The organism is Flavobacterium sp. HJJ, assembly GCF_015351475.1.
GTDB classification, from domain to species: domain Bacteria; phylum Bacteroidota; class Bacteroidia; order Flavobacteriales; family Flavobacteriaceae; genus Flavobacterium; species Flavobacterium marginilacus.
Map to the genome: position 1 here is coordinate 1 of NZ_JADKPR010000028.1, position 57,671 is coordinate 57,671.

Sequence of the window (57,671 nt, forward strand, 5' to 3'; positions counted from 1 at the left end):
TCATTTATAGGCGAAACAAACCTTCGTTTATACACCCTAAATCAGGTTGATTGTCGCAGGTTTTGTTACGTTTTGTTCTTTTTCAAATATAGAAAATAATAGTTACAAACTTATAAATTGTCAATTTTGTTTATATAACCTATTTTCATCCTCTGCCCAGTAAAATGGATGCTCCGAAGGATTATTTGTTTCATTTTGTGCTGATCAAACATTCTCATTCCATTCTTATAAAAAAAAACACCCGAAATCAGATTTCAGGTGGTTTTCGTTATATAAAGTTTAAAAAATTATTCTTTGATAGGAGACGGGAATTATAAAAAAGAAACAAACTTAACTTGAAAGAAAACTAGGTTCGTTTTATAATTATTTTACTTTTCTGTGTTCAATATTTTGGCGGTTATCCCAAAATGATACAATCTCGATTCTATCTCCATTTATTTCATAGAAAATAAGATAAACTTTCAATGGAATTACACGTGTAAATTTATTTGAAGTCAGTCTTCCAATTAGTTCTGAGTTAGAAAGTGTTTTTAGTAAGTCTTCCACTTCTTTAAGCAGTTTTAAACTATAATTTGGATTACCATTCCAATACAGCTGCAAGCTGAAGTTTTGCAACTTTTGACCAAACTATTACTTTTTTAGCCATTCCCGCATTTCAGAAATTATTTCATCGTTATTATGAAATTTTCCCTCTTTGATTTCGCTCCTTCCGGTTTCAATCGATGATTGTTCTTCGGCAGATAATTGATATAAGGCTTGTTCTGATGAGTCAAATATAGTTTGAAGTGCGTTTAGAAAGTTCAAATCTTTAGAATCTTTAATTCTGGAAATTAGATTTTTCTTTATTTGAGCTGTCATATCCATAACTTACAGTTTTTACTATTCAAAAGTAAAGATTTATTTTTAAATTGAGCTCTTGATGTCTTGAGGAATTTTGTTAGTTAATAATTCTAAAAAACAAAAAACCACCCAAAATTCAAATTTCAGGTGGCCTTAATTATAAATTTTTAAAAATTATTCTTCAGCAGTTACTGATTTTCTTCGGTCTCTTAACCAATATTTGGTTCTTTTTACCAGATAGAACATCACTGGTACCATAATCAGGGTCAAGACCGTTGCGTAAGTCAATCCGAAAATGATGGTCCAGGCCAATGGTCCCCAGAAAATAACGTTGTCTCCTCCCATAAATATGTGCGGATTCAAGTCGGTTATTAAAGAGAAAAAGTCAAAGTTCAGTCCAATTGCCAGCGGAATCAATCCCAATACGGCAGTAAGTGCCGTCAGTAATACAGGACGTAGCCTTGATTTACCAGATTCAATGATTACTTCCTTGATTTCTTCAAGCGTTAAATCGTCGTGGCTTTGTAAATGATTATCAGCTACTTTTTTGTCTAATAATAATACGAAGAAATCCATTAATACGATTCCGTTCTTCACCACGATACCCGCCAGCGAAATGATTCCCATCATCGTCATCAGGATCACAAAATCCATATTGGCGATAACATAACCATAAAATACCCCGCTGAAACTAAGAATTACTGTAAACAGAATAACTATGGTTTTGGAAACCGAATTAAACTGAAGTACGATGATGATGGTGATTCCGGCCATAGCCAAAAACAGTGCATACATCAGGAAACTTTGGTTTTTTCCTTGTTCTTCCTGTACTCCCGAGAACGAATAGGTAACCGTCTTTGGTAATTGATAGCCTTTTAAATCGGCAGCAATCTGTTTAGTGATTTCGTCTCCATTGTAACCGGTCAAAACGTTGGAATAAACCGTCATGATTCGTTTTTGGTTCTTCCTTTTGATTTGGTTGTAGGTGGTCGTTTTTTCTGTTTCGGAAACCGCCGAAATAGGCACCTGCATCATTTGTCCGTTAGCTGGATTTCTGAAAGTCAGTGCTTGATTGAACAGTATGTTTTCGTTTTTACGCTGGTCGTCCTGCATACGCATCGTGATGTTGTAATCGTCATCGCCTTCTTTGTAGGTTGAAATTTCCTGTCCATAAACGGAACGGCGCAGGTTGAAACCCAATTGTCCTGTCGAAACACCCAGACTTCCTGCGCTCACGCGATCTACTTTTACCTCCAGTTCAGGACTTTCCTTGTTTACATCGATGCTCAAACGCTCAATTCCAGGAATGTTTTTGGAATTGATAAAAGTGATCATTTTGTCAGCTTCTTTCAGCATTTCGTCATAATCGATTCCGGTAAGCTGTATACTGATAGGATATCCAGCCGGTGGTCCGTTGGCATCTTTTTCAACCGTTACCGTGGCTCCGGCGATTCCTTTTACTTTGCCCCTGATTTCTTCCAGAATGTCAGCGGTATTAATGCCTCTTCTGAATTTGAACTCGGAGAAATTCACCGTTACTTTTCCTTTGAAAGGAGTTTCCGAAGCCGATCCTGCATCTACATTTGGATTTCCTGCACCAACTCCCACTTGGGAGACGATGGATTCGGCTAAATAGTTTTTGCTGGTTTTTGGATCTACATATTTATTCAAAACGGCAATCACCTGTTTTTCCACAAATAAAGTAGCTTTATTGGTTTTTTCTATATCAGTTCCCTGTGGATATTCAATGTAGGCGATTACCTGATTCGGAATATTATCCGGGAAGAATAGCACTTTTCTAGGGAATATTCCCAAAAGGATAAAAGAGAAAAACAGCATTCCAATAATTCCGGCTAGGGCATACCAAGCTCTTCTTTTGGTCAAAATTTTAGCCAGAAAGGATTTGTATCTGTCTTCCATTCTAGGAAAAAAACTGTGCTGAAAATCCTGTGTCCATTGATACAGTTTCAGTTTATACAGCCACATAAGCCCTAATGAAATAATAGCCAAGTGACCAATGGCTTTAGCAAATTTTGAATCATACATGTTTCCAAGAAACACAAAAATTACTGCAATTATCGTAAAGATTATGGAATACGTTTTTGCTGATTTTTTGGTTACGTTTTTGTCTTCAATATCCATGGAACCTCCTGTCATAGCAGCATTGACAACCATAGCAACAAATAATGAAGCAGTAAGTGTTACTGTCAGTGTCATTGGAAAATATTTCATGAATTTACCCATAGTTCCAGGCCATAAGGCAAAAGGAAGAAAGGCCATCAAGGTAGTGGCTGTAGAAGAAATTACCGGCCACGCGATTTCGCCGATACCTATTTTTGAAGCCTCAATGCGCGGCATTCCTTTTTTCATGTTGGCAAATACGTTGTCTACCACCACAATACCGTCGTCCACGAGCATTCCCAGTCCCATAACCAATCCAAAAAGAACCATCGTGTTCAGCGTTAGTCCAAAAGCCGAAAGTATACTAAACGCCATCAGCATTGACAGCGGAATTGCTGCTCCTACAAACAAGGAGTTACGCAGTCCCATTGTAAACATTAGTACTATCATTACCAGTACGATACCAAAAATAATATGGTTTGAAAGTTCATCAACCTGATGTTCAACGCGTGATGATTGGTCGTTTGTTAATTCGATTTTTAGATTGGAAGGCAGATAGGAAGCTTGAGCTACTTTGATCTTTTCTTTAACCTGTTCGATTGCCGAAATCATATTCTGGTTGGAACGTTTCTTCACGTTTAGCATCACTACTTCGGTTCCTTTCTCACGAGCATAAGTTGTTTTTTCTTTTTCTTTGAAACTGACTACCGCAATGTCTTTCAGGTAAACGGTTCCTCCGTTGTGTTTTACGATAATGTCTTCCAGTTCTTTGGGATCTTTGATTTCACCGACAATTCGGATGTTGTTTCTGGATCCCTGCGAAATTAAATTTCCTCCAGAAAGCGTCATGTTTTCATATTTCACGGCACTTTGAATGTCATCAAAAGAAACCTGTGCTGCTGTCATTTTGAAAATATCAACAGCAATTTCCACTTCTTTGTCATCAACACCCAGAATGTCTACTTTTTTTACTTCAGGAATTTCTTCAATATCGTCCTGAAGTAATTCTCCGTATTTTTTAAGCTGCTGTGTGGTGTAGTTTCCCTGTAGATTGATGTTTAGAATCGGCACTTCTTCCGAAATGTTCAATTCAAAAACGCTTGGTTCTACTTTGCTTCCGTTGTCAAGGTTTGGCCAGTCGGTATCTGCTTTTACGATATCTACTTTGTCCTTAATTTTGGTTTTGGCATCAAGGATTGTAACTTTATCTTCAAACTCAACGATAATCATTCCGTAATCCTGAAAGGAACTGGATGTGATTTTATCTACACCGCTGATGTTTTTGATTTCCTTTTCAAGCGGTTTGATGATTAATTTCTCCACGTCCTCTGCCGAGTTTCCTGGGAAAACAGATGAAATGTAAACCTTGTTTTCTATGATTTCCGGAAAATCCTCTCTCGGCATGGTAACATAGGCAATGACTCCGGTAATTACAATCAGCAGAGTCAGTATATAGACTGTTACGCGGTTTTCGACAGCCCAGCTTGATATTCCGAATTCTTTATTTTGATGGCTCATTTAATTTGAGATTTTAGATTAACGATTTTTGATTTTAGATGTATAGTGTGATTAACTAAGAAGTTAGACATAAGATTTCAGATTTTACCGATGCAGCAATCTGCAGTCGAAAATCGTTAATCTACAATCAAAATCATTTTAAAAATTAAGTTTCATCCCGTCCGAAATGGTATTCATGCCTTCGGTAACAATTATTGCATCAGCATTCAAACCGCTTAAAATTTCGGTTACATTGTCTGACGACTGGCCAGTTTTTACAATTGCTTTTTTGGCAATTCCTGTTTTTCCGTTAGAATTAGCTACTGTATAAACAAAACTGTTTTTCTTACCATCCTGCTGAATTACATTTGTTGGAACAACCACAGCATTTTTGCTTACATAATCAATCACTTTTAGTTTAGCGACTTGGTTAGGGCGTAATAAGTTTTCCGGATTTGGAACGCTGACTTCGATTCCGAAACTTCTGTTGTTTGGATTGATGAAGTTCCCTATTTGGCGTACCTTTCCTTTGTAGGTTTTGCCTAATGAAGTTAAGTAAACATCTACTTCAGTGCCAATTTTTAATTTTCCGATATAGGTTTCAGGAATTGAAGTAGAAACATACATATTTCCTAAATTCACGATTCGCATTAATCCTTTTTGGCTGGCAGCAACTACTTCTCCTTTTTCTACAAAAACTTCGTCAATAGATCCTGAGAACGGAGCTTTGATGACTGTTTTTGCAATTTGTGCTTTGATTTGTGCTACTCCTTTTTGTGCCGAAATCATTTGTGCCTGTGCTTGAAGGTATTGTATTTCGGAACCAATTTTTTGGCTCCATAGATTTTTCTGGCGCTCAAAAGTGGTTTTGGCTAGAGCATATTGGTTTTCTGCGCTGGCCAGCTGCTGGCTCATTCCGCCATCATCGGTGCGTCCTAAAACCTGTCCTTTGCTTACTTTTTGTCCGGCTTTTACGTTCAGCTGTACTAAATTCCCAGGAAATTCTGGCTGAATCAGTACGTTTTCATTAGTGTTAACGCTTCCCTGAATCTCAAGATAGTGGTTGAAAACTGTATCTTTCAACTTTACTGCAGATACCAATGCTTCAACTTCTTTGTTCACGTCCAAAGCAGCCAATGCTTCATCGATTTGGGTAAGCTGCTGCTGTAGTTCGGCTTTTTTGGCGGTTATTGCTTTCACGTCTTTGGAGGCAATAATGCTTTCGGTTGATTGGTTTTTCTCTGATGAATTACAGGAAATCAATACGATGGAAAGTGTAGTTAATATTAATATTTTTTTCATGTTGGTTGTATTTAATAGTGTCGTTATTGAGTGATGATTTTTTCTAAACTGGCTTTTTTATTGATAATATTGACCATAGTCTGCAGATATTTTTGCTGGGCAGTATATAATTGCCGCTGCGCATCATTGAAGTCAAAACTGGTCGAAAGCCCTTCACTGAATTTAATCTGCTGTTTTCTCTCGATTCTTTCTGCCAGATTCAGATTGCTTTTGGCAGTTTCATAATCGGCGATGCTGTATTCGTACTCGCTTTTTGCGGCAGCATACTGCAGTTTCAGTTTTTGCTCGGTTTCGTTTAAAGTTGTTTTTGCCTGATCCAAAGCAATTTTTGCCTGCTGTGTTCTGGAGCTTCTAGCTAAGCTGCTGAATATTGGAACATTTAAACTTAATCCAAGATTCGAATAATTGAACCAGTTTTGGTTTTTGGTAAAAAAATCAAACTGATCTTTATAAGCAGTATATCCAAAATTAAAATTGGCAGACAACGAAGGCAGTGCTTTACTTCTTTCAAGTTTGTATTCCAATGTTCGCTGCTCTTCAAAATTGGAGGCTATTTTATAATCGATATTATTGTTGACATCAAAGTTCGAATTTGAAAAAGAAGCATCAATGTTTTGAACCGTCAGTATATCCAGCTTATCCGTCAGTGTGATTGGGTCATTGATATCAATGCCTAAATTGATTTTCAGCATTTTATAAGTAATGTCCAATAAACGATTGTTGTAGTTTAAGGTACTTTCTAAAGAAGCCAAAGTAATTTCTAACTGTTCAACACTTTCTTCTTCAATCAATCCATTTTTGTAAGTGGCTCTGGTGTCGTTCAGCGTTTTCGTTAAAGATGCGATGTTTTTTTCCAAAATGGCGATGTTTTCTTTGGCCAGTAAAACATTACCATAAGAGTTAATTACCATTTCCTTGATTTCAATATCAGATTTCTTTTTTGCATTTTGATAGTAAGTCAAATAGGTTTTTGAAGCCTGAAGTGCTACAATATAAGAACCATCAAAAAGAAGCTGGCTTATTGAGGAACGCGCTATCATAGAGTGTTTTGTTCCAAAAGCTACTTCGGCATATTCGCCTGGTTTACCGCCGAAGAATTCGGCAGGAACGACAGATTTTTGTAAAACAAAATTGTTTGTATAATCAACGCCAGCATTAATCTGAGGTAATCCCATGGCTGTAGTTTCCCATTTTTTTTCCTTTGCGGCTTCAATACTGCGTCCTGAATTGATTGAGGAGTAGTTGTACTCAATCGCATGAGCAATTGCCTGCTGTAATGAAAAGGAATAATTCTTATTCGAGTCTTGCGCATATATGCCCGCGCCCAAAAATGTTAACATTAGAATGAATGTTTTTTTCATTATATTTTGGTTTTAAGTAATTGTTTTTCAAGTTCGTCAATTCCTTTTGAGGTTGCCATTGCCCGGGTGTGGTATTCTAATGCTTCCAATTCCAGTTTTGTGGCTTCCCTTTCGGAGACTGTGTTTTCTTTGATGCTGAAAATTAATGAGTAGTAAAATTTGACATAAACATCAACATCCAGATCTTTTCGATATAATTCCTGGTCAATTCCTTTTTCGATATTTTGTTTAAAGCACATATTGCATTCATCCAATTCCCGGTTGATTACCTTTTGATAAATCTCTGGGTAATGTTTTTTTAATTGGTAGAGCGGAGACGTGTCAGCTATCTGAAACATTTCTTTGAACATTTTCCGAATCTCAAAATTTTCCTCAATCGCATTGTAATTTTTGGCAACAATCGTATTTATAACTTCATGAACGGTCTTGTGAACCATTTCGGTACTTTCTTCAATTAATATTTCTTTGTTGCAGAAATATTTATAAATCGTTTTTTTTGAAATGCACATTTCACCGGCAATATCATCCATGGTGACGCTTTTAAAACCAAGTTTTAAAAATAAGTCGCTTGCTTTGGATATGATTTTGTCTTTCATTGTTTTTGGTTACTTGTTTTGGTTAAAATATAGATTGGGTGGGATTGAGGTTAAATTAATCAGCGGTTAATTATGTGTGAATTCTAAATTAGCAATAAGCTGTATATCTGATCCTACAGCATAGCTTCCGTGTGCATAGTATGGATTGCAGTTAAGACCAAAATCTTTTCGGTTAATGCTTCCGGTTATTTCAAATGATGCTTTCCGAATTCCGTTATCATTTTTGAAACCAATAAATTCTGTGTCTAATTCGATAACTTTTGTAATGTTTTTGATAGTCAGATGTCCTTTCAGGAAATTGATGTTTTTGTTTATCTTCTCAAAAGAAGTTGATTTGAACTGAATTACAGGAATTTCGTTATAATCAAAAAAGTCGATTAACTTCAAATCGGAGTTATTGTTTTTGCCGTTTGCTTTCAAAGAAAATTCAATCGAAGCGTTTTCTACTTCATTGTTCTGTATGGCAACGTGTCCTTTAAAATTATTTTTGGTGCCGGGCATGTAATCAATCAAAGAACGTTTTGTTTTTAACAGCACGTCAGATTCATTTGAATCAATTTTCCATTTATTTCCCATGTTTTCAGTTTTTTGTAATAATTTTGTAATGCAAATATAGCAATGGAAACTTTAAAAACAAATAAAGTTTCCATTGTTTTAACTGTATTGTATTAAAAATTAGATAATTATATTGTGATTTGTATTCGAATTCATAATCTGCCGTCTGTTAAGGCAATAATCTGAAGAATTAGGAATAAATGATCTCTTCATACAATTCGGACAATCTTTTTCGTAAATGCAGAACAGCATAACGCTTTCGCGAAAGTAATGTATTGACAGAAATGCCGGTTTCTTCGGATATTTCTTTGAATGACAAACCATCTAATTCGGTTTTTTCAAAAACTTCTCTTTGCTCCAGAGGCAGTTCAGATAATGCATTTTCGAGTTCAACCCACATCAATGAGCGTAAGTATTCTGTTTCGGGAGATGGTGACGTCTGCTTGCTGAAAAGCATTTCGGAAATATCTTTGAGGATCTCGTCATCGTCGTTTAGGTAGGAAGGTAATTCTTCTTCATGCTTCTTTGTCTGTTTATTGATTATCATATTGCGCGCTACCCGATACAGCCAGGCGGTTACCTGTTCAATCGGATTCATCGCAGTATCTACTTTTGCCAGCTGGTAAAAAACGTCCTGCAGAATGTCCTCGGCATCTTCCTTGTTTGAAACGCGTTTACGAATAAACGCGTCCAAACGAGGTCTATAAGCTGTTACCAGCGATCCGACATCTAGCTGCGGGTTATTACTCATTATCTTTTTTGTCGAAGTCAGTACAGTCGAAATCAAAATCTTTGTCTCCAAAGAAATGTCTGCGGCCAAATCTTCCGCCCCACATGTGCTCTTTGCGTTTGTTTACAAATTCTTTGCGTTCTTCGGGAGTCATTTTCATCCATTTTTCACGAATAGCATTTTTATGACGCATACCCTTAAATCTAGAACCTCCGTGATGTCCGTGACCGCCAAACAGAAGGCGGGAAAGAACAAGTAAGCCTAATGCCTGCCAAAAACTAATAATTCCTAATCCAAATATGCTCGGCATAAGTGCATTCCATAACAGCATGACTGCGAAACTGAATCCTGTACCTGCTGCAATGACGAGCAATACTATTCCTGCTATTTTAAAACCTTTTCTTTTCATGATATATATTTTTTGTTTTTTAAATTCATTTTAAGAAGCCTTCTATTTATGTAGACAAATGAACTTGATAAATATTTTACGGAAATGGCTTTTTTTTTGATTTTTTTTTGATACTGCAAATTAGCTAGGATAAAATTAGTTGAATATGTGGAGTTATTTAACTTTACTGATGCTCGTTTAATGCCATTAAGTTGAGTTTAAATTTTTTCTCGCAAAGCCGCGAAGCCGCAAAGTTATGATTGGATTCCTTTGCGTCTCAGCGGCTTTGCGAGATTTATCTTTGGATAATAAATTAAAAAACTCTTGACTAAATGATATTGGGTACTCGTTTGCAAACGAGTACCAAAGCGGGTTAATAATAAGCTATATCAGCAGGTGACTATTCTATTTTTCTGATTTTATTTTGTACTTATTAATTATGTATAAGGATGCAAATTCTTCCGCGTTAAATCTTCGGTTAACAAATCTCCATAATGAAAAGAAAAATAGTAAAATAGAACTAATGAGGATAGGAGTGCATTGGTAGTAAAAGTAAGCTGCGACAATGCTGACAATTGTGAAACTTCTGAAAAAGTTTGAGTCCGCTTCTAACCGCTGTGTAATTGTTATTAATTGCGGGTCATCTTTTGAAATAATAATTTTTATCCAATCATAAAACTTAATATCCTGACGATAATTTTCATTTTTGAAGTATTCGTTTTTGATTTTTTCTGCTTCTTCAATTAATGCTAAGCCTCTTGATTCGGGCATGTTTTTAAAAAGTTTTCTAAGCAGCCCTTTTTTGCTGTAAAACTGAATAATCATCCAGTCATTCAGATTTTTTTTCCACAAACCAGAAAAGGCGTATAGTATGTGTCCAACGATATAGGAAGTTATTGCGTAGTATACCCATGAGGGATTTGTAAAATTATGATATTGATCAAATGTATTGACAGTAACAATGTATACAACACAAAATCCAGGTAGAAGGACGGAGAAAAAATCAACTAAGCCAATAAAAAAGTCTGCGGGTTTAAATTCCATATGTTATAACGGTTAAGTATTACGCAAAAATTGTATATGTTCTTGTTATTGAGAGTATTCAATCTCCAAATATAATAATTCCATTCCCGTAAAAAAACAAGAAACCGCCAAAAATCAGATTTCTGGCGGTTCCTTTATCACAATTAAATTCAGGTATTATACAGTATGCTTTGGATTAAAACCATCCTCGCTTAATTCTTTGTGGTCATAATCGGCAGTCATTTCAGCTTCGTAATCTATTTTTTCGTCTTTAGTTAATTTAGCCTTGATTTTCTCCATGATTTCATAAATCACAGGGACAATAATCAAAGTTAAGAATAATGACGAAATCAATCCTCCGATGATTACCCAAGCCAGACCATTTTTCCATTCGGCACCAGCTCCAGAAGCCAATGCAATTGGGAACATACCAAAAACCATCGCAATTGTCGTCATCAAGATCGGACGCAAACGGGCGTGATTCGCTTGGATTAATGCTCTTCTGATGGTTTCACCTGCTGCTCTTCGCTGGTTGGTGTAATCCACAAGCATGATCGCATTTTTACACACCAGACCAATTAACATAATGATACCCAAAATGGTAAATATATTCAGTGTATTATTCGTTAACGCTAAAGCCAGCATCGCTCCAATAAATGAAAGCGGAATCGCAAACAATACCACAAACGGGTGCATAAAACTGTCATAAAGACCAACCATTACAAGATATACCAAAATAATAGCCGCCAATAAAGCAATTCCTAAAGTACCAAAACCTTCACTTTGGTTTTCCTGATCACCTCCCCAAATATAGCTTACCCCAACTGGTTTTTTAAGTTTGTCCAGTTTTGCCTGCCATTGCTGTACAATTGTTCCTGTTGGAACCCCAACATTTTGACCTTGTACCGTTACCGAAGCTGATTTGTCACGGCGTTCCAATTGGCTAGGCCCTGAACCTTCAGTAATAGTGGCAAACTGTGATAGTTTGATCTGCTGTCCTGCACTGTTGACGAAAATCAGATTACTCACATCTGTAATATTTTTTCTGTCAAAGGCATTGTATTTGATGTTGATGTCATATTCGTATTCACCAGCTCTGAACTTTCCGTCAGTGTTACCGCTGTAAGCAGTCTGCATGGTCATACCTACAGTCTGAAGTGTAAGTCCTAATGCTGCCATTTTATCACGATCCACCTGTACGTTGATTTCAGGATTTCCATCTTCAACCGTCAGTTTAATTTCAGTTGTTCCAGGAATGCTGCGTAATTCTGCTTCAGCTAATTTGGCGAAAGCCATAGCAGCTTCGGTTGAAGGTCCTGTTACGATTAATCCTAATTTTGCATTTTCTGCAGTACCTAAAATACCAACCGGAACTGTTTTTACTTTAGCACCTACTAAAACTTTTTCCAGTTTACGTTTAATTTTTGCTGCATATACAGAAGCATCATCAGAACGTTCTGCCTGATCAATCATTTTTACATCAATCTCTGCTTTGTAAGCAGTAGCCTGAGAAGCTCCCATACCTTCAGAAGTCTGACCTACTGTTGTAATCTGGCTGTGTACATATTCTTCATTTTTCAAAAACGCTTCCGCTTTTTGCGTCATAAAGTTTGATTGTTCCAATGAAGCGTCTTTTGGCATTTCAATCTGAACCAAGAACTCCCCACTATCTGACGAAGCAAAGAATTCTCCACCAATAAAACCACCACCAACTAATCCCATTGTTGAACTAAAGAATAAAACTAAAACAACAAGAATCGTTTTAACATAATGATCCAGACACCAGTTTAATAATCCGGTAACCCAGTTTGTAAAACGTGTTAAAAGACTTTCGAAACCAAGAATGGTTCTTCCAAATATATTTTTACCTTCAATATGTTCCAGTTTTCCAAAACGGGAAGACAGCCAAGGAATAATAGTAAATGAAGCTAATAATGATAATAATGTAGATATAATTACGGTAACACAGAATTGTGTAATAATGTTTGATACCAATCCAGAACTCATGGCAATAGGCAAGAACACCACCACAATTACCAATGTAATCGAAGTTACAGTTCCTCCAATTTCGGCAGTACCATCATAAGAAGCACGGATTCGGCTTTTGCCCATTTCCATGTGCCTGTAAATGTTTTCCAAAACTACAATCGCATCATCGACCAGAATACCAACTACCAGCGAAAGTCCCAATAAACTCATCAAGTTTAACGTATAACCCAAAAGATAAATTCCGATAAAAGTGGCAATTAACGAAGCAGGAATCGAAACCATTACAATTAATGAGTTACGAATACTGTGCAGGAAGAACAGCATTACAAAAGCCACCAGAATTACAGCGATCAATAAATCATGTATTACAGAATCGGCTGCTTCTAAGGTGTAATCGGTACTGTCTTTTGCAATTTCTAAAGCTAGTTCTGATGTTTTATAATCGTTCTCTAGTTTAGTAATGGCTTTTTTCAAGTCGGCACTTACTGCTACCGCATTCGCATCTGATTGTTTGATAACCTGCAGAATAATCGCGCTTTTTTGATCTACTCTTGATATTTTTTCTGCGATTTTTTGAGCATCCTGAACATCAGCAATATCCTGTAAACGGATTTCAATTCCGTTTTTAGAAGAAACAACCAAGTTTCTTAATTCGTCAACACTTTTGTATTTACCCGCTAAACGGATTAATATTTTTTGATTTCTGGTTTGAATATTACCGGTAGGGAAATCCAGATTCGAAGATAAAATCATTTGCTGTACCTGCGGAACCGAAAGACCGTAACCCTGCATTTTTACTGCGTCAAGGTTCACTTGAATTTCACGTTCCTGACCGCCAATAATATTTACCTGAGCCACACCTTGCACACGGGATAAAACCGGAGCAATCTTTTTATCAATCAAATCATAAAAAGTAGCTTCGTCCATTTTTCCATTGGCACCAATAGTCATAATTGGTAAATCGCTCAACGAGAATTTGGTTAAAGCCGGCGTCTCTGCATCATCTGGTAAGTCACTCACCAGTGCATTGACTTTACGCTGTGCATCATTCATCGAAATGTCAATTTTTGCATTTGATGTCAATGTTACCGATACGATTGATAAACTTTCGTATGATTTGGAATCAATTTTTTTGATGTTTTCCAAAGAGGCGATTCCATCCTCAATTTTTTTGGTAACGGTATTTTCTACCTCACTTGGAGAAGCTCCAGGATAAATAGTAGAAATTGTAATAACATTCTGTTCGAATTTTGGGATCAGTTCATAGCCCAATTGGCTGTAACTGAACAGTCCTCCAAGAGTTAGTATCGTAAATAGAACGATTACTAACGAAGGGCGTTTTATGGATATTTCTGCTAATTTCATTTGTTTTGCTTTATGCTGTAGGCAGTAAGCTATAGGCTTTGCGCATCGGTTATGCTTAAAGCGTAAAGCTTACGGCTTAAAGCTTATTTTATAATTTCTACTGCGTTACCATCCTGTAAGTTGATTTGACCTGTTACAATAACAGTTTCACCGTCAGACAATCCATTAATTATTTCAACTTGGTCACCTAAAATTCTTCCGGCTGTTACTTTTTTAAGTTTAGCGATTCCGTTTTCAACCACAAAAATCTGATTGCTGCTCACACTTCCAACAAAAGCATTTCTAGGAACTACTTTCAATTCTTGTTTTTGTTTGGTTCCAAAGTTGGCAGTTCCATACATACCTGCTTTAATGCTGCTGTTAGCATTGTTTGTGATTTCAATTTCAACAGGGAAGTTTAAGCTTTCATCTGCTTTTGGAGCGATAAAAGTAATTTTGCCAGTGACAGATTTATCAGGAAAAACGCTTGAAGTTACAGGCACAGTATTTCCGATTTTTAAACCAGCTACCTGACTTTCGTTCACGCTCACTTTTAATTTTAATTTAGAAACATCCACAATATCAAACATTTGTGTTGGAGGCATTCCTGCTAAAATGGTTCCTGGTTCAACAAATCTTTTGTTAATGAATCCTTTGATAGGTGCTTTTACTTTCGTGTCACCTACGTTGATGTTCGCTTGAGTTAAGTTTGCCTGTGCATTTGTTAACTGCAGTTTTGCCTGATCCAATTGCTGTTTTGTAACACCGCCGGTTTGATAAGCATTTTCATATCTTGCATAATCATTTTTAGCATTGTCGTAAGCCGCTTTTGCGGTATTAGCATTCACATTAATTACATCGCTTCTAACGATTACCAATGTTTGTCCAACATTTACATAGTCTCCTTCGTCAACTAAAACTTTAATTACTTTTCCCGATTTTTCAGCAGAGAAAGTAAGTTCCTGTGTTGGAGCAAAATTTCCATTTGCTACAAAATCTAATGAAACATTTTCTGTTTTTACCTGTGCTGTTTTTACAGATACAGCTGCGTTTTTTTCGGCAACAATATCAGTTTTAGCTTTATTTTCTGCCTTGTTTTTTGATAAAACATAACCAATTGCTCCCAAGGAAGCAGCTATTGCGATTATTGTAAGTATTGTCTTTTTCATTTTAGTTGTTTATAAGTGTTTTAAGTTGTCCTTTTGATTTAATTAATGCTATTTCTGCAACTTTATAATCTAAAATTGCTGCTGTATAGTTATTTTGCGCTTCAATTGATGCATTTTCCGAGTCTAATAAATCGGTTAATGATGCCAAACCTTGTAAGTAATTGTTTTTTGTGTTTTTAAGAATTTCTGTTGCCAAGATCATGTTCTCTTTCTGATTTTGTATCGTAACAATGCTATTCTGAATTTGAGTATTAGCATTTTTATAATCTAAATCAAGCGAAAGCTTTGTTTCTTTGAGGTCTTCCTGTAGGGATCTAATTTGAACATCAGCTTGTCTTACTTTAGCGCGAGTACCAAATCCTGTAAAAATTGGAACTCTTAAATTTAATCCAATTGATGAGTAATCAGACCAATAAACGCCATCTGCAGGCTTAGCAAAAAGTGGTACTTCTGGTCCTTGGCCTAAATAGTTATACCCGGCTGATAATGATAATGTTGGATAATATTCGGCTTCTATAGATTTCTTCTGCAGCACTAATAATTCTTCTTGTTTTTTCAAAAGCAAGTATTCGGTTCTGTTAGCTGTATTTGGCGCTTCAATCAAAACTGTTGGTGTAATTTCAAATTCAGTCTGCGGAATCTCAATTTGAGTTTCCATTGGCATTCCCATATAAAATTTTAATGCATTTTCCTGTAGTTGTACTGCATTTAAAATTTGCTGACGCTGTGTGCTAATGTTTGACATTTTTACAACAATACGGTCAAAATCAATTTTTTTAGCAAGACCATTGTCAAATTGACCTTTTACGATGTCACGAACTTTGGTAGTGTTGAGATAAGTACTGTCTAATAAAATCAATTTCTGACGCTGAACATATACCTGATAGTAGTTGTTGGCTACTCTTTCGATAACTTGTTCTTCTGTTAACTGATCGTTTATCTGGTAAAATTCTCTAGTAGATTTTGCAGCTCTCAAACCTGTAAAAACAGATTGATCAAATATTGCCTGTGTTAACGAAATTCCCGCTCCTGATGTCCATTTTTGTCCAAAAGAAGCTTGAATTGTAGTTCCCGGCGCGCCAAAAGCAGCTCCGTCAATTACATTGGTCTGTAAAATTGGATTATAGGTTAAACTTCCGTTTGCAGTAATCTGCGGTAAGGCTCTGGAACGGACTTCCTGAATTTTGTATTCACTGTTTTCAACATCTAATTTCGCTTTTTTGGCATCAGCCTTATTTTGCAGCGCATAATTTATTGCGTCTTTTAAGGTCAGCGTTTTTACCTGTGCACTGGATGTCAGGCCAATTGTGCACAAAAGCAGTAGGGTTATTCTTTTCATTGATTGTTTATATATAAGTGTTTTGTAATTGTTTCTCTAGTTCGATAATCCCCTTCGGTGTTGCCATGGCTCTAGTATGATATTCTAAAGCTTCCAGCTCCAGTCTTTGGGCTTCTTTTTCAGAACTGGTAATGCCATGAATGCTGAAAATAAGTGTGTAATAAAAATTAACGTAGATGTTAACATCTAAACCTTCTCTATAAAGTCCCTCTCGGATTCCTTTTTCAATATTGTGTTTGAAGGCTTCGCTGCATTCGTTTAATTCCCTTGATATTACTTTGTTGTAGATATCGGGATAATGTTTTTTTAACTGATAGGCGGGTGAAGCTTCTCCAGATTTGAACATTTCCTTGAACATTTTTCTGATTTCAAAGTTTTCTTTTATTGCATTGTATTGTTTTACCGTGATACTGTCGATGCTTTCATGAATTGTTTTATGAACCGTCTCCGTACTTTCGGCGATAAGGATTTCTTTGTTGCAGAAATATTTGTAAATCGTTTTTTTTGAAATGCACATTTCTCCAGCAATATCATCCATAGTGACACTTTTAAAACCAAGTTTTAAAAAGAGTTCTGTAGCTTTTGATATTATTTTCTCTTTCATTTTTATGATAACTTATTGTAGTTAAATTTTAATAGTACAGTAAAAGTTAGTTATTAAATGAGTTTTGGTTTTTGTCTTTGTTGAGAACTGGTCATTCTTAATGTGTGAATTCTAAATTAGCAATGAGTTTTATGTCTTTGCTTATCGGAAGGCTTTTGTTTTGTTTAAGGACATTATAATTAAGTCCAAAATCTTTGCGGCTTATGTTCCCGGTAATTTCGAAAGATGCTTTTTGAACACCGTTGTAGTTTTTCATTCCTATAAATTCGGTATCAAATTCTACTACTTTAGTGATGTTTTTGATAGTCAGAAAACCTTTCAGGAAATTGATGTTCTTGTTGATTTTTTGAAAAGAAGTCGATTTGAATTTTATCAGCGGTGCTTCATCTTCATCAAAAAGATCAGTGAATTTTGCTTCTTTATTCTTTTCTGCCGAAACGTTCTTTTTATCATTTACATTCAGGGAGAATTCTATTGAAGCATCTTCAACCTCGTCGTTCTGTATGGCAACATGTCCTTTTAAGTTGTTTTTGTTTCCGGGCAGGTAGCCAATTAGAGAATGTCTAGATTTTATTATAACGTCTGATTCGTTTGAATCAATTGCCCATGCATTTTCCATGATTCGTATTTTTTAGTAAAGTTGTTCCTTATTTTTTTTGTTTTGGAAACTTTGGATACTTGTAAAGTTTCTTTGTGTTCTGCAAATGTAATAAGGAAACTTTAAAAACCAACAAAGTTTCCGATGTTTTTTTTCGATGGATACCATAAATAAAAATTATAGTTCCGTTTTTCGGGGATTTGTGCTTTCATAATTGCCTTTTGTATTATAGCTCTAGACTCTAAAAATCTCATGGGGAAAGGAATCAGATAGAAAATGAAACTTATTTTAGGCATGAAATTCATCGATGTCTGGAACCTTTATTACATCTTTAGTAATTAAAAGTAGTTTATTAAAGTTCTTATCCTGAAGTAAATATGGTAATACGGTATTGGTTTTTGTTAAAATAATACTACAAATTGAATAAAATTAGAAGTATCTTTAAAATTAAAAAACTAACAAGCCAAGATTTTTAAAACAATGAAAAAAATAATTACACTTTTAGTGTTAGGAGTTCTTATGAGCTGTACCAATAATGACAGCAATAAGTCAGATTTAACTATAACAAGCAAATGGAAACTTATCGAAACCTATTTTAGTAATGGCGGAAGCGATACGAAATGGCAAAAAGCGGATAATAGCTATACAATTGAGTTTTACCAAAATGGAACTTTCAAATCTATGAAGCCGGGAGCGCCTTGTGAAAACGGAAAATATTCTATTTCAGACAAAAATATTCTGGTTCTCAAATACACCTGCAGTACAGTTTATTCTGATTTTGAAACAACAGGACCTTATGCTGCCGATGCGGTTTCAATTATTTTGACTTCGAAGCTTTGTGATGAAGCTTGTCTGGAGAAATTTGAAAAAGTCAAATAACAAGGCAATCATAGTAATAAATTCATAGAGTGTTGTTTGATTTTGATGAACGTCATTTTTGTTCTTTAAAATTTAACGTCTGATTCAGGCATTTTTTTGCGGTAATAATTTACATTGTAATTAGTATCTTTGGGCTTTTGCAAATCAGAAAATCATTTTATGCTTCCTATACACGAATATCAAGAACATTTTTTACAGTATTTAGAAAATCAAAAAATCAATAAAGAGCCAAAAAATCTATACGAACCAATTGATTACATTTTAGGGCTTGGCGGTAAACGGATGCGTCCGGTGCTGACTTTAATGGCAGCAGAAGTTTTTGATGCAGATTACACAAAAGCACTTCCGGCGGCTACAGCTGTTGAAGTTTTTCATAATTTTTCGCTGGTACATGATGATATTATGGATGATGCTCCTTTAAGAAGAGGCCAGCAGACTGTTCACGAAAAATGGAATCTTAACGCAGGGATACTTTCCGGAGATGCAATGCTGATTTTGGCTTACCAATATTTTGAAAAATATGAGCCGGCCGTATTTAGGGATCTGGCAAAACTGTTTAGTAAAACGGCTATAGAAGTTTGTGAAGGACAGCAATGGGATGTAGATTTTGAAACCCGTACTGATGTTACCATTCCGGAATATCTTAAAATGATTGAATATAAAACAGCTGTTCTAGTTGCTGCAGCCATGAAAATGGGCGCAATTATTGCAGATACTTCAAAGGAAAATGCTGATTTAATCTATAACTTCGGACTTAATTTGGGAATAGCTTTCCAACTGCAGGATGATTATCTGGATGCTTTTGGTGATCCGGAAACTTTTGGCAAACAAGTAGGAGGTGATATTATCGAAAACAAGAAAACTTATCTGTATCTGAAAGCATTAGAATTTTCTACACCTGAAAAAGCTTTGGAATTAGAGCAATTATTCAGTCTCCAATTAGATGAAAACGCAGAGAAAATAGAAACTGCAAAAACTATTTTTAATGAATCGGGTGCTTCAAAAGCGACTCAGGAAGCGATAGAGAGTTATACTTTTAAGGCATTTGAAACTTTGGAAAAAATGGACATCGATTTTTCAAAAAAAGAGGTGCTGAAGGCTTTTGGCGAAAACCTGATGGGAAGGAAAGTTTAATATGCAGGATTTATGGATGCCGTAGTAAATACCCTTTTTTTCATTGACGAAAAATATAATATCAGAAAGCAGATGGTTTTTGCTGTCTGTTTTCCTTTGTTTACAATTTTGGCTTTGGGGATTGACAGCGTTTATTTTAATGATCATTATTTTGACGGACGCCAGATCACAAACCTTTTGGTGGTGATTTATTATTCTTTTTTCTTTTGGTTTTCGGATTCGTATTTGAGGAAACTGATGTTTGTAATGGTTTTTTTATCTTATATAGGGGAATTGATTTTTTGTCCCTTACTTGGAATGTATAATTACAGGACAGAGGCTATCCCGTTATATGTTCCTTTTGGGCATGCTATTGTTTATGCTTCTGGTTATGTTTTTGCACATACGGAATGGGCATTTAAAAACGATAATCAGCTGAGAAAATATTTTGCTGCAGGATTCGCAGTATTGTTTTTGTTGGTTGGAATCTTTCTGAAAGATGTCTTTACACTTATTCTGGGAACTCTTTTCTTTTGGGTTTTAAAGAGAAAAAAATGGCAGAACTTATATTGTTTTATTGCCATTTGTGTTATATTTATTGAACTGACTGGGACATTTTTTCAATGCTGGAAATGGGTTCCAAAAATCTTCGGGTTAATTCCCGTGGCCAATCCTCCCATGGGAGCCGTATTCGTATATGCAGGAGGCGATGTTCTTTTGTCTAAAATTGTTGATTATTGGAAGCGAAAACAACAAGTAAGCAATATTGAAATTTTAAAATAATGTATATTTCTCCAGTAAATACCGATTTGTTATTCGAAGAAGCCCAAAAAGAATCTTTATACCTGAGATTGATTGAACAGCTCAATAAGGATTTTAATCTGGCAAATGAAGGAATTGATTTTCCTTTGAGTATTTCGCCCGATGAATTAAAAATACAGCTGCATGAAAAAATCTATCGGCTCATACAATACAAATTTGCTGAATATCTGAATCTGCTTTATATTATTGATGTTTCAGAAGATCAGATAAAAAAACTGGACGGCAGTGATTTAGTAATTCTTGCAGAACAGGTTTCTTTTTTAATCCTTAAAAGAGAATGGCAGAAAGTCTGGTTTAGGAATAAGTATAAGTAAAAAGAATATTGTAAATAAAGGTTTTACAAATGTTTTATTTTAAGTGGTATTGCTTTTTTCTTCCAATATTTAAATGATTAGATGGTATAATGGGTTTTTCATCTTCGGCATATAATCGAATTTTACAATATAAGCTTGTCGGGATTTTGCCTGGTATCAAAAATAGTCACTATGATTAATGTCTTAGCTTCTATTGTGTAAATGATTTTATAGTGTCTTACAATTATTTTTCGATAAGTAGTGTCAATTTCATCGACTTGATATTGTTCGATAAATCGAATCTCCTTAATAGTTTTTAATATCTCGGTTAAGATTTTTTTCGAACTTTGAATAGATTTTTGCCTGTAATAATTTTGAATGGTTTTTAATTCTTGTTTGGTATCATCTGTCCAAACTATATTTATTTTGTCCATTTACCAGCTTTCAATTTCTTTTTCTAAATCTTCTTGTGTAGTGTGATTTCCTTTCTTGAAATCTAACAAGGCGTCTGAAATTTTTTGCTTGTATTGTTTTCTGGTTAATGGTTTTCCTTCAACACTATGGGCAACAATTTCTTCTTCATTATAATTGTCAATAGTTTTTTTAACAATTTTGAGAAGGTTTTCATCTGCTATATTTAAAGATTTTAAAATACTGTCTTTCAGTTCTAAAGCTCCCATTTTTATTTTTTAAATTACAATTACAAAGATACTATTTATATTTTATTTCTAATAATCAAAAATACGCTCTAACAAAAGGCATAAGAGCATCGCTATATACATTGTCGTTTTCGTCAAACAATACATTATAAGCAAGTCCTACTGTTACATTTCCGGTTCGATAACCTGCGCCAAGAAATAAAGCCGTATTCCAGAAATTGTCTGTATATGCTTTTTGACTGTAATAAGCGTCATAATGGTTGTTAACATAAGATTCATTCAGATTTATCGAAAGCTGAATCTCTGGAATCGGATTAATGTAAGTTAGAAAACTGACACCGTACACTCCTGAATCGTAGTATCCTTTAGAAGAAACATAACTTGCCTGAAGACCAATACCTGTCGCCAAATAAGGATTTACATTATAAATAGCACTGGGTGCAACTGAAATATCGGTATAACCGTTTCCAAAACTTACTCCTAAACCGCCTCCAAATTGTACTTTTTCCCAAAAAGGACTTCTCGCCGTAGGCATTTGCTGGTATTGAGCTATTACGTTTTCGTAAAAGAGAAAGATAAAAAAGATGAAAAGATACTTTGTGGGGGAGGAAAAGGCTGATTTTTTCATACTTCTGGCTTTATTTAACAAATTTTTACGTAAAAGTACGTAAAAAAATAGATTTAAATAAATTGGTTTATCGTATTTTTGCCGGACTATTTAACAAAAGTATATTCAATAACAGTATTATGGATAGGTTTTCATTTTTAAACGCAGCACATACAGAATTTTTTGCTCAATTATACGATCAATATTTAGAAAACCCGGATAGTGTAGAACCTAGCTGGAGAAGTTTCTTTCAAGGTTTTGACTTTGGAATGACTACTTATAATGATGAAAATCCGGTTCAGCGAATTGTTGAATATGTGGAAACAGGTGCTGACTGCAGTCTGGTTTCAGATAAACTGCAGAAAGAATTCAATGTTTTAAAGTTAATTGATGGATACCGCACACGTGGTCATTTATTCACAAAAACAAATCCGGTTCGTGACCGTAGAAAAAGTTCTCCGACTTTGGATATCGAAAATTTTGGTTTATCAGCTGCTGATTTATCAACTGTTTTTGATGCTGCACAGGCAATTGGTGTTCCGCCTTGCTCTTTACAAGATATTATAACACGTCTTCAGGCGATATACTGCCAGCATATTGGTGTTGAGTATATGTATATCCGTAATCCTGGTGTTGTAAAATGGGTTCAGGATAAATTAGGAGTTAATAATAACCAGCCAAATTTTACTGCTGAAGAGAAAAAGAATATATTAAACAAATTGAATGAAGCTGTTTCTTTTGAAAACTTCCTGCATACTAAATACGTAGGGCAAAAACGTTTCTCATTAGAAGGAGGAGAATCTGTAATTCCTGCTCTTGATGCTTTGATTGAAAAGGCCGCCGAAAAAGGAGTGGAGCAGTTCGTAATGGGAATGGCTCACCGTGGTCGTTTGAATGTTTTGGCAAATATTTTTGGCAAATCGACTCAAGATATCTTCGGAGAATTTGACGGTAAAGATTACGATCAGGAATACTTTGACGGTGACGTAAAATACCATTTAGGACTTACTGCCGATAAAGTAACTAAATCAGGTAAAAAAATAAACATCAATTTAGCTCCAAATCCTTCGCATCTTGAAACAGTAGGCGCAGTAATCGAAGGAATTACAAGAGCAAAACAAGATAAATATTTTGCTGATGATTTTTCTAAAGTACTTCCAATTGCCGTTCACGGTGATGCTGCGATCGCAGGACAAGGTATCCTTTATGAAATCATTCAGATGTCATTGCTTGACGGATATAAAACAGGCGGAACTATTCACGTTGTAATCAACAACCAGGTTGGATTTACAACTAACTATTTGGACGCCCGTTCTTCAACTTATTGTACCGATGTTGCCAAAGTAACGCTTTCACCGGTATTGCACGTAAATGCGGACGATGCCGAGGCTGTTGTTCACGCAATGTCTTTTGCATTGGATTACAGAATGGAATTTGGACGTGACGTATTTATCGATTTGTTAGGATATAGAAAATACGGTCATAATGAAGGGGATGAACCTCGTTTTACGCAGCCGGTTTTATATAAAATCATTGCAAAACACCAAAATCCAAGAGATATTTATGCTGAAAAACTATTGTCAGAAAGAGTTATCGATGCTAACTATGTAAATACAATAGAAAAAGAGTACAAAAAGGATCTTGAAGAAAACTTAGAAGCTTCCCGTAAAAAAGATTTGACAATCATTACTCCGTTTATGCAGAATGAATGGAAAGGATTCGAGCAGGTTTCTGACGATGTGATGCTGAAAAAAGTAGATACAAAGGTTGACAGATCTACTTTGGATTCTATCATAAAAACAGTATCAACTTTACCATCTGATAAAAAATTCATTAACAAAATTTCAAAAATTGTTACTGATAGAAAGACTGGATACGACAACAATACGATCGATTGGGGTACTGCAGAAACATTGGCTTATGGTTCGTTATTGACTGAAGGTTTTGATGTACGTATTTCAGGGCAGGACGTAGAGCGTGGGACTTTCTCACACCGTCATGCTGTGGTAAAAGTTGAGGATTCTGAAGAAGAAGTAATTTTATTGGATCATGTCGAAAACAAGAAAGGAAACTTCCATATTTATAACTCGTTCTTGTCAGAATATGGTGTGTTAGGTTATGATTATGGATATGCTTTGGCCAACCCGAATGCTTTGACAATTTGGGAAGCACAATTTGGGGATTTCTCAAACGGTGCCCAAATTATGATTGACCAATATATTTCATGTGGTGAAGACAAATGGAATAACCAAAACGGATTGGTAATGTTGTTGCCTCACGGATACGAAGGACAAGGAGCAGAGCACTCATCTGCACGTATGGAGCGTTATTTACAACTTTGTGCACGTCACAATATGTATGTTGCCGATTGTACAACTCCAGCGAACTTCTTCCACTTGTTGAGAAGACAAATGAAAACTAATTTCCGTAAACCGCTAGTGGTTTTCTCACCTAAGAGTTTACTGCGTGATCCAAGATGTGTATCTCCAGTTGAAGATTTCACTTCAGGTGAGTTCCAAGAAACAATTGATGACAATACAGTAAATAAAAAAGACGTTAAGACTCTTGTTTTCTGTACCGGTAAATTCTACTACGATATTACTGCAGAAAGAGAAAATAACGGAAGAAAAGATGTTGCGGTTGTTCGTATCGAGCAATTGTTCCCGTTCCCAGCTGATCAAATCAAAGAAATCATTGCCAAATATCCAAATGCCGACGATTACGTTTGGGCACAGGAAGAACCTAAAAATATGGGAGCTTACAGCTTTATGCTGATGAATTTTGACTTGGTTAAATGGAGATTGGCTTCGTTGAAAGCATATTCTGCTCCTGCATCAGGAAGTTATACACGTTCAAAACGACGCCACGCCGATGCTATCAGAATGGTATTTGATAAAAATTTATTTAGATAAAAAAAAGTTTAAAAGTTTAATGTCAAACCAATTAAACTTTAAACAAAAAATATTTTAGAATATAAAATTCATAATTTAAAATAATAAGACATGATTTTAGAAATGAAAGTCCCATCACCAGGGGAATCAATCAAAGAAGTAGAAATTGCAACATGGTTAGTAAAAGACGGAGATTATGTAGAAAAAGACCAAGCTATTGCTGAGGTTGATTCTGATAAAGCGACACTTGAACTGCCAGCTGAAATGAGCGGAGTTATCACGCTAAAAGCAGAAGAAGGTGACACAGTAGCAGTTGGGGCAATTGTTTGTCTTATTGATACTGATGCAGCAAAACCAGCAGGTTCTGCACCTGTAGCAGCTCCAGCAGCGGAAGCTCCAAAAGCAGCACCAGCACCAGTGGCTCCTGCTCCAGTAGCAGCTGCGCCAGCGCCAGCATCATCTTATGCAGCAGGAACGCCGTCTCCAGCAGCTAAAAAAATATTAGACGAAAAAAATATTGCTCCAGCAACAGTTTCAGGAACTGGTAAAGGCGGAAGAATAACTAAAGATGATGCTGTAAATGCAGTGCCGTCAATGGGAACTCCAACTGGAGGAAACCGTGGTCAGGATCGTACAAAATTATCAATGCTTCGTCGTAAAGTAGCTGAAAGATTAGTAGCTGCTAAAAACGAAACAGCAATGTTAACTACTTTCAACGAAGTTAACATGACGCCAATCAACTTGATCCGTAACGAATACAAAGATGCTTTCAAAGCAAAACATGGCGGACTTGGTTTAGGATATATGTCTTTCTTTACTAAAGCAGTTACAAGAGCTTTGGAATTATATCCAGATGTAAATTCTATGATGGACGGTGATCATAAAATTGCTTTCGATTTCGCTGATATTTCTATTGCAGTTTCAGGGCCAAAAGGACTTATGGTTCCTGTAGTTCGTAATGCTGAAAACTTGACTTTCCGTGGTGTTGAAGCTGAAATTAAAAGATTGGCTTTGAGAGCTCGTGACGGACAGATCACAGTTGACGATATGACAGGAGGAACATTCACAATTACAAATGGTGGTGTTTTCGGAAGTATGTTATCGACACCAATTATCAACCCTCCTCAATCTGGAATCTTAGGAATGCACAACATTATCGAGCGTCCAATCGCCGTAAACGGTAAAGTAGAAATTCACCCAATGATGTACGTAGCACTTTCTTATGACCACAGAATCATCGACGGACGTGAGTCTGTAGGTTTCTTGGTTGCAGTAAAAGAAGCTTTGGAAAACCCATTAGAATTATTGATGGGCGGTAATGCTAAAAAAGCATTAGAATTGTAGTATTACAGCACATTATATTTGCAATAAAAAACTCGCTTTTTAAGCGGGTTTTTTTTATACTTGCATTTCAAAAAAATAATTCAAAATATGAAAAATCAAATTAAAGTTTTACTGCTTTCAGCAATGGTTTTATCTTTTCAAAACAGCTTTTCGCAAAAGAAAAAGCCAGGACAGAAAAGCAAACCTAAAACCGAAACGATAAAAGGTGATCCACAGCCTGATGTAATGCTCGTAAGCGATGCACCAGTCATGGCAGAGGAGTCGCCTGTGTCTATATCGGAAGTACGCTCAGATGGGAATTATGGACGTTACGCCACAGAAAAAATAAATGACGAAACAATTTGGTTTTATGATAAGTACAATAGTAATTATAAATTTGGTATCAAAAAAAGAGACCAGGTGCTTCTGCCTGCTTTATTCGAAAGAAAAACATATCCAGCTGTAAGCGATAATAGTTCTTTTCCGATGGGAATTGGAAAAAATTATGGCCTTTATAATGTTGAAAAAGAAATTTGGGAAATCCCGATGATTTACTACTCTTTGGATCACATCGGAAATGATATTTTTTCGGCACGTACTAAGAACGGTTATTATGGAGTGATAAGCAGAAATAATAAAGTGTTAATTCCGTTCAAATGGGCTGAAATCAGCAGTATTTCTGGTGTAGAGAATTATTTTATTCTTCAGGATAAAAAAACAAATTTAAGAGGTCTATATAGTCTTTTGAACGGGAAATTTGTAATACCGTGTGAGTATCAGTATATTCAGACTGTTGATAAAAGCAATTATTTTAAAGTAGATAATGAAAAAGGATCTAATCTGGTTTCTATTGATAATAAACCAAAATTCAAAAAATGGTACACTCAGATAAACAGTGTTAGCAGCAGTAAAAATTTTATTGTAAAACTGAACGATAAAATGGGGATTATTGATGAAAATGAAAACATTGTTCTGCCAATAGAATACAAGGATATTAAAACTTATCCATACAATGACGGTTCATTTTTGGCTGTCAATAAAGAAGGTAAATACGGCTGTGTCTTAATTAACGGGAAAATTTCTCTGCCATTTGAATACGATCAGATTAATACCAGCTATTCTAATAATCTGAAAACGACAAAAAACAATAAATGTGGTCTGATACAGGTAAACAGCGGGACTCCATATGAAATTGTTACCTGCGAATATGACAATATCAATATTGAAAACGAAACATTTATTGTAGAGAAAAACGGTCTTTTTGGGATGCTGGATTCTTTCGGTAAATTAATTGCTCCCTGTGAATATGAATCCATTGACAAGGTAGTGAGCAAGAACAACAACTATTCCAGTAATTTTGTGTTCATCGCAAAGAAAGACAAGAAATTTGTTTTACTGGACAAAAATGCACAGCAGATCTCCGCAGCTGCTTATTCTAATATTTCACCCGTTACTTTTTTGAATAAAAATGGTTCTTATTATGATGAATCAAAGTTTAGTTATTTAATGTTTCAAAACAATAATAAAGCAGGTCTGCTGGATATGCTGGGACAGCAGGTAATGGAGTCTAATTACGAGGAAATTATTGGTGAAAACAATAATCTTTTGCTTGTAAAACAAAAAGGTAAAATAGGAGTATATAATCTGCTTACCAAAACTGAAACAATTCCTTGTGTTTATGACCAGATTGTACTGGATCCAAACGGTAATTATGGAGTTAAAGGAAAAGAAATTTATTCAATAGATTTGAATGATAATACAAAAACAGTGAAACTGTAATCAGGCAGTTTTTTTAAAATAAAAGAATCCGTCTCATTTTCCTAAAAAAGCGAGACGGTTTTTTTGTTTATTTGCTATACCAATTAAGACACATTTATGGCATCAAACAAAAAACAAGCCGCAGTTGGCTTTATCTTCATCACAATGTTAATCGATATTACAGGCTGGGGAATCATTATTCCAGTTATTCCAAAACTGATTAAAGAATTAATACATGGCGATGTAAGCGAAGCGGCAAAATACGGCGGCTGGCTTACATTTGCCTATGCGATTACCCAATTTATGTTTGCGCCTTTAATAGGTAATCTGAGTGATAAATTTGGGCGGAGACCTATAATTCTAATTTCGCTTTTTGCTTTTTCGCTGGATTATATTCTGTTGGCATTTGCGCCAACGATTACATGGCTGTTTGTTGGAAGAATAATTGCTGGATTGACCGGTGCAAGTATTTCTACTGCTTCGGCGTATATAGCCGATGTGAGCACGCCAGAGAATAGAGCCAAAAACTTCGGTATGATTGGTGTAGCTTTTGGCCTTGGATTTATAATCGGGCCCGTTTTGGGAGGTGTATTGGGACATTATGGATCCAGAATTCCGTTTTATGCAGCAGCGGTTTTGTGCATGCTGAATTTCTTGTACGGATATTTTATTCTGCCCGAATCCTTATCCAAAGAAAATAGAAGACCAGTGAATTTGAAAAGAGCTAACCCAATCGGAGCGTTTTTAAACCTTAAAAAATACCCTTCTCTTTACGGATTATTGATTGCTTTGTTTTTAATTTTTGTTGCATCGCATGCAGTCGAAAGTAACTGGAGTTATTTCACAATGTACAAATTTGGCTGGGATGAAAAAATGGTCGGAATTTCACTAGGTGTTGTCGGCGTTTTAGTAAGTCTGGTACAGGGTGGGCTTATACGTTGGACTAGCAGAAAATTAGGAAACGAAAAAAGTATTTATATCGGAATGACATTGTATACGATCGGAATGTTATTGTTTGCTTTTGCTTCAGAAAGCTGGATGATGTTTCTCTTTTTGATTCCGTATTGTCTTGCAGGGATTGCTGGACCATCATTGAGGGCTATAGTTACAAATCATGTTTTGCCAACAGAACAAGGTGAAATTCAGGGAACAATAGCAAGTTTAATGAGTGCAGCAACTATAATTGGACCACCAATAATGTCAAGTCTTTTTTATTATTTTACGCATAAAGGCTCACCATTTGAATTTGCAGGAATGCCATTTATTCTAGGTGCTGTATTGATGATAATTAGCGGTATTGTTTCGTATTTTTCATTGAAAAAATATGTTATTTCAAAAGGAGATAATAAAGGGTAATTATTGTTTAAAAATAAAAGAGATTGTTTCAGTTCTTATTTGAAACAATCTCTTTTTTTATATTTAAACCGAAAAAAATTATTCTTTTATGATTTTCATCGTTTTTTGCTTGTTTTCTGATTGTATTTTTAGGAAATAAACGCCTGATGAAATATTTGATAAATCAATTTCAGAATGAGAAGCTTTTATTTTCTTTATCAAAATCGTTTCTCCTTTTATTGAGATAAGAGAAACCTCATCTATTGTTGATGTATTCGAAAACGTTAAAATATTTTTTACAGGATTAGGGTAGTAAGCAAAATTTGTGATGTCAAAATCATTAGTTCCTAAAGTGCTTAATTTTGTTGTAACGGCCAGTCTTTCTTTGCTTTCAATTCCGTTTATGGTTTGTGAAGCATAATAGGTTGTTCCTTCAACTATAACTGTTGTTAATGGTAATTCGGTTTCGGCAGTTTTACTGGTTTTGCTCGTCGTTGAACTTTCTTTTAGATACCATTTAATGTTTGGAATATCAATTTTAATATCAGCTAATGTTTGACCTTTTGTAAAATTTATATTAATAGCTTTTTTGCTGTCTACTAAAGGGGCTGGAGGATTGATTGTATTTGAAAATGATAGGTAACATCCGTTTTGATCTTGTGTTATTGTTGTATAGATCCCTGGTGCTAAACTTGTAAATGTATTGTTTGTTGTAAATACACCTAAATTTGGAGAAATAGCATAATTGATAATGCCAGTTCCACCTGTGCCGTTTATTGTTATGGTTTGATCTTTGGTTTCAACAGTTGCTGTAAGCGGAGTAGCAGGTTCTGCTATAATAATGTTCGTTGACACTAAACAGCCAAGCGCATCTTTAATCACGATGTTTTGTAAGCCCGCCGATAAACCGTTAAAAACATTTGAAGTTTGATATGTATTGCCAATTGAATAGGTGTAAGGGCTTTGTCCTCCAGTTGCAATGACAGTAACCGAACCTGTATTAGCTCCTTTACAGCTTATGTCAGTTTTTGTTGTGTTGACAAGTAAAGGCGATTGCGATTTTATTGATACAGAATTATTTGCAATACATCCATTAGAATCTTTTACGTAAACGGAATAAGTCCCGGCCGTTAAATTTGAAAAATCAGAAGTAGATGCAAATATAATTCCACCATCTATTGAATATTTATATGGTGCAACGCCTCCTGTTGCAGTAACATTTAGGGATGCATTACTTAAGCAGTCTATAGGTTTTGTGATCATAGTTGTTGCATTTAGCAATGTAGGCTGAATTATATCAACAAATATCATTGCCAAGCATCCAAGAGAATCTCTAATCGTTACATTGTAGCTGCCGGCTGATAAGCCATTAAAAATATTTGACTTTTGAAAAACATTACCATTACCAATTGAGTATTCGTAAGGAGCTTGTCCGCCAGTGGTGTTGATGTATATCATTCCGTCTGATGAACCAGAACAAGTGATATTCGTTTTTGTGGCAGTTGCTGTTAATAGAGTAGGTTGAATTAAGATTATATCATTTGTAAGCACTGTACAATTACTGGAATCTTTAACTGTAAAACGATAGGTTCCAGATGTTAAATTTGTAAAAAGGTTGGAAACTCCATACGAACCTCCATTCATCGAATATAGATAAGAACCATTTCCTCCCGATACATCAATTTTTATTGAAGCATTACTCACACAATCTATTGGTTTGGTAATTGTAGCATTTGCTGTAATTGGAATAGGTGGAACTACTGTTATTGTGTTGGTAGTAGAGATTGTGTTTGTAGCATCTTTTACTATTACATAATAAATGCCTGCACTAAGATTACTAAAAATATTGCTCGATTGATAAGGATTACCATTTAGTGAATAGGTGTATGGTGCTATTCCTCCAGAAGTGGTAATAGTAATTTCGGCATTACTGTTACAATCTAATTTTTTAGTGAGTGTTATAAGATTAGTTAGAGGAGAAGCTTTAATACTTGCAGAAAAAGTATTTGATTCGCAGCCTTTTGAATCCTTTATCAAGATCTTGTGATTTCCAACACTTAAATTATTAAAAACATTATCAGATTGATACGCTGTAGAATCAACTGAAAATTGATAAGGAGCAATACCGCCTTTACCATTAATTGTTAAAGTCTGTTCATTAATAATAAAATCAGCTAATATTGGTTCTGGCTCTATTACTGTATGAGATACTTTTATTAAACAATCATTGGCATCCTTTATAGTTAATCCATAGTTTCCAAAGCCAACATTAGTGTAAGTATTGTTAGATGAGTAAGGATTATCATTTAAAGAATATTGATAAGGAGATTTTCCTCCCGCAGCCGTAACGGTTAATGATGTTTTGTCTTTCGCACATAATAATGTTCCGCTCGAAACAGTTGCTTTTAATGTTGGGTAATTTTCGACTGTAATTAGCATTGCCGGAGAAACACAGTTATTTTGGTCTCTTACAAAACACACATAATCTCCCGCTGGCACATTATAAAATGTATCGCTAGTGGTGTAAGTAGCTCCGCCATCAAAAGAATAATTATATGGAGCTTGTCCAGCAGTTGCGACAACAGTTATTGACGAATTAGTAGAACAATCAACAGGGTTAGTAATAAGTGCAACTCCACTTACTGGTACAAGTGGCGTTATAGTTATTGGTTTTGTATTTGTGATTGTGTTTTGGGAGTCTTTCACAGTTATAGTATATGTCCCCGGACTTAAATTATCAAAAATATTAGCTGCTTGATATTTCGCTCCATCATTTATGGAATAAGCATAAGGACCTTGTCCACCAGCAGCAGCAGCCATTAATGATGCATTACTATTACAATCTATTTGTTTGGTAATCGTTATTGTAGCATTCAAAGGAGGTTTAATAATAGCATCTTCTATGATAACTAAGCAGCCATTACTGTCTTTTACGCTGACTGTATATGTTCCTGGAGCTAAATTGCTAAACGTATCAGAGGTCTGGGCATTGGCTGCTAAAGAACCATTGATCGTTAACCAATATGCATAAGGAGCTGTTCCCCCAGTTGCATTTACCGTTATATTTTGTCCTGATACCGTTACAGCTGCATTTAGAATTGCTGGCTCAGTTACAACTACAGAATTAAAAACGGTAGCGCCAAGAGCATCTTTTGTAATAATATTATATGTCCCTGGTGATAAATTAAAAGTATCAAAAATGATAGATTGAAATGAACCATTATTAATAGAATAAGTGTAAGGCGATTGACCGCCAATTGCAACAATGTGTAAAGAACCGCTATTGCTGCCATAACAGTAACTATTAGTAATTGCACAAACAGAAGATAATGGGGTAGAAACTGAAGAATTGTCTTTTGGGTATAGATTTAGAGAAATAAAAACAATTAAAATGAGTAATTTTTTTTTCACAAGTATAGGTTTGTTAAATTTAGGTTTAACAAATATAGATAAAAAACTTTTTATACTATTTCAAATACAAACAATGATTATAGTAATCAATAATTCCTTTGCCTTTCAGCAGGACATCGGCACCAATAATGCCGTGAACGGGCTTGACTTTATATTGGCTCAAAGCTTCGTTAACATGTGATAAATCAAAAATCACGAGATCCAGTTTGCTGGTTTTCCATTTGGCTAATTTGAGTTTGTTGCCCGAAGCCATTTGCGTTAGCATGCCCGTAGCTCCGGCACCCGAAGCTTTGGTTTTGGAATTTTTGGCTTCCAAAGCAAAATATTCAATACTTTCAAATCCCACACAGCTGTTGGAAGCGCCCGTGTCGAGTATAAAATTTCCCTTTACGCCATTAATTTCTGCCTTGATTAAAAGGTGCTGGGTTTTGGTTACTTTAAACTTGACTTTTTTATAGTCTGCTTTTTTGAGTTTTTCGTGTAAGTTTTTCATTTTGCAAATGGCTTTTCGGTAAAGTAAAAATAGGATTTGTTAGGAGATTATTGGTTTTTGAATTTCAGTTTTTCTTTTTTAATTCGTTTAGTAATAAATTTAAACAATAAAACCCCTCCGACTAGTACTGCGCAAATCACTAGTCCAAATAACAGATAGTTGCATTCATGTCTGCCTTCGATATTTCCATAATACACAAAAGCGGCCCAATAATACGGTGATTTTTTCGCGTTTGATATATTTTTGTTTTTTAGAAAGTCCCGTTTGGTATTGGCATTAGCTTCAATGTAAGATTGTCCGTTTTTGATGTTTTGGTAAAAGGAATCCATGAAAATCGAGGTGGTGTAATCATTGACTTTCCATAAAGAAAATAGCAGGTTTTGCGCTCCCGCAAATTGAAATCCTCTAGCGACACTCATCGCACCTTCGGATTTAAAAAGTTTTCCAATACCTGTTTCGCAGGCACTCAAAACAACCAAATCAGGATTGATATTCAAATGATACAGTTCGGAATACAGGATTTCCTGATCGTAAAATTTAATACTTGCCGGCGTTTCGATATCTCCTGATGCCGCGTGGGTGGATAAGTGAATAATGCTATAATCAGCGGCGTTTCTTTTGAAATTTTCGAAAGAGGCAGCTGCATTTTTAAAGTATTTCCCTTTAAAATTCTTTTGTATTGACTGCATTTCGTCTTTTGAATAGCTTAAAGTATAAGGAGTATTTTCGAAAACTGGAAAAATTCCCAAAACAGTCTCTTCCCGCTGTTTTTTTCTTTTGTTAAAAGACAAATAAAATCCCGCCGAATTTTCGTAACCAATGTTGTAATCGTTCAAAAGATAATGCATTTGTGCAAAATTGGCTGTTGAAGATTCTTGTGTAATCAAGGCTTCAAAAGGCAGGAAATTTAAAATTCCATCGGGAATAATGATAAGATTTTTGGATGCCGAATTCTTGGGTAATTTTAATAATTGATAAGCAGCATTTGCATAGTGATTGTAATTCTTCGGGTTATTTACAATATTCTTCGGATCATTAAAAAAGTCTATGAATTGCTTTATTTTTACTGATGTATGAGCATCATTGCTGAATGAGCTGAGATAAATCTTTTTGTCAACTATGGTAAATAAATACATGTTTTCGGCTCCTGAAAAATATTCAGCCATCACGGCATTATTCTTTTCTAATTTAGCATACAAATTATCTAAATTGATATCCTGAACAGCTTTGTCTTCTTTTTTTATTTGGCTTTGCTTTAATAAAAGCATCAGTTCGTTTTGTTTTTTGATGGCTTCGTTGATTTTGACAATATCGGCTTGATCTTCTTTTTGCTGTTCTTTTAAAATGATGCTGTTTTGATTTTGAAGCTGTTCGGAAAGTTGTTTTTCAGCGATTGACTGCGTTTTTGAATTACTGATTCCTCGTTGTAAAATGGCTGATTTTGTATATTCCGAAAGTTGAAAAGCCTTTTCGAGATAAATTGTTTTGTGTTCTTTTTCAAAAAGCGATTTGTAAATGGCAATACATTTTTCTGTGCGATTTCGATTCCTGATTTGGTTAATGATTTTCGAGTTTTCATAAACCAAAAGTGATTGAAACAGTTCTTCTATATGGAAAGCAAGTTCGTAACTTTCCAATGCTTTTTTGGGTTGGTTTTCAATCTTGAAAATTTCAGCTTGTAAGTCCAAAGCATCCAATAAAATAGACTCGGCATAAAGTGAATTTTTCTTTGGGAGAATACTTTTTTTACTCAAATAATCAGGAATCAATATTTTGAAAATACTTGTAATGACTGAGTTTGATTCGTTTGGTTTTCCAAGTTTGAAAAGAATATTGGCTTCGTCAAAATAGAATTGAGCTTTTTTTCGGGGGCTGCTATTGGGCGATTTTTCGAATTCGACTCTGGCTTTTATAAAATATGCATTTGCCAATTCAAAGTTTTGCCACTGCGCATTTAGGGCTGATAAATTACGGTAGCAATTGGCTAAAGTTTCCGATTGGTCTTTCTCGTTTTTTAATAATTTAATTGCTTCCAAATAATGTTTTTCAAGATTTTGGAAAAAATCATTTCGGATTGGGAAAGCTGGATTTGGGTCTTTATAACTCAGCACATAACTATTCCCTAGATTGTTGAGTAAAGTCCCTTTTTGAATATTGGATAATTTTTCAGTTCTAATGGTTTTTTCCAGTAAATCAATGGCAAGGTAATTTCTCCCCGAATTTTGATAAACATTTGATAAATTGAGAATGGCAGCTATTTTATTGTTTTCATTTTTTTTTGCATTGGCCAAAAAATAATACTGTTTGATGGTGTTTTCGGCATTGTCGTAGTCGCCGATGATAGTGTAGAGATTTCCCAGCGGTTTCAGGCAGTATTCTACAATATCATAATCCGAGAGTTTGTAATTTTGATAGGTTTTCCAGGCTTTTTCATAGCTGGCGATTGCCTCGTTAGTTTTGCCGAATTTATTTTCGAAATAGGCTTTGCTGCAGTCTAGGATTACGATTGAAAGTAGTGCGTCTTTTGATTTTTTGTTTTGATTTTTCCAAAAATTGATTTCGACAGTACTTAGTTTTTCAATTCCTTCCGGAGTTGGATTGGCGGTAAAATAGTCGATAGCTTCATAAGTTTGATCTTCCAGACTGTGATTTTTTTGCCCAAATGCCATTAGGGATGTAAAGAGGCAAAAGAAAATAATTTTATTTGTCATGCTGGTTTCTCTGTTCGTTTTCGCAGACTAATTAAAACAAAAAACAGGAATTAAGTATCCTGTTCCTTTGGGCTGGGTAAAAAATTAAAATTTCCAAATCGCATACAGCTGACAATAATTGAAATTATTATCGAAATTGAGAACATAGCGGGCTCCTAAACTGGGGCCGATTCGCGCAAAACCAGCAGTGAAATCGAATAAGACTCCCGATTTTAATTCAGTAAATGAATCACTCGCTGTTTCGGTTGAATAAACAGTACGTAATAACAGTTTATCCGTTGTTCCTTCGTAGATGTCGGTTTTTATGTTTTGAGTCTGCTTCTCCGAAACATTCATGTTGACTTGAAATCCTGCCCCAACGCCAAAATAGGTAGAAATATTATACCGAAACAATATTGGTATTTCCCAATTGATGTTTTTGTTTTCAACTGAAGATGTAATGCGGTTTAACTGCACAGTTCCTGTATCCTGATTTATTTTTTGGCTGACTGTCGTAGCCCCGTCATAAGAAGTGATGCTGTTTAGAAATTCGGCCTGAAGATAATAACGGTATGATTTGAATGGAGAAACTGTCGCACCCACAAAATAACTTTTTGGATTTTCCAAATTAGTGTAAATATTGTATCCGGCTTTGGCTCCAATGGATATTCCCGGAGTGAATCGGGTTGTGGCATAATTGGTTATGATGGGTTCGTTTTTGTCAAAAATGATGGCTGTCCTGCTTTTGGTTTTTATCTTGTGAAAATCTTCGTTGAATTTCATGGAGTATTTTACAAATCCTTTGGTGCTGTCTATTTCCTTTACGTTTTTCTGGCTGCTTCCCGGCAGATAAATGTTTCTAAATACAAAAAAAATCTGAGTGCTTCTCACAATGGTATCCAGACAGCTTATTGCTGGAGCTTCGCCTTTTGGGCAGATAGGACATTCGGGATACATGCTTTCGATTTTTAGGGTGCTTTTGTCAAACATATCCGGAATATCGGTTTCGAGCTGTATTTTTCTTGCTGGACCTTCGCCGTTATTTTGAAAACTCGTTTTGAATTTGACTCTTTTGTAACGTACAAATCTATAATTCATGAAACTTCCGTTGGAACCCATTTTGTTGGGGTCATGAGAAGTAACGATTTCCATTTCGAGGTTTTTTATTTTATGGTTTTTAAAGCTTCGGTTGGGAACATAAATAGAGCGCATGGTTATGGTAGCACTCGTGTCTTTAATCATTTCGGGAGTAGTTTTGAAAGTATAAAAAACATTTCTGGTCTCGCCGGGATTGTGTTCGTCTATTTCTAAAACGACAGCATCTTTATAGCTGTTTTTGGCTGCTAATAATGTTGAATCCAAGTCGGTTTCATTAGTAGTTTCTCTATATTTTTTGGCGAAAGCCAAAGTTTCGCTGGATACTAAATAGCGGTTCGAATTATCAATATCATCTGCTGCAGTGATGTTGTTTTCTTTTATAATTCTTTCACCTGCATAAGGACGCACTTCCTGTAAATCGAAATTATTGTTTTTGAATTGTTTTTCGTTGAAAAAGAGATAGAGTTTTCCATTGGTTACATAGTTTTCGAGATTTTCATAACTCACAATGACCTGCATTTCCTGATCCGGAATAGGATCACAGTTTTTTTGAATTGCTAATCCATTTTGTGGTGCAATAGAAGCAATGTCTTTGTAACTGCTGTCTTCAATGTCATTTACCACAACTTTTTTTGGGCGTGTAGCAGGCGGTTTTCCGTTGTCGTAATTATTGGTTACAGTAAGTCTGGCGGTATAAGTTCCTTTGTTTTTATAGACATGTTTGGGTTCGGCTTCTTTACTGTAATGACCGTCGCCCATTTCCCATAAGTAGGAATAACTGGGTTTTGGAGCACCGGCAATAGGAATCAATGGCGGTGTTTCGGGTTTGAAACTAACTAAATTTCCTTTTTGATCGTATCCAATAACAGCTCTTCGGGTAATGGTGTCTTTTACTTTTGTCTGAGCGCACATAGTGAAAGATGCAATTAGAAAAAAAACGAATAGCGATTTGTTCATATTTGGTTATTTTGGTCGGTCTGTATAGCTTTTTGCGTATTTTGAAATATAATTCAAATAATTTTTAAAAGTAAAAAAAAGCGGTGAGCAAATCACCACTTTTCTTATTAATTTGAATCTGTAACTTATTGAATAGCATTGACTGCAGCTACTAATTGGGCTTCGGTGCCTACGGTAGTTTCAGCCAGAGTAAAAGTATAAACAGCATTTGCCGATATAGTAACAGCTTTAACTGCATAGCGCCATTGTCCATTTTCTTCGGTGGCAAAGATTATGTGGCATGCTAGTCCAATTGGAATTTGTCCGTAATGTTCGCTGAATAATCCTGCAGTGGTGTAAGTGTCCAGTTTTGCAAGTGCGTTTTTGCCTTCGCCATCGTAAGATAAATAAATAGCACTGTTCGTATTGTCATAACCGTCAGGTGCATCAGCAAGAATAGTTGTTTTTGGTCTTGGATCGCTGTAGAATTTATCTACGTTTGTCCAGCCAAAGTTTCCAAAAGTAACATAATAATTGTTCCCTTCTCCCTGTACACCGCCTTTTCCTCCTGCAGTTCCAGGATCTGCAATATTTCTCCAGACTAAGTTTTCCGGGTCATCCTGATTACCTGCCCAAAGCAGCATTCCTGTTTTTAACCCGTCTGTTAAGCTTGTCGGGACAATAAGAGACATTGTTCCTATGGTTTCCAAGGCAACTCCGTCATTCGTGGCTTTGATGTAAAATTCACCGCCGGAGATTAATAAATTTTTCTTTCCGTCTGTTGTTAATCCCATTGTTGGTTTGTTTGCTGTAAGCATGTGTCCTTTGTCAAATATTTCTACATATTCGATGCTGACAGGACCGGTAAAAGCTAATCCGTTTTTTCTAAGATTGTCTCTGACGATCATGAGTTTTACGCCGCTGGCAGATGTAAGGGTTACTGTTCCGGTAGATTCTGTTATCGTAAAAGTTTGTTTTAGTTTTGCCTATGCTTCGGTACGGACTGCTTTGAATTCGGCAGCTGTTGCCGGAATGTTTGGGATCTCAGTATTTGGAGTGTCCTCGTTTGTACAGCTTGTCATTACGATTGCTGTTAAAAATAAAAATGCGATTGATTTTAAATTTCTGTTCATGATTTCTAATTTTTTTGAATCTGTCTTGAAATAGTCAAGAGTTTGTTGTGATTCTGGTTGTTAATTATAGTTTCTTTTGCTTTATATCAATTAAGGTCTGATATTGTTACCCTTGTTTTTGGTTTTTTTTCTCACCCCAGCCTTCTCCAGAGGAGAGGGGGATAGAATTGGATTTTTACCGTGTAATTAATGCCCAAAGTTTACTGAAGAAACTGGCTCCTATTTTTTTAATGTTTTCCATAATCTAAAAGTTTTTAAAAGTTTTAATTATCGATTTATACTGTTATATCCATTTGGTTTTATAATTGTTACCCCTGTTTTCTGAAAATTTTATTTTTTAGCAGTAAATCAATGGTTCTGCGGTATGCATAAGAGATAGAGCCAATGTTATTAAGCTTAGGATTAAATGATGATTTGATTTAAGATTTCTGATTAACGATTTTTGATTTCAGATGTGGGAGTGCTTGAAAAACAGCATCTTTTTTATTTATCATAGTAAAAATCTGAATTCAAGAATCGTTAATCTACAATCAAAAATGTTTTAATTTAATTACGCCCAAATGATTATTGGTCTTGATATATAGTGGAATAAAGCAGGTTTTGTTTCTTTTTTTAGTATTTTCGGGGAAAAGTTTTTTTATGGCTGCTGCAACTGTTCATTCCGACCAAATATATATTGAAGGACTTGCGAATAATGATTCGGAGGTTATTCATGCTATTTATAAAAAGTTTGTGCCAAAGGTGGTTCACTATATAAAAAACAATTCGGGTGATGCTGATAAGGCACAGGATGTGGTTCAGGAAGTGCTGATTTTGCTTTTTAATCAGGCCAAAGCACAGCAATTGCAATTAACCTGTCCCTTTGATGCCTACTTTTTTTTGCTGTGCAAACGGAAATGGCTCAACGAACTGAAAAAACATTCCAATAAAGGGGTAACAATTAAGGACGAGCAGCCATCTATACATGATGCTGCTGATGAGATGGTTTTGCAGACCGAGCATTTTGATGAGAAACAGCAGTTATATGACGCGATGTTTCAAAAACTGGGGGAGAAATGCCAAGAACTGATAAAGCTTAGTTTTGAGCTCCCGTCTATGGAACTGGTAGCCGAAAAACTGGCTGTTACGTATGGTTATGTCCGCAAAAAGAAATCGCTATGCATTGGCCAGCTGACACAGCTCATTCAGGAAAACAATCGTTTTAAATCTATAAAAAATACCTAGTCATGAACGAAGAACACTTTTTGGAATTTGACGAATACCTTCAAGGTGAAATGAGCGGTGCCGATAAATTGGCTTTTGAAGAGCAATTGAAACAGGAACCGGAACTCGCAATGGCTTTTGAAACCTATAAAGAACTGCATCTTCATTTGGAAAATAAGTTTGGCCAGGCCAATGAGCGTGAAGCTTTCAAAGAGAATCTGAAAAAGATCTCAAAAACCCATCATAAAAAGCATAAATCTAAAAAGATAAAGTTTAAGCCATGGCAGTATGCTGTTGCAGCTTCGGTTACAGTTTTGCTGGGTGTTTTCATTTTGAATCAAAAATCGGATCCTGTTTTTGAGGATTATAATCAGCCGGAAACTGCTTTTTTTACAGAGAGGGGAGAGGCAAATGATAATTTGAAATTGGCTCAGGATGCATTCAATGCTAAGCAGTATAAAAAAGCAATTCCGCTTTTTGAAACTATTTTGAAAACCGATAAAAATGTTGAGATTCAGTATTTTTATGGTGTTTCTTTACTTGAGGAGAATAGACTGCCTGAGGCAGAAGCTGTTTTTAATACGCTGAAATCGGGTAATTCTATTTATAAAAGCAAAGCAGTCTGGAGTTTAGCTTTGAGTAAGTTAAAACAAAAAGACTATAAATCCTGTCAAGAACTACTGCTTACCATTCCAGAGGATTATGAAGGCAATGATCAGGTTGATGCTTTGCTGGAGGAGCTGGATTAGGGTTTAGCAGCAGTTGCTTAGCAAAGAGTTTTAGAGAGATTCGCCAAGATTAAAATCTTCGCGAATCTTTTTTTTTCTTCGTGAATCTTTGCTGGAAAGTCTTTGTGCAGCTCCTTTTTTGGTAAAGCACTATTTTTCGAGTAATTTTGCAGCATTAAAATGTACACTTGGAAACAAAAGCAATATTTACCGATACTCATACCCATTTATATTCAGAAGAATTTGATCTGGACCGAAGCGAAATGATGCAGCGCGCTGTTAATAATGGTGTTACCCGTTTTTTTGTGCCAGCAATTGATTCTTCCTGCACCCAGAGCATGTATGATTTGGAGCGCGATTATCCTGATAATGTATTCCTGATGATGGGACTGCACCCAACCTATGTAAAGGATAATTATCTGGAAGAACTGCAGCATGTTGAAACCGAATTAGCCAAAAGAAAGTTTGTCGCCATTGGCGAAATAGGAATTGATCTGTATTGGGATAAAACTCATCTGGCGGAACAGCAAATCGCTTTCAGAAGACAGATTCAGCTGGCTAAACAGTATAAACTTCCCATTGTAATTCATTGCCGCGAAGCATTTGATGAAATTTTTGAAATATTGGAAGAAGAAAAATCACCCGAATTATTCGGCATTTTTCATTGTTTTACCGGGACTTATGAGCAGGCACTGCAGGCCATATCGTATAACATGAAATTAGGAATAGGCGGTGTGGTTACTTTCAAAAACGGGAAGATTGACCAGTTTCTGCATCAAATTGATTTACAGTATATTGTTTTGGAGACAGATTCACCTTATTTGGCGCCGATTCCTTACAGAGGAAAACGTAATGAGAGCAGTTATTTAGTGAATGTTGCTGATAAACTGGCTCAGATTTATGGCCTTTCGGCAAATGAAATAGCAGCTGCAACAACTGATAATTCTTTTAAAGTATTCAGTATTTAATGTTGATTTTCTCTAACTTTAATATTTTTTTTGTTCTTTTGTCCAATATAAATAGAATACAAAAATGAATAAATTTGATGCGATTAGGTCTTTTTATGATTCAGAAGTAAATGAAGCAATCATAAAAGTTATTGATCATCCGATGATGAAGGCTTTAATGAACTTTTGTTTTCCGGGACAAGATGACGAAATTTGGAAAGAACAGCTTCGCAAAACGCATTCTATTCGTGATTTTCAATGCAATTTTATTTATCATGGTGTGCAGCAGGTACTGGAAAAAAGCTCTGAGGGCTTAACCACTTCCGGTTTTGAAAAGTTAGAAAAAAATACTGCTTATCTTTTTATTTCCAATCATAGAGATATCGTCTTAGATACAACATTACTGAATGCTTCTTTGTTTGAATATGGTTTGGATATGACTTCGTCAGCTATTGGTGACAATTTGGTCAAAAAATCATTTTTGAAAACATTATCAAAATTAAATAGAAACTTTTTGGTGCAGCGGGGATTATCGCCAAGAGAATTATTAATTAGTTCCAAATTACTTTCCGAATATATGGCGCAGTTACTGCTTCACGAAAACCGTTCGGTTTGGATTGCACAGCGCGAAGGAAGAACCAAAGACGGTAATGATGAAACAAATCCCGGTGTGCTGAAAATGATTGCAATGGGATCTGATGAACCTAATATAATGGATTATTTTAAGAAGATTAAAATCGTGCCTGTTTCTATTTCCTATGAATACGATCCTACTGATGCTTTGAAAATGCCGCAATTGCTGGCCGAAGCTAATAATGAGATTTATATCAAAGAAAAAAATGAAGATTTTAAGACGCTGCTGAGCGGTATTATTGGGCAGAAGAAAAGAATACACATACATTTAGGCGATGTTCTCGATACTGAAATTGATGATATTATCAAGAATGTCGATACTTCAAATAAACAGGTACAGGCATTGGCACAAATAATTGATGACTCCGTTCTGAGCAATTATAAGTTGTGGACTACCAATTTTATTGCTTATGATATTTTAAACAATTCGAATCAATTCGCACATTTATACACCGAAAATGAAAAAATGCTTTTTGAGAGACGTTTAGAATTGCGCATTGACCATGAACACCCGATTGCTAAACAAGGCTTTCTGGATATGTATGCGAATCCAGTGGTCAATAAATTAAAGTATGTTGATGCACTTACACTCTAGACCAAAAATTCTTTTAATCTATACCGGCGGGACTATCGGTATGAGAAAAGATTTTGAAACAGGAGCTCTCAAAGCTTTTAATTTCAGTAAGCTCCTTGATAGTATTCCCGAACTGCAGTTACTGGATTGTGAGATAGATGCTTTTTCTTTTGAAAATCCAATAGATTCATCGAATATGAATCCCGAACATTGGGCAGAAATGGCTCGGACTATTGAGAATAATTACGAGAAATTTGATGGTTTTGTAGTGCTTCATGGTTCAGATACCATGTCGTATTCTGCTTCGGCATTGAGTTTTATGTTCGAAAATCTTTCTAAGCCTATCATATTTACAGGATCGCAGCTGCCAATTGGAGATCTGCGCACCGATGCCAAAGAAAATTTAATTACGGCGATTCAGATTGCTTCCCTTCAGGAAAACGGCAGACCGTTAATCAAGGAAGTCTGTCTTTATTTTGAATATAAATTATACCGAGGCAACAGAACAACGAAGATAAATGCCGAACATTTCAGAGCGTTTATTTCTCCGAATTATCCTTTTTTAGTAGAGTCCGGCGTTCACTTAACAATAAATTCAGAGCTGTTGTTGCCTGCCAATGAAGAAGCTTCTTTGAAAGTGCATACCCATTTAGACAGCAATACAGCGATAATCAAAATGTTTCCTGGGATAAATGAAAAGGTATTGACAGCGATTTTAAATGTTGAAGGATTAAAAGGAGTTGTTCTTGAAACTTATGGAGCGGGAAATGCTCCGACAGAAGAGTGGTTTTTGAAAATTTTGCAGACAGCAGTTTCTCGAGGACTGCATATTGTTAATGTGACACAATGCTCAATAGGAAGCGTAAGCATGGGGCATTATGAAACAAGTACCACGATGAAAAAACTAGGAATTATTTCAGGAAAAGACATTACTACCGAAGCTGCGATTACCAAATTAATGTATTTATTGGGGCAGAATACACCACAGGAAGACTTCAAAAATGTTTTTGAAACTTCTTTGAGAGGAGAAATGCAATAATATTGAATTTTTATTTTCGAAAGTCATTTTTTTTAGTGTTATTTGCACTCCGAAATAAAGAGAGGTGTCCGAGTGGTTGAAGGAGCTAGCCTGGAAAGCTAGTATATGGGTAACTGTATCGAGGGTTCGAATCCCTTCCTCTCTGCTGATTTAAATGTCAAAAGGTATCAAAACCTCGAAAACCATAGTGTTTTCGAGGTTTTTTGTTTTTATGACCTTTCAAAATATTCATTCTTTTTCAAAATTCAAGAGACTAAATCGAGACCCTAAGTAATTGATGAAATTTGGGTCTCGCTAAATTGTAAAGCATCAAAAGTTTATTGTCAATCTAATTTTTGACAATCGATTAGTTCTGTTGCTTATCCAATTTTCGAACATCTTGTTTAGTGGCAAACCTTACGATAAATTAATGTTTAATCTAAAGGTTACCAAAATGAAAGAAAAAATCACTCTGCATTTTTATGCAAAATCCACTAAAGCCAATACAAAGGGACTGTTGCCAATTTATGTTAGGCTGACAGTAGATGGGAAAAGACTTGAGTATAGTACTAAAAAGTTTATCGACCCTACTAAATGGTCCCAAGATCAAGGTAGAATGAAAGGTAGTTCAGAAGAAGCCCGTTCAATAAATAGTTTACTTGATTTTACTAGAAATCGTATTAATGAAATACATTTCGAACTATTAAAAGAGTCGAAAAACGTCAATGTCGAAGATTTTAAAAACAAACTTCTGGGCATCAAAGAGCGCGAACGCCTCCTTATCCCAATCTTCGAAGAACACAATAGGAAGCTGAAAGAACTAATAGGCTTGGAATATGCTGCTGGAACCTATGAGCGTTATGTCACCTCATTGAAACACACAAAAGACTTTCTATCCTGGAAATACAATGTGACCGACATAGCCATTGAAAAGATCGACCACGCCTTTATTACCGAATACGAATTCTATCTGCGCAGTGTTCGCAAATGTGCTAATAACACAGCCGTTAAGTACATCAAGAATTTCCACAAGATAATCAACCAATGTTTGGCCAATGGGTGGTTGGATAAAGATCCGTTTGTCAATTATAAATCTAAAGTTAAGGAAGTGATTCGGGAGTTTCTTGATGAAAAGGAAATCGAAGAAATTATCAATAAAGAATTTGATATTGAACGCTTGGAAGTGGTGCGGGACATTTTCATTTTTAGCTGTTTTACCGGTTTGGCTTATATTGATGTACAGCAATTATCCCAGGATAACATTGGATTTGGAATTGATGGTGAAAAATGGATATTCAAAAATCGTCAAAAAACAGAAACCACATCCAAAATCCCGCTTTTGCCCATGGCCATGGAAATAATCAGGAAATATGAAAATCACCCTTTGTGTTTAAATCAAAACAAGCTCTTGCCTATTTTAAGCAACCAAAGAATGAACTCCTATCTGAAAGAAATTGCCACACTTTGTAATATTAAAAAGGATTTGACTTTTCACATCGCTCGACATACGTTTGCAACCACAGTCACCTTAACAAATGGGGTACCTATCGAAACAGTAAGTAAAATGTTGGGACATACCAATCTAAAGACTACGCAGCACTACGCTAAAATATTAGATAAAAAGATAAGTGAGGATATGATGGTTTTAAGAAATAAATTTAATGTTAAACAGAAAATTGGGAAGAAAAATGCTAATTAACGATAAATATTACAAATTAGTCGATTTTAACATAATTTAGTAGGAAATAGTAATTAGTAATGTGTGTTTTCGCTTAACAATTAACCAAAACACTATAAAATGGATTCATTTGGAAATGAATTACTGAATCAATTCTTAGTAAAAAAATCTTTATTAAATAATAAAAAGAGCGGAAGTATAAAGGATTCCAAAGAATTTATAAAATGGGCAGAAATTAAAATTGATGAAATGCATCAATGGTTAAAAACGCATGATTTTGGAGAAGAAAAAAAGGAGATTGAATTTTTCAAAGAAATAAAACCGAGAATTTTTTCTATATTAATCTTTCATAAAGAGCGAATTCGTTTAGTATCGAATGTTCCTAGTGGAAAATGTCTTAGTTTAAAATTTTACGAAGACGAATTGTTTAAAATTTCTCAAAGCCAAGTTGCGGATTCGAAATTTTACAGCTATTACAAAGGTCTCTCAACCAGCTTTGATGTTTTGTATTTTACTAGAAAAACTAAAAAGTGCATCTTGGAAACGGATAGTTCCCTTATAGGTTTTGACAAACGAGTTTCGACCTGTTATGATTACAAAATAGCTACAATTCTGGCCAATGAGGAACTAATCCTTTACATTGAAAATAAGATCAAGAAAATCAAATATAAAAACAAGGCCAAAAATAAAGCAGTTAAGAAGATTTTTGATATTCAATCCAATTTGAAATGGACAGGAAGTAAAACAGAACTAATTGAATTGGTTTACGCCCTGCATTTTGCAAATGTGATCAATAATGGAAATTCAGAAATAAAAGACGCTGCCAGGGTATTAGGAAAGTGTTTCAATATGGATATTACAGACAATTTGTACAGAACCTATAAGGATATCAAAAACAGAAAATCTTCCAATTCAAAATTCATTCAAAGTTTAGGAGACAGTTTTCAAAAAAAGCTCATCGAGGATAATATTTAAACAGGCACTAAGTAGACTCATAAATACAAATACCACATTTTTGTTTCTTTTTCAAAAAGACCAACTTGGAAACAGGTTGGTTTTTTTGTGTAAAACCGCCATATCGTTAAATAAAATCTTGTTTATGAAAATTAATCGATAGTCTTATGATATGTTTATCATTTTATAAAAAAAAGTTTACCCAGTAAACATTGATTTTTTGGCACGATTTGATAGAAAATAGTACCCAACTTGGGACAACTTGTGAATTTATTTCGATCATTTGAAATTATTTTGTGGATATAATTTAAACGAAATAATAATGAACTTACATCCTAAAAAACTATTCCCTGAAGTGGACAACATCGAACTGTTAAATCATCAGGTAGTAACCAAAAGAGATCTTCTCAATTTTGGCAATGCACTTCTCAATGAAATCAAATCTGCCACCGAAGTCGAACAACCCGCCCAATGGCTGAAATCTTCTGAAGTACGTAAACTGCTCAAAATCTCTCCCGGCACTCTTCAAAATCTGCGTATCAACGGCACGCTGCAATACAACAGAATCGGCGGGATCATTTACTATAAATATGATGGTATCAAAAAAATGCTGGAGAAATAGCTAATAACCATTCACTTTTCACTATTCACAAAAAAATGAACTACATCAAACACCTCACCGGTTTTTTCAACAAATCCAATCAGGACAAAACCATTACTCCAACTCATATTAGTTTGTATCTGGCATTATTCCAACGATGGAACCTCAACCGATTTAAAAATCCAATTATCATTTCACGTGAAGAAATGATGTTGGCTTCCAAAATCAAATCCAAAGGCACTTACCATAAGTGCATGAAAGAGTTGCATAACAGAAACTACATTATTTACAAGCCCTCCTATAATCCGTATGAGGGTACAGAAGTTATTTTACCGGATTTGTCTATACTGTCCGATGACATAACCAGTCCAAATTTTGAACAAACCGAATCAAAAAACGGACTGCTGAAATTAAAAGCCAGTTCAAATTTTGAACAAACCGAATCAAAAAATGAACTTCTTCCCCAAAAAAAAGACAAAAATGCCTTAACCAGTTCAAATTTTGAACGAACTGAGCCAAAAAATGAACTTGTTTCACCATTAACCAGTCCAAAATTTGAACGAACCGTACCAAAAAATGGCCAACATAATGAACAGGTATATATATATAATAATAAAACATTAGAAAACAATAAAACTATATATGTACCAGATGAAAAAAAGGAAATTAAAAAAGAAAAAAAATCAAATGAGTTTAGTTCTCCAAATCTTGATGTCGTAAAACAGTTTTTTCAAGAAAAAAAAATAAGCTCAATCGAAGCCGAAAAATATTTCAATTATTACAGCAGCAAAGGATGGTTGGTGGGCGGAAAAACCCAAATGAAAGACTGGCAGGCCGCCGCACGAAATTGGATTTTGAATTTAGAAAAATTCAATACAACCAATTCAAAAAACAATTTGAATCCCAAAAATCTCAACGTTTCAAATTCAAAAGACTATGCAGAACCACTATAATCTTCAAGATGTTTTTGAAATTGTAAACAATAGAAAAATCTATGATTTGAATAAATGTTTTGAATACCTCGAGTACCATGGTAAACAAACCTACGGACAATCTTTCAAAATCAGCAATGACGATAAACCGACAATCTACAAATTATTGATCTATGCCATAAGAGATAATGAAAACGCATTCAGGCTTGGTTTAGACCTCAACAAAGGAATTTTGCTTTCTGGTCCTATTGGATGCGGGAAAACGTCATTAATGCATTTGATAAAACCATTTTTGTATGCCAAATGCGATTACAAAATTAAAACTACACGCTTTGTGTCTTTTGAATTTGCCAAATACGGTTTTGAAGCTTTGCGTCCATATACTGAAAAATCCAATCAGCAGATTCGGTTAACCGGCTATTGTTTTGATGACTTGGGAGCCGAACAACAAATCAAGCACTTTGGAAACGACTGCAACGTGATGGCCGAAATTTTGATTAGTCGCTACGAACAATTTGTTGAAAACGGTTCGGTAACACACATTACAACTAATCTCTCAGCTTCGGAGATAGAAAACTGCTATGGTAACCGGGTACGTTCAAGGTTACGACAAATGTTTAACCTCATAACATTTAATTCTCAATCAAAAGACAAACGCGTTTAGGTTAAACATTCACGATTTCCAAAATTTAAATAAAACAAATGAGTAGGTGTTTAATTTGATTCCGTTTGATTTAAATTGCAAACTCAATTATGCTTTCTATGCATTAAAATAACGGAATTGAAATAGAATTAAAGGAAAGAATCAGGAGATAATTCATGTTTTCAGTTTCTTCTTAATTTGTTTTGTTACTTTAGCAGAAATTAGCTAAATGATATTATTTTCTACTATGCACCACTAATGCACACATTCAAAATATCTTTGCAGTAATAAAAATAATAACTTGTTAATTTAATTTTATGACTTCTATGAATAACTCTTCTTCTATCGAAATAGCAATTGATCTTTGGACTAATCTTAATAAAGTTAGAGGCCCATATTCTATAAACGAATTTGAGGAGGTAATCATAAGCTTAGTTTTTTTGCGGTTTATAAAAGAGGAATCGCTTAAAGGCGATCTTTATAAGTTTGACGATTCAATTACAATTTTTGACAAGAATGATTTCTCTCTAAAGCAGAATATTATTACTGCCAATAAAAGATTTGATCAAATTGAATTAGATCATCTATATCCTGCTAGTTTTAATGGTGATTATTTGACTAAAATATTCAATAAAATTGAGCTAGATAACCCAGCACTTGAAGGAGTGTTTTCTTCATTTGATTTTTCTTCGTTTTTAGGAAAAAAGGAAGAAGGCATTGTACTTAACTCAATAATTACAATTATTAATACTATTAATGTTCAAGAAATTAATTTTGGAGTTTTTTTTGATGAACTATTAGAAAGAATCATAAATTCTAATGATAAAGCTTCAGAAAGTTTACAACCCAAAGAGCTTGTAGAGTTAATGCTAAGTTTTCTTCCCAAAAAAGACTGTTTATCAATCTATAATCCTTTTTCAGGTTTTGGTTCTTTTGCATTAAACTTACCAAAAAACACAATATATTTAGGTGAAGAAATAGATAAAAAAAAATGGTCGATTTCAAAACTGCGACTTTTGGCTAATAAAGTTAAAAATCGAAATAATATTGAAAATACACATTCGTTTTTAAGTTTAGCAAATGATAATGGCAAATTTGATTTTATTATTGCCAATCCCCGTTTAAGGTTTACTGCTGTTCTAAAGGCCGATGAAGACAATAATAACAATCAAATTATTACTTCTACTGATGAAACTCTATTTGTTATTAGCGAAAGTTTAAAAAAGGTAAAATCTAAAAAAGGAAAAATTGTCATTACTACTTTTAATAGTTTTTTAACAAGTGATGATGAATATATCGTAGATTTTAGAAAATTTTTAGTAGAAAATAATTTTCTGGAAATGGTGATTTCATTGCCTTCTGGTATATTGGGACATAGTTCAATTCCATTTAGCCTACTAGTTCTAAATAGTAAAAATGAAAATTTGCCAATTTTTGTTGATGCTAGTCAATGTTTAATAAAGGGATATAATAGTAGTAGAAAACTTGATTTAGATAAAATATTTACAGCTATAAACTCTGATAGTGTAATAAAAAAGGATATAGAAGTAAATAAGATAATTAACAATCATTATAATTTATTTCCTGCTCGTTATTTTTTAGAAGATTTAAATCTAAACTTGCAATCAGGTTATAAATTAATGAAATTAAGTGATTTAATCAAACCTATTGAAATTAAGTATAAGTATGCATACAGAAAAGGAAAGTTTGTAAAGATAAAAGATTTACTTAATGAAAATCCTGTCTACTATGCCTCATCTTTTAAAGAAGTTGAAGAAATTGAAATTCCTAAAAAATCGAATATACTTGAAAAAAAAGCTATATTACTAGCTTTAAGAGGATTCTCTTTAAAATCAACAGTTTTCTTATATAGTGATAGGACTCCAATTTACTATTCTTCAAATGATATTTTAGCTTGTAAAGTGATTGACAAAATAGTAAATTATCAGTATTTGATGCTTGAACTTGAAAAGGATTATATTTTACAACAGATCGAAGTAGAAAGATCTGGTACTGTTATGCCATTCATTTCTAAGGAAAGATTGCTTTCAATTCTTATAAAGATTCCAGATAGTTATGAACAACAACTTTCAGATGTTAAACTTGTAAATGATGTTTCTAAAAAGTTCAAAAAGAAAGAAGTTGAATTGCAATCTAAAATGGATCAATTCAAAAAAGAGCATCTAGAAGAATTAGGCTTGAAAAAGCATAACATCATGCAGCATTTAAACAACGTTAAATCATCACTAGATGTTTTGACCTTTATTATGAAGCAAAATAATGGAATTCTTGATGCCAAAAGCATTATTAATCCTGTTAAGGGGACTACTGTAGCGCAAAGATTTCATCTGCTTTCAGAAAGTCTTAAGGAAGTTGTATATTTTGTAGATAATATTAATGATGATTTTAATTTTAAAAAATCAGAGTTTCTTGATGCTGCAGAACTAATTAAGTATTGTATAGAAAAAGGGGTAAATAATGAACTTTTTGATATTACTTTTATTGATGATATTAATGCTTTTGCAAATGATGAAGATTTAATTAAGCCAATGATTAAATTTTCTAGACTTGATTTTGAAGAATTGTATAATAACATTCTTCAAAATGCTATTCGACATGGATTCACTGATCCGTTAAAGAAATATAAGTTTGTAATTGAACTTAGATTTGATGAAGAATTAAAAAAAATTGTCATTTCTTTTTTGAATAATGGAAAACCTTTTCCAAAAGGTATGGCGGAACGTTACTATTTAAAAGGCGAAAAAGCAGGAGAAACATCTAATAAAGGTTTTGGGTCATGGAAAGTAACGGAAATTGCGAAACATTTTGATGCTGAAGTTGTAGTAAATGATTTTCCTGAAGAGTATTACCCTGTTAGAATAGATTTGATATTAAATATTGAAAACGAATAATTATGAAAAGATATAAGGTACTGTGGATTGATGATCAATTTGAAGATCAAGAAGGATTGTTAGAGTTTGCTTATCTAAATGGAATAGATATTTTTCCTTTCAAAACTTCTAAAAAGGGTATGGAAGAACTAAATAATAATCTATATAAATATGATGCTATAATTTTAGATGCCAAGGTTTACGATGAATCTGAAGATGAGGCTGCCAAATTAACTGGACTAACAAATTCTATTTATAAAATAAAAGAACTTAATCATAAAAGAGTAGTTCCTTATTTTATTTTCACTGGTCAACCCGATTTAGTGGATAACAATACTTTTAGTGAATTAGTAGGGGAAGTTAAAATTTATAAAAAGTCAAGAGACAATGATCAATTGTTTATAGACCTTAAAGCTATGGCTGACCAACAAATTTTCACACAAATTAGACACCGCTATCAAAAGGTACTTGAAGTTTGTTCTGAAAAATACTTAGGAGAAGAAGCTAATGAAAACATACTTTACATTTTATCCATTATAGATCAGGACGAATTAAATAATCAATTCATTGTTGTACGTAAAATTGTTGAAGATATATTTAAATGTTTCCATAAATATGAATTACTTCCTGTGGATTTTGTAACTGGAGGTGTTAGTTTATCAGAGAGCAGCAAGTTTTTATGCGGATATCAAGAGAAAGGTTTCACACTCAATGCAACTTCTAAAATACCAAAAGTAATAAGTGATGGTTTGCATAATATTCTTAATATAACTCAACCTGCTGCTCATCGAGCGAAAATTGATGAACATTTAAAAATTGCGAACAGTACTTATCTAATTAAAAGCTGTGTATTTCAATTATTAGATATTATTGTTTGGGTCAAGACTCATATTGATTCCGATCCAATAAAAAACAATTGGATTAAAAGTGAAACTGCTGAAATAGTTGAAAGCGAATTAATCGGTTTTTTACTGCAAGATGAAGACAGTCATTACTATATGGATAATTTTACTTTTCAATATACCAATATCCACGGTAAGTATAATGTTGGAGATAAGTTAGAAATCACTAAGTCAACAAAAAATACAAATCCTAAAACAAGTAAATATGAGTTTTTTGTAATAAATTTTAAAAAGGTAGATAATTAAAATTAAAAATGACAAACGAACAACTCAAAAAACTAGAAAAAGACCTTTGGGATTCAGCTAATTCACTACGAGCTTACGGCGGACTAAAAGCAGCCGATTATGCCGTGCCTGTTCTAGGACTTATTTTTCTACGATTTGCTGAAAATAAATACACCCACTACGAGCCAGAAATTCTTAAAGAATTCAACGCCGAAAAAGGAACACGATTAGAAAGACCAATTGAATCAATAGCATTGTCAAAATGTGGATTCTATTTGCCAGACTATGCACGTTACGATTATTTGCTAACGCTTCCGGGTGACGAAAGTTTGGCTAAAGCTTTGCGAAAAGCAATGGAAGGCATTGAGAAATACCAAGACGACAAGTTCAAAGACGTTTTACCAAAAGAAGCTTACTTTGATATTGAAAAGAAGAAAGCCGACATACTACCGCAATTACTAAAAACATTCTCCGACATTCCTAAAAATGCCACTGGAGATATTTTTGGTAAAATATACGAGTTCTTCTTGGGTGAATTTGCAATGAGTGAAGGACAAAAAGGAGGTGAATTTTTTACCCCAACTTCGGTAGTACGATTTATTGTAGAAGTTATTGAACCTTATGCAGGTAAAATATACGATCCGGCTTGTGGTTCGGGAGGTATGTTTGTACAAAGTGCCACTTTTGTAAAAGAAGCCAATCACGACCTGAATGATATTTATGTTTACGGACAAGAGTATATGGGAGAAACGGCACGTTTGGCAAAGATGAACTTGATGGTCAACAACATTCGTGGAGAAATTACCGAAACCAACTCCTATGAAAATGACCCTTATGATGGATTAGGAAAGTTTGATTTTGTAATGGCTAATCCGCCTTTTAACGTAAAATCAGTAAAAGAAAGCACCGTTAAAAACGATGAGCGTTTCTACAAATACGGCTTACCTAAAAACAAAGGTAAAAATACCAACGATAGCATTACCGATGCCAATTACCTATGGATTTCTTTATTTGCTACTTCACTAAATGAAAAAGGAAGAGCTGGTTTTGTAATGCCAAACTCGGCTTCTGATGCTGGAAATTCTGAATATGAAATTCGAAAAAAAATTGTAGATAGTGGTATTGTAGATTGTATGGTCTCAATGCCTTCTAATATGTTTTTGACTGTAACCTTACCGGCAACACTTTGGTTTTTTGACAAACAGAAAGTGAATACAGACCGAAAAGACAAAATTCTTTTTATCGATGCTCGAAACACGTATCATCAAATAGATCGTGCACACCGCGAATGGAAAGAAGAGCACATTCAAAACTTAACAGCCATTGTACGTTTGTATCGTGGCGAAAATGAGCGTTATCTAGAGTTAGTTAATCACTACATCAACCAAGCTAATGAGGCTATGGGCAAATTGCCAACGGCTTTTAACGACTATTGGACCATTATACAACAAACGATAATAAAATTACAGCATTACACAAGAGATAGTAAAACCAAGCACAAACCCGAAGCTTTTAAAAAGATTATAGCAAGTGGTTTGCTTCAAAAAATAGAGGTATTGACATTAACAAATTTGTCATTACCTGACCCCTTGAGTGCAGTTGAAGGACAAACAAACGAACTACAACTCTCATACGCTCAACAATTAGCTGTTTATACTTCTCAACTAAAAGAAATTGAGGCATCGCTAAAAACCAGCAAAGATAACTTGTTAGAAGTGTTAACATTGGCTGACAAACAAATTAAAGTTAAAAGCGATAAAGACTGGAATGGACTAGGTTTAAATGGTGCAAAGTTAATAGATGAACTGCAACAAATCTGGAAAAACAGTACAGAACAAGTTGACTATTGGTATGAAAATATAAATTGGTTGCAAAGCCGTTTCCCAGAAGCCAAGTATGCCGATGTAGTTGGTTTATGCAAAGTAGCTGATAAAAAAGAATATGCTGATGAGCAAGATTATTCTATGAATGCAGGAAGATTTGTTGGGGTTGAAATTGAAGATGAAAATTTAAGTAATGATGATTTTAATTTGAAATTTAAAAATAATATAAAAGAATTTGAAAAATTGAGTTTTAGAGCTTCCGAAATTGAAAAAATAATTTTATCAACTAAAAAAATATTAGTCGATGAATTTTGACAAAACCTCTATTGGAAATGTTTGTATTATTGGTGATGGAGCTCACGCAAGTATTCAAAGAGTTGAATATGGAATCCCTTATTTAACATCAAAAAATTTTAATAAAGAAGGGATTAATCTTAAGCAAATTGAATATATATCTGAAAAAGATTATCAAAAGCATTTTAGAGAAAATTCAAAAGCATTAACAAAACCAAAAGTAAATGATTTGATTTTTTCAATTATTGGTTCAATTGGTGGTGCTTATTTATATAATTCTACAGATGAATTTGGGCTTTCAAGTAGTGTAGCTATTATTAGACCAGATTTCAACGAAGTTAATTCATCTTATTTACTTTATTATTTCAAATCTTCTTATTTACAAAAATGGGTGGAAAATATTAAAAGTGGTTCTGCTCAAGGTTTTTTAAGTTTGGAGATGATAAAAAGATTACCATTGATTTTACCACCACTTTCAATCCAAAATAAAATCGCCTCCATTCTATCTGCTTACGATGAATTAATTGAAAACAACAAACAACGCATCAAGCTATTAGAAGAAATGGCAGAAGAAATCTACAAAGAATGGTTTGTGCGTTTGCGTTTTCCAGGTTATGAAAACACAAAAATTGTTGATGGTTTGCCGGAAGGTTGGGAAGAAAAAGAATTTGATTTTTTTGGTGATATAGTGACTGGAAAAACTCCATCAACCTTTAATGAAGAATATTATAATGGTACAATCCCATTTGTAAAAACTCCCGATATTAAAGATTTTCCTTATGTAATCTCTACAAATGAAACTCTTTCAGATTTTGGTGCAAACTCTCAAAAGAATAAATTTATCAAAAAAAATAGTTTAATCGTAAGTTGCATTGGAAGTGCAGGTGCATACGCATTATCTTCAAGAGATTGTCAAACAAATCAGCAAATAAACTCTATCGTATTTTATAAAGAACAGTATTCTTTTTATTTTTATTGTTTTGCCTATAATTTAAAACCATTGCTTGATAACTTAGGAAGTAATGGAGCTACAATGACAAATGTTAACAAGAGTAAATTTGAAAAAATGAAAATAATTCTTCCAGAAGAAAAAACATTATTAGCCTTTCACAATTTAATTAAAAATAATTTCGAATTAATATTGAATCTTCAAGAGAAAAACCAGCTTCTCCAAGAAACCCGCGATTTGTTATTGCCCCGATTAATAAGCGGTAAGTTGAGTGTGGAGCATTTGGTAGAAAAAGAGGAAGAATTAGGAATGGTTGCAGAATAAAGAACTGAATATAAATAGAAAATAGAGCATGAGTAGCACAACACCATTAATAGATTTATTCGGCAAAAAATTCATAATCCCGCATTACCAGCGTGGGTATAGATGGGAAGAGCAAGAAGTTACCGAACTTTTGGATGATATTTGGAATTTTATGAATACTTCCAACAATGGCGAATTCTATTGTTTGCAGCCTATTGTGGTTCAAAAAATTAAAGAAAATGAATTCAATGTGCTAGATGGTCAACAACGATTAACAACGTTGTACTTAATACTTGTTTATTTAGAATCGGTAAGATTTGAAAATGGATATAATCAAGAACTGTTTACTTTAAACTACGATACAAGAGATAAATGTGAAGTTTTTTTAAGAGATAGAACTTTCATAACTACTATTGACGAATCAAACATAGATTTTCAACACATTTGTAATAGTTACAAATACATTGACACTTGGTTTAAAAGTCACCCAGGAGCAAAAATAAAATTAGTTCCAATTTTGCTTGACGATAACGGTCCAGGTAATAAAAACATACGATTTATTTGGTATGACGTACAGCAAGAAAAAAATCCAATCGATGTTTTTATTCGTTTAAATGTAGGTAAAATTGCATTAACCGATGCCGAATTAATAAAAGCGCTGTTATTACAAAGTGACAAATACCATCCAGACGATTTAAAAATCAATAAAATGAAATTGTTTGAAATCGCTACCGAATGGGACACGATAGAATATACCTTGCAAGAAGAAGCGTTCTGGTATTTTTTGAGTAACGATGAAAATACAAAACCTACACACATTGAATTTATTTTTGATGCTATTGCCAATAAGATTTTTAGAGAGAAAAAGTATTTTGAAACTAAACCATTAAAACATGCAACTTTTCTAATACTTTCTGCCTATTTACAAGATGTAATAACCAACGAAAATAAATCACGAATTGAAGCAGTAAAGCACATTTGGGAAATGGTTATTGAATATTTTGAATACTACAAAGAATGGTTTGAAAACAGACAACTCTATCATTACATTGGTTATCTCATTGAATCAAAAGGAAGTAATATTATTGATACTCTGATTAAAGAATCGAAAGTGCGAACAAAAAAATCTTTCGTAAGCTATCTTGAAGGCGAAATCAAAGGCGTAATTAAAATTAATTCAAAACATAAAGACGCAAGTGGAAACAGTATTGATGTTAATCTAAAAGATTTGTGTTACGAAAACGAGAACCAAAAATCAAATGATAAACCTCTAATTATCAAAATTTTGTTTCTGCATAATGTAATAGCTACATTAAAATCGGAAAAAGAAAAAGCCAAATTTCCTTTCAATCTTTACAAAAAAACTAAAAAGAATGAAAAGTGGAGCTTAGAGCACATTCACGCTCAAAACGCTGAAAACATAACAAAACCAGAGCAACAAAAATCTTGGTTGCAAGACCATATAAAATCATTGAC

The 57,671-nt window shown here is 34.5% G+C and carries 47 protein-coding genes and 1 tRNA gene (1 of these 48 running past the window's edge); 24 read left to right on the forward strand and 24 right to left on the reverse strand.

The genetic code is table 11. The annotated features are described in order from the left end of the window. Positions 1–363 precede the first annotated feature (363 nt). The 15 genes from IRZ80_RS17870 to IRZ80_RS17940 all read right to left on the reverse strand — a co-directional run bounded on the left by IRZ80_RS17870 (position 364) and on the right by IRZ80_RS17940 (position 17,477). Positions 364–615 (reverse strand): type II toxin-antitoxin system RelE/ParE family toxin, encoded by a 252-nt coding sequence (locus tag IRZ80_RS17870; RefSeq protein ID WP_228520947.1) that lies wholly within the window; start codon positions 613–615, stop codon positions 364–366. Positions 616–630: 15 nt separating this feature from the next. Beyond that, positions 631–864 carry a hypothetical protein gene (locus tag IRZ80_RS17875; RefSeq protein ID WP_194643210.1) on the reverse strand — a complete coding sequence of 78 codons (234 nt, stop codon included), beginning with the start codon at positions 862–864 and terminating at the stop codon, positions 631–633. Positions 865–1,014: 150 nt separating this feature from the next. Beyond that, entirely contained in the window at positions 1,015–4,479 is a 3,465-nt protein-coding gene (locus tag IRZ80_RS17880; RefSeq protein WP_194643212.1) for an efflux RND transporter permease subunit, read from the reverse strand. Between the two features lie 138 nt (positions 4,480–4,617). Beyond that, the gene (locus tag IRZ80_RS17885; protein ID WP_194643214.1) at positions 4,618–5,760 is read right to left on the reverse strand and encodes an efflux RND transporter periplasmic adaptor subunit; all 1,143 of its coding nucleotides are present in this window, start codon (positions 5,758–5,760) and stop codon (positions 4,618–4,620) included. A gap of 23 nt (positions 5,761–5,783) precedes the next feature. Then, positions 5,784–7,121 carry a TolC family protein gene (locus tag IRZ80_RS17890; RefSeq protein ID WP_194643216.1) on the reverse strand — a complete coding sequence of 446 codons (1,338 nt, stop codon included), beginning with the start codon at positions 7,119–7,121 and terminating at the stop codon, positions 5,784–5,786. Continuing rightward, the gene (locus tag IRZ80_RS17895) at positions 7,121–7,717 is read right to left on the reverse strand and encodes a TetR/AcrR family transcriptional regulator (RefSeq protein ID WP_194643218.1); all 597 of its coding nucleotides are present in this window, start codon (positions 7,715–7,717) and stop codon (positions 7,121–7,123) included. The genes IRZ80_RS17890 and IRZ80_RS17895 overlap by 1 nt, the downstream gene beginning before the upstream one ends. A 66-nt stretch (positions 7,718–7,783) precedes the next feature. Further along, a complete protein-coding gene (locus IRZ80_RS17900; protein ID WP_194643220.1) occupies positions 7,784–8,293 on the reverse strand; it encodes a YceI family protein in 510 nt (169 codons plus the stop codon). A 169-nt stretch (positions 8,294–8,462) separates the two neighbouring features. After that, positions 8,463–9,023 (reverse strand): RNA polymerase sigma factor, encoded by a 561-nt coding sequence (locus IRZ80_RS17905; protein ID WP_194643222.1) that lies wholly within the window; start codon positions 9,021–9,023, stop codon positions 8,463–8,465. After that, positions 9,016–9,411, reverse strand: a complete 396-nt coding sequence (locus IRZ80_RS17910; RefSeq protein ID WP_194643224.1) for a hypothetical protein — start codon at positions 9,409–9,411, stop codon at positions 9,016–9,018. Before IRZ80_RS17910 ends, IRZ80_RS17905 begins: the two co-directional genes overlap by 8 nt. Before the next feature lie 384 nt (positions 9,412–9,795). Then, positions 9,796–10,434: a hypothetical protein gene (locus tag IRZ80_RS17915; protein ID WP_194643226.1), complete on the reverse strand. Its 639-nt coding sequence runs from the start codon at positions 10,432–10,434 to the stop codon at positions 9,796–9,798. A 156-nt stretch (positions 10,435–10,590) separates the two neighbouring features. Then, the gene (locus tag IRZ80_RS17920) at positions 10,591–13,767 is read right to left on the reverse strand and encodes an efflux RND transporter permease subunit (RefSeq protein ID WP_194643228.1); all 3,177 of its coding nucleotides are present in this window, start codon (positions 13,765–13,767) and stop codon (positions 10,591–10,593) included. Positions 13,768–13,850: 83 nt separating this feature from the next. Then, a complete protein-coding gene (locus IRZ80_RS17925; RefSeq protein WP_194643229.1) occupies positions 13,851–14,915 on the reverse strand; it encodes an efflux RND transporter periplasmic adaptor subunit in 1,065 nt (354 codons plus the stop codon). A gap of 1 nt (position 14,916) precedes the next feature. Then, entirely contained in the window at positions 14,917–16,254 is a 1,338-nt protein-coding gene (locus tag IRZ80_RS17930; RefSeq protein WP_194643231.1) for a TolC family protein, read from the reverse strand. Between the two features lie 7 nt (positions 16,255–16,261). After that, on the reverse strand, positions 16,262–16,858 hold the full coding sequence (locus tag IRZ80_RS17935; RefSeq protein WP_194643233.1) for a TetR/AcrR family transcriptional regulator: 597 nt from the start codon (positions 16,856–16,858) through the stop codon (positions 16,262–16,264). Positions 16,859–16,955: 97 nt separating this feature from the next. Continuing rightward, the gene (locus IRZ80_RS17940) at positions 16,956–17,477 is read right to left on the reverse strand and encodes a YceI family protein (protein ID WP_194643235.1); all 522 of its coding nucleotides are present in this window, start codon (positions 17,475–17,477) and stop codon (positions 16,956–16,958) included. Between the two features lie 459 nt (positions 17,478–17,936). On the opposite strand from IRZ80_RS17940, the gene IRZ80_RS17945 reads away from it, so the two are divergent. From IRZ80_RS17945 to IRZ80_RS17960, 4 genes are all read left to right on the forward strand, one after another. Continuing rightward, positions 17,937–18,335, forward strand: a complete 399-nt coding sequence (locus IRZ80_RS17945) for a hypothetical protein (protein WP_194643237.1) — start codon at positions 17,937–17,939, stop codon at positions 18,333–18,335. 159 nt (positions 18,336–18,494) lie between these two features. Continuing rightward, entirely contained in the window at positions 18,495–19,469 is a 975-nt protein-coding gene (locus IRZ80_RS17950) for a polyprenyl synthetase family protein (protein ID WP_194643239.1), read from the forward strand. Between the two features lie 12 nt (positions 19,470–19,481). Further along, positions 19,482–20,231 (forward strand): hypothetical protein, encoded by a 750-nt coding sequence (locus IRZ80_RS17955; protein ID WP_194643241.1) that lies wholly within the window; start codon positions 19,482–19,484, stop codon positions 20,229–20,231. Beyond that, complete coding sequence (locus IRZ80_RS17960) at positions 20,231–20,584, forward strand: hypothetical protein (RefSeq protein WP_194643243.1); 354 nt, start codon at positions 20,231–20,233, stop codon at positions 20,582–20,584. Before IRZ80_RS17955 ends, IRZ80_RS17960 begins: the two co-directional genes overlap by 1 nt. A 122-nt stretch (positions 20,585–20,706) precedes the next feature. Here the strand turns inward: IRZ80_RS17960 and IRZ80_RS17965 are convergent, their stop codons facing one another. From IRZ80_RS17965 to IRZ80_RS17975, 3 genes are read right to left on the reverse strand one after another with little or no spacing between them, the layout of a single operon-like run. After that, a complete protein-coding gene (locus tag IRZ80_RS17965) occupies positions 20,707–20,997 on the reverse strand; it encodes a type II toxin-antitoxin system RelE/ParE family toxin (protein WP_194643245.1) in 291 nt (96 codons plus the stop codon). Next, positions 20,998–21,243 (reverse strand): hypothetical protein, encoded by a 246-nt coding sequence (locus IRZ80_RS17970; protein WP_194643247.1) that lies wholly within the window; start codon positions 21,241–21,243, stop codon positions 20,998–21,000. Between the two features lie 55 nt (positions 21,244–21,298). Then, complete coding sequence (locus IRZ80_RS17975; RefSeq protein ID WP_228520948.1) at positions 21,299–21,757, reverse strand: hypothetical protein; 459 nt, start codon at positions 21,755–21,757, stop codon at positions 21,299–21,301. A gap of 212 nt (positions 21,758–21,969) precedes the next feature. On the opposite strand from IRZ80_RS17975, the gene IRZ80_RS17980 reads away from it, so the two are divergent. From IRZ80_RS17980 to IRZ80_RS17995, 4 genes are all read left to right on the forward strand, one after another. Beyond that, complete coding sequence (locus tag IRZ80_RS17980; protein ID WP_194643249.1) at positions 21,970–24,741, forward strand: 2-oxoglutarate dehydrogenase E1 component; 2,772 nt, start codon at positions 21,970–21,972, stop codon at positions 24,739–24,741. A gap of 90 nt (positions 24,742–24,831) precedes the next feature. Beyond that, positions 24,832–26,064, forward strand: a complete 1,233-nt coding sequence (gene odhB / locus IRZ80_RS17985) for a 2-oxoglutarate dehydrogenase complex dihydrolipoyllysine-residue succinyltransferase (RefSeq protein ID WP_194643251.1) — start codon at positions 24,832–24,834, stop codon at positions 26,062–26,064. Positions 26,065–26,151: 87 nt separating this feature from the next. Next, the gene (locus tag IRZ80_RS17990) at positions 26,152–27,822 is read left to right on the forward strand and encodes a WG repeat-containing protein (RefSeq protein WP_194643253.1); all 1,671 of its coding nucleotides are present in this window, start codon (positions 26,152–26,154) and stop codon (positions 27,820–27,822) included. Positions 27,823–27,918: 96 nt separating this feature from the next. Beyond that, a complete protein-coding gene (locus tag IRZ80_RS17995) occupies positions 27,919–29,157 on the forward strand; it encodes a TCR/Tet family MFS transporter (RefSeq protein ID WP_194643255.1) in 1,239 nt (412 codons plus the stop codon). A gap of 78 nt (positions 29,158–29,235) precedes the next feature. On the opposite strand, the gene IRZ80_RS18000 is transcribed toward IRZ80_RS17995, so the two are convergent. The 6 genes from IRZ80_RS18000 to IRZ80_RS21070 form a co-directional block, all read right to left on the reverse strand. After that, positions 29,236–32,547, reverse strand: a complete 3,312-nt coding sequence (locus tag IRZ80_RS18000) for a T9SS type A sorting domain-containing protein (protein WP_194643257.1) — start codon at positions 32,545–32,547, stop codon at positions 29,236–29,238. Positions 32,548–32,602: 55 nt separating this feature from the next. Next, positions 32,603–33,040, reverse strand: coding sequence for a retropepsin-like aspartic protease (locus IRZ80_RS18005; RefSeq protein ID WP_194643259.1), 438 nt, complete (start codon positions 33,038–33,040; stop codon positions 32,603–32,605). A gap of 47 nt (positions 33,041–33,087) precedes the next feature. Continuing rightward, positions 33,088–35,751, reverse strand: coding sequence for a CHAT domain-containing protein (locus tag IRZ80_RS18010; protein ID WP_194643261.1), 2,664 nt, complete (start codon positions 35,749–35,751; stop codon positions 33,088–33,090). Between the two features lie 84 nt (positions 35,752–35,835). Next, complete coding sequence (locus tag IRZ80_RS21240; protein ID WP_194643263.1) at positions 35,836–37,785, reverse strand: PKD domain-containing protein; 1,950 nt, start codon at positions 37,783–37,785, stop codon at positions 35,836–35,838. 125 nt (positions 37,786–37,910) lie between these two features. Continuing rightward, positions 37,911–38,672 carry a hypothetical protein gene (locus IRZ80_RS18020; RefSeq protein ID WP_228520949.1) on the reverse strand — a complete coding sequence of 254 codons (762 nt, stop codon included), beginning with the start codon at positions 38,670–38,672 and terminating at the stop codon, positions 37,911–37,913. A 78-nt stretch (positions 38,673–38,750) separates the two neighbouring features. Continuing rightward, positions 38,751–38,897, reverse strand: a complete 147-nt coding sequence (locus IRZ80_RS21070; RefSeq protein ID WP_228520950.1) for a hypothetical protein — start codon at positions 38,895–38,897, stop codon at positions 38,751–38,753. Between the two features lie 639 nt (positions 38,898–39,536). Here IRZ80_RS21070 and IRZ80_RS18025 point away from each other — a divergent pair. The 16 genes from IRZ80_RS18025 to IRZ80_RS18100 all read left to right on the forward strand — a co-directional run. Next, positions 39,537–40,121: an RNA polymerase sigma factor gene (locus IRZ80_RS18025; protein ID WP_194643264.1), complete on the forward strand. Its 585-nt coding sequence runs from the start codon at positions 39,537–39,539 to the stop codon at positions 40,119–40,121. A 2-nt stretch (positions 40,122–40,123) separates the two neighbouring features. Further along, positions 40,124–40,849 (forward strand): tetratricopeptide repeat protein, encoded by a 726-nt coding sequence (locus IRZ80_RS18030; protein ID WP_194643266.1) that lies wholly within the window; start codon positions 40,124–40,126, stop codon positions 40,847–40,849. Positions 40,850–41,016: 167 nt separating this feature from the next. Continuing rightward, on the forward strand, positions 41,017–41,796 hold the full coding sequence (locus IRZ80_RS18035) for a TatD family hydrolase (protein ID WP_228520951.1): 780 nt from the start codon (positions 41,017–41,019) through the stop codon (positions 41,794–41,796). Positions 41,797–41,860: 64 nt separating this feature from the next. Then, positions 41,861–43,003, forward strand: coding sequence for a 1-acyl-sn-glycerol-3-phosphate acyltransferase (locus IRZ80_RS18040; RefSeq protein ID WP_194643268.1), 1,143 nt, complete (start codon positions 41,861–41,863; stop codon positions 43,001–43,003). Then, complete coding sequence (locus IRZ80_RS18045; RefSeq protein ID WP_194643270.1) at positions 42,987–44,021, forward strand: asparaginase; 1,035 nt, start codon at positions 42,987–42,989, stop codon at positions 44,019–44,021. The genes IRZ80_RS18040 and IRZ80_RS18045 overlap by 17 nt, the downstream gene beginning before the upstream one ends. A 58-nt stretch (positions 44,022–44,079) precedes the next feature. Further along, positions 44,080–44,166: transfer RNA gene (locus IRZ80_RS18050), tRNA-Ser, on the forward strand. A gap of 288 nt (positions 44,167–44,454) precedes the next feature. Beyond that, a complete protein-coding gene (locus IRZ80_RS18055; protein WP_194643272.1) occupies positions 44,455–45,699 on the forward strand; it encodes a site-specific integrase in 1,245 nt (414 codons plus the stop codon). 99 nt (positions 45,700–45,798) lie between these two features. Beyond that, positions 45,799–46,653, forward strand: coding sequence for an RteC domain-containing protein (locus IRZ80_RS18060; protein WP_194643274.1), 855 nt, complete (start codon positions 45,799–45,801; stop codon positions 46,651–46,653). A 301-nt stretch (positions 46,654–46,954) separates the two neighbouring features. Then, positions 46,955–47,254 (forward strand): helix-turn-helix domain-containing protein, encoded by a 300-nt coding sequence (locus IRZ80_RS18065; protein ID WP_194643276.1) that lies wholly within the window; start codon positions 46,955–46,957, stop codon positions 47,252–47,254. A 35-nt stretch (positions 47,255–47,289) separates the two neighbouring features. Further along, a complete protein-coding gene (locus IRZ80_RS18070) occupies positions 47,290–48,186 on the forward strand; it encodes a transcriptional regulator (RefSeq protein WP_194643278.1) in 897 nt (298 codons plus the stop codon). Further along, the gene (locus tag IRZ80_RS18075) at positions 48,170–48,829 is read left to right on the forward strand and encodes an ATPase (protein ID WP_194643280.1); all 660 of its coding nucleotides are present in this window, start codon (positions 48,170–48,172) and stop codon (positions 48,827–48,829) included. The genes IRZ80_RS18070 and IRZ80_RS18075 overlap by 17 nt, the downstream gene beginning before the upstream one ends. 305 nt (positions 48,830–49,134) lie before the next feature. After that, positions 49,135–51,720 (forward strand): N-6 DNA methylase, encoded by a 2,586-nt coding sequence (locus IRZ80_RS18080; RefSeq protein ID WP_194643282.1) that lies wholly within the window; start codon positions 49,135–49,137, stop codon positions 51,718–51,720. A 2-nt stretch (positions 51,721–51,722) separates the two neighbouring features. Further along, positions 51,723–52,847, forward strand: a complete 1,125-nt coding sequence (locus IRZ80_RS18085; RefSeq protein WP_194643284.1) for a hypothetical protein — start codon at positions 51,723–51,725, stop codon at positions 52,845–52,847. 8 nt (positions 52,848–52,855) lie between these two features. After that, on the forward strand, positions 52,856–54,964 hold the full coding sequence (locus tag IRZ80_RS18090; protein WP_194643286.1) for a type I restriction-modification system subunit M: 2,109 nt from the start codon (positions 52,856–52,858) through the stop codon (positions 54,962–54,964). Further along, positions 54,954–56,216: a restriction endonuclease subunit S gene (locus tag IRZ80_RS18095; RefSeq protein WP_194643288.1), complete on the forward strand. Its 1,263-nt coding sequence runs from the start codon at positions 54,954–54,956 to the stop codon at positions 56,214–56,216. The genes IRZ80_RS18090 and IRZ80_RS18095 overlap by 11 nt, the downstream gene beginning before the upstream one ends. A 28-nt stretch (positions 56,217–56,244) precedes the next feature. After that, positions 56,245–57,671: the 5' portion of a DUF262 domain-containing protein gene (locus IRZ80_RS18100; RefSeq protein ID WP_194643290.1), read on the forward strand. It continues 412 nt past the right edge of the window; only the first 1,427 of its 1,839 coding nucleotides appear in the window; its start codon is at positions 56,245–56,247; the stop codon falls past the right edge of the window.

Coding starts and splice junctions, on each gene's coding strand:
- IRZ80_RS17875 (WP_194643210.1), bottom strand. CDS start 864: ATGGATATGACAGCTCAAATAAAGAAAAATCTAATTTCCAGAATTAAA.
- IRZ80_RS17880 (WP_194643212.1), bottom strand. CDS start 4,479: ATGAGCCATCAAAATAAAGAATTCGGAATATCAAGCTGGGCTGTCGAA.
- IRZ80_RS17885 (WP_194643214.1), bottom strand. CDS start 5,760: ATGAAAAAAATATTAATATTAACTACACTTTCCATCGTATTGATTTCC.
- IRZ80_RS17890 (WP_194643216.1), bottom strand. CDS start 7,121: ATGAAAAAAACATTCATTCTAATGTTAACATTTTTGGGCGCGGGCATA.
- IRZ80_RS17895 (WP_194643218.1), bottom strand. CDS start 7,717: ATGAAAGACAAAATCATATCCAAAGCAAGCGACTTATTTTTAAAACTT.
- IRZ80_RS17900 (WP_194643220.1), bottom strand. CDS start 8,293: ATGGGAAATAAATGGAAAATTGATTCAAATGAATCTGACGTGCTGTTA.
- IRZ80_RS17905 (WP_194643222.1), bottom strand. CDS start 9,023: ATGAGTAATAACCCGCAGCTAGATGTCGGATCGCTGGTAACAGCTTAT.
- IRZ80_RS17910 (WP_194643224.1), bottom strand. CDS start 9,411: ATGAAAAGAAAAGGTTTTAAAATAGCAGGAATAGTATTGCTCGTCATT.
- IRZ80_RS17915 (WP_194643226.1), bottom strand. CDS start 10,434: ATGGAATTTAAACCCGCAGACTTTTTTATTGGCTTAGTTGATTTTTTC.
- IRZ80_RS17920 (WP_194643228.1), bottom strand. CDS start 13,767: ATGAAATTAGCAGAAATATCCATAAAACGCCCTTCGTTAGTAATCGTT.
- IRZ80_RS17925 (WP_194643229.1), bottom strand. CDS start 14,915: ATGAAAAAGACAATACTTACAATAATCGCAATAGCTGCTTCCTTGGGA.
- IRZ80_RS17930 (WP_194643231.1), bottom strand. CDS start 16,254: ATGAAAAGAATAACCCTACTGCTTTTGTGCACAATTGGCCTGACATCC.
- IRZ80_RS17935 (WP_194643233.1), bottom strand. CDS start 16,858: ATGAAAGAGAAAATAATATCAAAAGCTACAGAACTCTTTTTAAAACTT.
- IRZ80_RS17940 (WP_194643235.1), bottom strand. CDS start 17,477: ATGGAAAATGCATGGGCAATTGATTCAAACGAATCAGACGTTATAATA.
- IRZ80_RS17945 (WP_194643237.1), top strand. CDS start 17,937: ATGAAAAAAATAATTACACTTTTAGTGTTAGGAGTTCTTATGAGCTGT.
- IRZ80_RS17950 (WP_194643239.1), top strand. CDS start 18,495: ATGCTTCCTATACACGAATATCAAGAACATTTTTTACAGTATTTAGAA.
- IRZ80_RS17955 (WP_194643241.1), top strand. CDS start 19,482: ATGGATGCCGTAGTAAATACCCTTTTTTTCATTGACGAAAAATATAAT.
- IRZ80_RS17960 (WP_194643243.1), top strand. CDS start 20,231: ATGTATATTTCTCCAGTAAATACCGATTTGTTATTCGAAGAAGCCCAA.
- IRZ80_RS17965 (WP_194643245.1), bottom strand. CDS start 20,997: ATGGACAAAATAAATATAGTTTGGACAGATGATACCAAACAAGAATTA.
- IRZ80_RS17970 (WP_194643247.1), bottom strand. CDS start 21,243: ATGGGAGCTTTAGAACTGAAAGACAGTATTTTAAAATCTTTAAATATA.
- IRZ80_RS17975 (WP_228520948.1), bottom strand. CDS start 21,757: ATGCCTACGGCGAGAAGTCCTTTTTGGGAAAAAGTACAATTTGGAGGC.
- IRZ80_RS17980 (WP_194643249.1), top strand. CDS start 21,970: ATGGATAGGTTTTCATTTTTAAACGCAGCACATACAGAATTTTTTGCT.
- odhB (WP_194643251.1), top strand. CDS start 24,832: ATGATTTTAGAAATGAAAGTCCCATCACCAGGGGAATCAATCAAAGAA.
- IRZ80_RS17990 (WP_194643253.1), top strand. CDS start 26,152: ATGAAAAATCAAATTAAAGTTTTACTGCTTTCAGCAATGGTTTTATCT.
- IRZ80_RS17995 (WP_194643255.1), top strand. CDS start 27,919: ATGGCATCAAACAAAAAACAAGCCGCAGTTGGCTTTATCTTCATCACA.
- IRZ80_RS18005 (WP_194643259.1), bottom strand. CDS start 33,040: ATGAAAAACTTACACGAAAAACTCAAAAAAGCAGACTATAAAAAAGTC.
- IRZ80_RS18010 (WP_194643261.1), bottom strand. CDS start 35,751: ATGACAAATAAAATTATTTTCTTTTGCCTCTTTACATCCCTAATGGCA.
- IRZ80_RS21240 (WP_194643263.1), bottom strand. CDS start 37,785: ATGAACAAATCGCTATTCGTTTTTTTTCTAATTGCATCTTTCACTATG.
- IRZ80_RS18020 (WP_228520949.1), bottom strand. CDS start 38,672: ATGATCGTCAGAGACAATCTTAGAAAAAACGGATTAGCTTTTACCGGT.
- IRZ80_RS21070 (WP_228520950.1), bottom strand. CDS start 38,897: ATGAACAGAAATTTAAAATCAATCGCATTTTTATTTTTAACAGCAATC.
- IRZ80_RS18025 (WP_194643264.1), top strand. CDS start 39,537: ATGGCTGCTGCAACTGTTCATTCCGACCAAATATATATTGAAGGACTT.
- IRZ80_RS18030 (WP_194643266.1), top strand. CDS start 40,124: ATGAACGAAGAACACTTTTTGGAATTTGACGAATACCTTCAAGGTGAA.
- IRZ80_RS18040 (WP_194643268.1), top strand. CDS start 41,861: ATGAATAAATTTGATGCGATTAGGTCTTTTTATGATTCAGAAGTAAAT.
- IRZ80_RS18045 (WP_194643270.1), top strand. CDS start 42,987: ATGCACTTACACTCTAGACCAAAAATTCTTTTAATCTATACCGGCGGG.
- IRZ80_RS18055 (WP_194643272.1), top strand. CDS start 44,455: ATGAAAGAAAAAATCACTCTGCATTTTTATGCAAAATCCACTAAAGCC.
- IRZ80_RS18060 (WP_194643274.1), top strand. CDS start 45,799: ATGGATTCATTTGGAAATGAATTACTGAATCAATTCTTAGTAAAAAAA.
- IRZ80_RS18065 (WP_194643276.1), top strand. CDS start 46,955: ATGAACTTACATCCTAAAAAACTATTCCCTGAAGTGGACAACATCGAA.
- IRZ80_RS18070 (WP_194643278.1), top strand. CDS start 47,290: ATGAACTACATCAAACACCTCACCGGTTTTTTCAACAAATCCAATCAG.
- IRZ80_RS18075 (WP_194643280.1), top strand. CDS start 48,170: ATGCAGAACCACTATAATCTTCAAGATGTTTTTGAAATTGTAAACAAT.
- IRZ80_RS18080 (WP_194643282.1), top strand. CDS start 49,135: ATGAATAACTCTTCTTCTATCGAAATAGCAATTGATCTTTGGACTAAT.
- IRZ80_RS18085 (WP_194643284.1), top strand. CDS start 51,723: ATGAAAAGATATAAGGTACTGTGGATTGATGATCAATTTGAAGATCAA.
- IRZ80_RS18090 (WP_194643286.1), top strand. CDS start 52,856: ATGACAAACGAACAACTCAAAAAACTAGAAAAAGACCTTTGGGATTCA.
- IRZ80_RS18095 (WP_194643288.1), top strand. CDS start 54,954: ATGAATTTTGACAAAACCTCTATTGGAAATGTTTGTATTATTGGTGAT.